This window comes from Acidovorax sp. GW460-11-11-14-LB4 (genome assembly GCF_059423685.1).
Map to the genome: position 1 here is coordinate 1 of NZ_JBWKYJ010000030.1, position 50,931 is coordinate 50,931.

Here is a 50,931-nt window from a genome sequence, read left to right on the forward strand (position 1 = left end):
CCCACCACCCCTAGCGCGCGGTCGAGACCCCGCCGCGCCCGCCCGCTTAATGTGTCGCTTTCGACGGTGAAGACGGACCAGGGGTAAACAAAGCCCGGCGCGCCTCTCTCGGGCGTTTTCTGGTGCGGATCTGCGACGGTCTTTGACGGGTTTTGCATCGCAGGTAGGGCAGTCGCCCCCGCCCGGTGGTTTCAACACGGCCACCAGGCATTCCAGTTCAGGTTCGGGGGAAACCTGATTCCCTGATGACTGCTGAAAACTGCCTGGGAAGCCGCTCCAGGCCTAGCTTTGGTTGGTTAGGACAGGTTCTGATTTGGGCTGATCTAAATTAGGGTGACTGTCTAACCTGTTGATTTCATTGACTATTTTCAACAGACGCAGTCAGTACCAATTACCCTAATGTGATTAGATTGAAATTAGATAAATATCAGGGTTGATGGCAAAGCGCAGAGCAAGCACTGGCGCGGCTTTCCGGGCTTTCTGCTGGTGTGGTTAGGAAAATCAGGGCCGCCCCGAACCCCCACCGGAATTCTGGGAAGGCGGAACCTCTCGCGCGCCGTGCGCCTGCATGCGCGTAGAGAACGTGAGCATTTCGCCGGGGTTCCTATCCACGGCCGCAGCAGGGCCACCTGGTGGGGCTGTGTGGTCGATAATGGGTGCGTGACTTTTGCGTGAGTGGTTCACGCAGGCCCCTGCAGCTCTGTGCAGAACTACAGGGTGTGGGCGCCGTAAGTCGTTGTTTTTGCAGGGGTATGTTTGGTTTCGGCGGGCTACGAACCAAGGGGTCGTGGGTTCGATTCCTGCCAGCCGCACCAATGTTTAAAGCCTGCAATCGTGAGATTGCAGGCTTTTTCATTTGTCCAGGCGCTTTGCGCTGATTGGAGAGTTCTGGCAATGAGCAAGGCTTTTACCAAGGAAACCGACAGTGCTGACGATGACGAAGGATTGGCACTACCTCCTTTGCCACCGGGCGGCAAAAACTACATCACCCCGTCTGGGTATGCGCGTCTAAGGGCGGAGCTGTTGGATCTCATAGACAACGAGCGGCCGAAGATCGTGGATGTGGTGCACTGGGCTGCCAGCAACGGAGACCGGTCTGAAAACGGCGACTACCTTTACGGCAAGAAGCGCCTGCGCGAAATTGATCGGCGCATCCGTTTTTTGACCAAGCGGCTGGAGATTGCCGAAGTGGTGGATCCCAGTTTGCATGCAGGCAGTGAGCAGGTCTTCTTTGGGGCTACCGTTACCTACTCTGACGACGAGGATGGTGAGCGCACGATCACCATCATGGGCATCGACGAGGCCGACAGCCGTATGGGTCAGGTCAGTTGGATTTCACCTGTGGCCCGGGCGCTGCTGAAGGCGCGCGTTGGGGACGAGGTGCAGTTACCCACGCCGGGTGGAGTGCGCCATTTGGAGGTGGTGGAGGTGCAGTACCCGCCTCGTAGTGTCGCTACGTAGCCCGTTCTCACACAGACGCCGACCTGCGCGTCTGTTGTATGGACCTCAGGGCTTGGTGCCGTGCTGAGGTTTCAGGGTTGTGGAGTGATCCTGGCTGCACGCAGCACAGCCTGTGTGCGGCGCAGGTTGCGCAATGCCAGCTCGAGATGGGCCTGATCGCGAACCGCCACGATGAATCGCAGATCCGTGGTGTCCAAGGCTGCCTCATCGTCCATGTCCACGTGGGTGATGTCGGCCTCTGAATTGGCAAGCTCCGCTGCCACGCGTGCCAGCACCCCCTTGCCGTTGTTCACGGTAACGACCACGCCCGTTTCGAACAGTCGGGTGGGCTCGTCCGACCAGTCCACGGCAATGAAGCGTTCGCTGTCTTTATGCTGCAGACGTTTGGCGACACTGCAATGTGCGTTGTGTACTACCAGTCCCTCACCGCGGCCCAGATAACCGACGATGCTGTCGCCCGGCACGGGACGGCAGCAGGTGGCATATTGCACAGAGGCATTCTCGCTGCCATCCAGCGTGACGGCCCCTTGCGACAGGGTTTCGTGAGATGTGTAGCGCTCACGAGTCATAAGCAGAGCATCCGGACGGTGGCCATGCTCCGACATCAGCACCATCAACCGTTTGGCGACGATGCTGGCAATGCGTTTGCCCAGGCCCAGATCGGTCATCAGCTCGCTGCGCGTGCGATTGCCGGTGAAGCGCAGCAGCTTGTCCCACAGCGGTTGGGTCTCAGCGCTGACGGGGGGCAGTTGTTCGAGGCCTTCCGCTCGGATGGCTTGAGTCAACAGTTTTTCACCCAGCCCTTCGGACTCGGTTTGGGCCAAGGTTTTGAGGTAATGGCGGATCTTGGACCGTGCCCGGCCCGTGCGCACAAAACCAAGCCACGCTGGGTTGGGTGTGGAAACGGGGTCGGTGATGATCTCCACCACATCCCCGTTCTTGAGTTCGGTGCGCAGCGGAACCTGCTCGTTATTGATCTTGGCGGCGGTCGTCCGGTCACCCACATTGCTGTGAATGGCATAGGCAAAGTCCACCACCGTGGCGCCGCGCGGCAACGCCATGATCTGGCTTTTGGGTGTGAAGACGTAGACCGCATCGGGAAACAGGTCCACCTTGACGTGATCCCAGAACTCCGCCGCATCCCGCGTTTCGTTCTGTATGTCCAGCAAGGACTGCAGCCACTTGGTGCCAAGGCGCTCGGCTGCCGTACCTTCTCCGTCCTGGGCCTTGTACAGCCAGTGTGCTGCCACGCCGGCTTCGGCAATCACGTGCATCTCATCGGTGCGCATCTGGAACTCGATGTTCACGCCCGAGGGCCCCACCAGGGTGGTGTGCAGAGACTGATAGCCGTTGAGTTTGGCAATGGCAATATGGTCCTTGAACTTTCCAGGTACCGGCTTGTACATCTGGTGCAGTACACCCAAGGCGGTGTAGCAATCGGTCACAGTCGGCACGATGACTCGAAAGCCATAGATGTCCGTCACCTGGGCAAAGCTCAGGTGCTTGAGGTCCATCTTTTGATAGATGGCATACAGCGTTTTCTCGCGGCCAGCTAGGCGCACCTTCATGCCGATCTTGGAGAAGGCGGCATCCACTTCGGCCTGCACCTTCTGAACCAGATCGCGCCGGCGGTTGCGGGATTTGTTGACGGCCTTGGCCAGTGTGGCATAGCGCCAGGGGTGCAGGTGTCGGAAGGCCAGGTCCTGCAGCTCACGATAGGTCTGATTCAGGCCCAGGCGGTGAGCAATGGGCGCGTAAATTTCCAGCGTCTCGGACGAGATGCGGCCCCATTTGCTGCGCGGCATGTCCGACAGCGTGCGCATGTTGTGCGTTCGGTCGGCCAGCTTGATGAGGATGACGCGTACATCACGCGCCATGGCCAGCAGCATTTTGCGGAACGACTCGGCCTGATTTTCTTCGCGAGTGTTGAACTGCAGTTTGTCCAGTTTGGTAAGACCATCCACCAGTTCGGCCACCGGGGCGCCAAACCGGTCGATCAGGTCGGCCTTGGTCACGCCGCAGTCTTCCATGGCGTCGTGCAGCAGCGCGGCCATCAGCGCCTGGGCATCGAGCTTCCACGCCGCGCACTGCGCAGCCACTGCAATAGGATGGGTGATGTAGGGCTCACCGCTGTTGCGCAGCTGCCCCAGGTGGGCTTCGTCGGCAAAACGGTACGCCTGGCGCACCTGCTCGATGCTGACGGCGTCCAGGTAGTCCAGGCTATCGGTCAGTGCGGCGAAGCTGGCCGCAGCCGCATTGGCGGCCGCAGCGGCTGCCGAGAGATTGCCTGCCGGAGATGGGTCACCCGGGCGGGGCTGCGTTGCAGAAGGTGAATTGAGCACCGCGTTCATGCCTTAAATGTAGCGCGGGACTGCGCCAGAGGGCTTTCGGGCAAAAAAAAGCACCGCTGGCGCGGTGCTTTTGGGTGGGCATTGCCCAGCAGAACGTTCAACCGGGAACCTTCTTGAGCATCTCCAGACCCACTTTGCCTTCGGCGATTTCACGCAGGGCAGTCACGGCGGGCTTGTTGCGGCTTTCGATGCGTGGAGCATGGCCCTGGCTGAGCATGCGGGCACGGTACGTGGCGGCCAGTACGAGCTGGAAGCGGTTGGGGATCTTTTCCAGACAGTCTTCTACGGTGATGCGTGCCATCGTTTACTCCGGGGATTCAGGTGATATTGAGCGACTGGAAGGTGTCAGCACGGGCGCGGCGCTGAGCGGCGTACTTGAGTCGCTGGGCGTGAACTACTGCTTTCAGGTCGAAAAGCGCGCGCTCAAACAACTCATTGATTATAACGAAGTCGAATTTGCTGACCTGGGCCATCTCGATGGCGGCATTTTTGAGGCGTACTTCGATGACATCCGCAGAGTCTTCGCCCCGCCGCTCCAGCCGCGATCGCAGTTCTTCCCAGCTGGGCGGGAGGATGAAAACCAGCACCGCATTGGCAAATGCCTGCTTGATCTGCAGTGCGCCCTGGAAATCGATTTCCAGAATCACATCTGAGCCCTGGGCAATGCGCTCTTCGATGGCTTTCTTGGAGGTGCCATAGCGGTTGCCGTGCACATGGGCCCATTCGACAAACGCGTTGCCTTGCACCATGGCGTCGAACTCGGACTCCGACGCGAAGAAGTATTCGCGGCCGTGCTTTTCCTGGCCGCGGGGCGCACGGGTGGTGTGCGAGATGGAGGGGTGGACATGCGAGTCCAGCTCCAGCAAGGCCTTGACCAAGCTGGACTTGCCGGCACCACTGGGTGCTGCCACGACGATGAGATTTCCTGGATAGTCCATGGTTGATGTGCGCCAGGCGCTATCAAAAAATGAGTGTTATTCGATATTTTGCACTTGCTCGCGCATCTGCTCGATCAGCACCTTCATGTCCACGCTGATGCGGGTGAGGTCGAGCGCGGCAGATTTGGAGCCGAGCGTGTTGGCTTCGCGGTGGAGTTCCTGGATCAGGAAGTCCAGGCGTTTGCCCACTTCGCCACCCTTTTTCAGCAGGCGCTCGATTTCATCCAGGTGCGAATCCAGCCGCGTGATCTCTTCTGCCACGTCGATGCGGATGGCAAACGCCGTGGCCTCGGTCAATGCGCGGTCACGGGCAGCCTCGGGGAGGGTAGAACCGTCGGTGAGGGCCATCGCCTCTTTCCAGCGCTCCATGAAGCGCAGGCGTTGCTGCTCCACCAGCAGCGGAACCATGGGGACCGCATGTTCGGCCAAGGCCCGCAGCTGCTTGACGCGATCCAGCAGCATGGTTGCGAGGCGCTTGCCCTCACGTTCGCGGGCGGCCAGCAAGGCGGTCAATGCTTCTTCGGCGAGGGCCGGAACGGCTTCGCTCCAGTCCTCGGTGCCCGAATGTGCATTGGCACACAGGCGCAAGGCGTCGGCCACGGTGAGGGGGGCTGCGCTGGGCAGCCAGGCCCTGACGGAGTCCTGCAAAGAGTTGAGCCGTTGCAGCAGTCGCGCTGGCGGGTCTTGCAGGCTGTTGCTGTCGTCGGTGTCGAGGGCGGCTCGCACTTCGACCTTGCCGCGTTTCAGGCGCGCTGTGAGCAGGCTGCGCAGCGAGGGCTCCATGGCGCGCAGCTCGTCAGGCAGGCGAAACGACAGGTCCAGAAAGCGGCTGTTGACGGATCGGATTTCCAGTCCCAGCCGGCGCGTCTGGGGGGCGCGGGCGTCGGTTTCAGCGCCAGTGGCAGATGCGCCATGCTGTGCGCTGGCGTATCCGGTCATGCTGTAAACTGGCATTGGACTTTTTGATGGTTGCTTGCGATCCGGCGATTATCCGGGTTCCGCCTTACCCCCGAATCATCTTCGCAAAATATGTCAAAAATCAAACCGGCCCCCTTGCCGCCCGATACCGCAATTGGCGGTTACCGTGTGGTGCGCCGGTTGTCCTCCGGTGGTTTTGGTGTGGTATACTTGGCCCTCGACGCCGAAGGCCAGCAGGTGGCCATCAAGGAGTACCTTCCTTCGTCCCTGGCGACCCGCGCTCCTGGTGAGTTGCTTCCGAAGGTGCCGCCCGAAAAGCTCTCCCTGTACCGTCTGGGGCTCAAGAGCTTCTTTGAAGAGGGGCGCTCGCTGGCCCAGATCTCGCACGCCTCCGTGGTGAGCGTGCTCAATTTCTTCCGCGAGAACGAAACCGTTTACATGGTGATGAACTACCTGGAGGGCGCGACCCTGCAGGACTTCATCATCACCGCCCGCGACCTCAAGACACAGAAGGTGTTCCGCGAGTCCACCATCCGCTCGTTGTTCGACGAAGTGCTGCGCGGCCTGCGCATCGTGCACCAGCACAAGATGCTGCACCTGGACATCAAGCCCGCCAACATCTTCATCACCGACGACAACAAGGCCGTGATGATCGACTTCGGCGCGGCCCGCGAGGTGCTGAGCAAGGAAGGCAACTTCATCCGCCCCATGTACACCCCCGGCTTTGCTGCGCCCGAGATGTACCGGCGCGATTCGCAGATGGGGCCGTGGACCGACATCTACGCCATCGGCGCCTGCATTTACGCTTGCATGCAGGGCTTTCCGCCCAACGAGGCGCCGCAGCGCGTGGACAAGGACCGCCTGTCGCTCGCCCTGACCAAGTTGCGTGGCGTGTATTCCGACAACCTGATCGAGGTGGTGGAGTGGTGCATGGCGCTTGACCCGCTGTCCCGCCCCCAGTCGGTGTTTGCCTTGCAGAAAGAGCTCAGCCGTGAGGGTGAGCGCCGCTACACCAAGCTCACGGTGGCCGAGAAGATGCGGCTGCAATTGGACACACTGGTGTCTGACACCAAGAAAAATGTGCAGAAGGTGGGTGAAGCCACCGGTATCGGAGCCAAGCCCAAATGAACCAGACGCACGCAATGCGGGTTCGGGCGAGGTACATATCCACGGATGGCGCCCGGGTGCATCCTTGTTTGCGTGAGTCCTTATGAAGTTCTCGGTATTCCAGATCAGCCGCCGTGGCGGCCGCGAGAAGAACGAAGACCGCATGGGCTATTGCTACACGCGCGAATCGGGTCTGTTTGTATTGGCCGACGGCATGGGTGGCCACCCTGAAGGTGAAGTGGCCGCACAGATCGCGCTGCAGACCATCTCGGCGCTGTTCCAGCGCCAGGCCAAGCCCCAGCTCAAGGATGTGCAGGAGTTCCTGTCCGGCGCGTTGCTCGCGGCGCACCACCAGATCCTGCGCTACGCCACAGAGAAAGGCATGCTCGACACACCGCGCACCACCTTGGTCGCGGCGGTGTTGCAGGCCGGTACCGCCACCTGGATCCATTGTGGAGACTCGCGCCTGTACATGGTGCGCGATGGCGATCTGCTGACCCGTACGCGGGACCACTCGTACATGGAGCTGCGCAACACGCCGCCCCCTGGTCTGGACAAGATCAACCGCAACGTGCTGTTCACCTGCCTGGGTTCGCCCACCAAGCCCATTTACGACATCACCGGCCCTGTGTACCTGGAGCAGGGCGACCGCATTCTGTTGTGCTCAGACGGCCTGTGGGGCACGCTCAGCGACGAAGACATCGCCAAGCAACTGGGCCGCAACACCGTGTCGCACGCTGTGCCCGAGCTGGTGGAAGATGCCCTTCGCAAAGCCGGGGACAGCAGTGACAACGTGACCGTGGTGGCTCTGGAGTGGGAGACGCCAGATGCGTTCGAGTCCACCCAAGGGGTGTCCACGGACAGCATCAGCGACGACGTGTTTGCGTCCACCATCCAGGCGGGCCCGCTCGATGGGCTGGTGGATGACCTAGACGATGCGGCCATCGAGCGGTCGATCGCCGAAATCAACGAAGCCATCCGTCGCTCTGCTGCCCGCAAGGCCTGAACTGCCATCGGCGCTGTGGGTTGCATCCAGGCTCCCTCCATGCGAATGCATGGAACCAGGTTTTTTCGCCTTCCATCGCCCACCTCATGGCGCAGGTGGGCGACCCGCTCCATACAGAGAATCACATGACCAACTTCATCCGCACCGGCAACCGCGCCGCCAACCAACTGCGCCCTGTGCGCATCACGCGCCACTACACCATGCACGCCGAAGGCTCGGTGCTGATCGAGTTTGGCAACACCAAGGTGCTCTGCACCGCCTCGGTGGAAGAGCGTGTGCCCCCGCACAAGCGCGGTAGCGGCGAGGGCTGGGTCACGGCGGAGTACGGCATGCTGCCGCGCGCCACCCACACCCGCAGCGACCGCGAGGCCGCACGGGGCAAGCAGACCGGCCGCACGCAGGAGATCCAGCGCCTCATCGGCCGCAGCCTGCGTGCCGTGTTTGACCTCCAACTGCTGGGCGAGCGCACCATCCAGCTCGACTGCGACGTGATCCAGGCCGATGGCGGCACGCGCACCGCCGCCATCACGGGCGCCTGGGTCGCGGCCCAGGATGCGGTCAACCAGCTGCTGGCCAGCGGCAAGATCGCCCAGTCGCCGCTGCTGCAGCCCGTGGCGGCGATCTCGGTGGGCATCGTGCAGGGCTCGCCGCTGCTGGACCTGGAATATGTGGAGGACGTGGATTGCGACACCGACATGAACGTCGTGATGACGGGCGCGGGCCACTATGTGGAGGTGCAGGGCACAGCCGAAGGCGTGGCCTTTACCCGCGCCGAGATGGACCAACTGCTGGGGCTGGCCGAACAGGGCATCGCCCAGCTGGTGCAGCTGCAGCAGCAAGCCCTGCAAAATACTCCTTAATTGATAGCTGCTTGCGCATATTTCACTAGCGCTTGCGGCCATTTTGACCATGAAAATTGTTCTGGCATCCAATAACCGCGGCAAACTGGCCGAGTTGCAGGCCATGTTTGCGCCCCTGGGCGTGGAGCTGGTGCGGCAGGCCGACCTGGGTGTGGGTGAGGCCGAGGAGCCTTTCCGCACCTTTGTCGAAAACGCCCTGGCCAAGGCACGGTTTGCATCCGAACACACGGGCCTGCCCGCATTGGCCGACGATGCTGGCATGTGTGTGGACGCTTTTGGCGGCCTGCCGGGCGTGGACACCGCGTATTACTGCACCCAGTTCGGCTACGAGAAAAGCGACGACAACAACGTGCGCGCCCTGCTGGAGCAACTGCAAGGCGTGACCAACCGCCGCGCCGCCATGGTCAGCACCCTGGTCGCCGTGCGCAGCCCGCAAGACCCGGAGCCGCTGATTGCCGTGGGCCGCGTGGTGGGCGAGATCACCACCGAACCCCGGGGCAGCAACGGCTTTGGCTTCGACCCCGTGATGTTCATCCCCGAGTTCGGCAAGACCTTTGCCGAGCTGCCTGTGGAGGTGAAAAATGCCCACAGCCACCGGGGCCGATCGGCCGCACAGATGCTGGCGCTGATGCGCGAACGCTGGTTGTAGAAGGGCGCTGACCGTGGTTCATATTCCGATCACGCCACAGGCCGAGGCCGAACCTGCAGTGGTGCGCGACATCCAGCACTACATGCGCCCGGGCCTGTTGCAGCTGCCCAGCCTGCCGCCGCTGTCGCTGTACGTGCACCTGCCCTGGTGCCTCAAGAAATGTCCGTACTGCGACTTCAACTCGCACGAATTTCGCGCGGATGCCACCGGCGGCGAGGTGCCCGAGCAGCGCTACATCGATGCTCTGATGGCCGACCTGGAGGCCGCGCTGCCCCTGGTCTGGGGGCGGTCCGTGCACAGCATCTTCATCGGCGGCGGCACGCCCAGCCTGTTTTCGCCGGCAGCCATCGACCGGCTGATCGGCGACATTCGCGCCCGCCTGCGGCTGGAGCCAGATTGCGAGATCACGATGGAGGCCAACCCCGGTACGTTCGAGAAAGACCGTTTTCGCGCCTTCCGCGCGGCGGGCGTCACGCGCCTGTCGGTGGGGGTGCAGAGCTTTAACGACCAGCACCTGAAGGCCCTGGGCCGCGTGCACGACCGTTCCCAGGCGATGGCGGCGGTGGAGGAGGCCGCTGCGTCCTTCGACACCTTCAACCTCGACATCATGTACGCCCTGCCGGGCCAGACGCTGCCAGAGCTGGAGCAGGACCTGCGAACGGCGCTGGCCTTCAAGCCGCCGCACATCTCCATCTACCACCTCACTATCGAGCCCAACACTTACTTCGCCAAGTTCCCCCCGGCCATCCCCGAGGACGACCAGGCCTACGCCATGCTTGACCGCATCACGGAGATGACGGGGCAGGCGGGCATGGCGCGGTACGAGATTTCTGCGTATGCGCAGCCGGGCCACCAGTGTTTTCACAACACCAACTACTGGCAGTTTGGCGACTACCTGGGCATCGGCGCGGGTGCGCACAGCAAGCTGAGCTTTGCGCACCGCGTGGTGCGGCAGGTGCGCTTTCGGGACCCCGCGCGCTACATGGACAACGCCCTGGCAGGCCATGCCGTAGCGCAGGACGACGAGGTGCGCCGCGCCGATCTGCCGTTTGAGTACATGCTCAACGCCCTGCGCCTGCGCGAAGGCTTTGCGCTGCAGGACTTCATGGCCCGCACAGGCCTGCCGTTGACCGCCATCGCCAAGGGCCTGGAGGCCGCCGAGCGCAAGGGCCTGATCGAGCGCGACATGGCGCGTGTACGGCCTACCGAGCGGGGCTTTGACTTTCTGAGCGATCTTCAGGAGCTGTTCCTGGCGGACTGACTGAGGCTCCGTCAAAGCCGGTTTGTGATCTCCCGGGAGATTGTTGGCAGGCCCTCAGGTCAGTCAGCAGCCGGGGGCAAGCTCAGCCACACTTTGCCGCAAGGATGCGGCCATTGCCGTCTACCTCCAGGTTCAGCCGCTGGGTGTCGTATTCCTTGGTGATGATTTGCCCTGGGCGCAGGATGCGCGCCGTCTGCGCGCCCGAGCGCTGCCGTGCAGACTCCACGATCGATGCCGTGCTGTTTTGTCCCACTGCAAACTGCGCGGGCTGGGCATTGCACATGCCTCCAGGCGCCGCGCCTGTCGGTGCCGTGCTGGCGGGTGGTGCGGGTGTTTGTCCGTAACCCGCACACCCAGTCACAGCTGCTCCCAGGGCCAGGCAACAGGCGACGGCAAAAGGGGTGGTTTTTTTCATCATGCAGCTCACTCCGGGTTACAAAACACCCACCATAGCGGAACGCAGGCGCGACAGGGTTCCGGTCACGCTATGGATCAGTTTCCAGCCGTAACGACGGGGCTTGGCATCCGCGCTGGTCTCGGTTGAGTCTTGACTTGCATCAAGGTATTGTGGTGTTGGCGCAACACAAACCGCTGCCTTCAGCTTGTCCGTGGCCCTCAGACGGTTTGCTGTAAGTCGGTTCCGCACAATGGAATGATCGGCGCTGTGCGTCGGCGTTGGCAGACCCCTTGCCACCTGGGCCAGTGTGTTGCACGGGCTTGTGCTGACAGTGCCGTATCCAACCTCCTGACCATGCCTGACGCTTCTCGCCTCCGCCTCATCCGTGCCCTGGGTGACACCCTGGATGGTTTGGACGTGGCGCTGTGCGCGTTTGACGACAGCGACCGCACGGTGGCCTGGAACAGGACCTTCTTCAAGTTCTTCCCGGAGCACGAGGGGCATGTGTACGAGGGCGAGCCCTACGAAGCCAACCTGCGCCGCTTCTATAACCAGCGGCTCGATGCCCAGGAACTGCCCAACATCGAGCGCTACATCACCGCCGGGGTCGAGCGCCACCGGGCGCAGACCCGCCCCTACAGCTTCGATCACCGGGGGCTGCGCGTGCATGTGTCGTCGTTGCCCATTGAAGGCGTGGGGCGGGTGCGCCTGTGGCGTGCCGAGGCGCTGCCGGTGCAGAGCGCGCAAGCCACGCTCGCCACGCCGGCCGAGGCCGAAATCCATGAGCCCGGCTACCTGCGCAGTCCGCTGTTTGAAAGCTCCGAACTGTTTGACCGCATTCCCGATGGGCTGATGATCTGCGCCGAAGATCAGCGCATCCAGTGGGTCAATCAGCCCTTCATGCAGATGTACCACCTGCCAGACCGCGCTGCCGCAATGGGTCTGGCGTTTGACGAGGTGTACCGCCACGCATGGTCCGTCGGGGGTGAGGGCGACATGGCACCGTTTTACGACGGTCTTTCGACCTTGCAGGAGCACATGCGTTTTGCGGGGGCGCCGTTTGAAGTGCCTTTGCCACGCAGCCGCTGGAGCCGCGTCATCGCCAAGCAGGGCAGCGACGGCACGGTGTTCTACGCCCATGTGGACATCACCGAGCTCAAGCGCCAGCAGCGCTTGCTGGCGCAGGCCGAACGCAGCGCCCGCGACAGCGAGGCGCAATTGCGGGAGAAATCCATCCTGCTCGAAGCCACGCTGGAGCACATGGACCAGGGCGTGGCCAAGATCAGCGCCACGGGGGTGGTCGAGCTGTGCAACCGCCGGGCCATGGAACTGCTGGACCTGCCGGCCGAGCTGATGGCATCCAAGCCCACGCTGGTGAATGTGCTGGCCTACCTGCGGGCTCGTGGCGAATTCCAGGGCGCATCGCAGGAAGTGCAGGACCTGCTGCGACACAGCAATGGCGGGGTCGATCAGCCCCAGGTGTATGACCGTCCCCGGCCCGACGGGCGCATCCTGGAGGTCCAGACCGTGCCCATCAAAGGCGGCGGCGCGCTGCGCACCTTCACCGACGTCACCCAGCGCAAGCAGGCCGAGCAGCAGATCCGCCATGTGGCAGAGCACGACGGCCTGACGGGCTTGCTCAACCGCACCGCCTTTTTGCAAGCATTGCAGGCCGCAGCCACCGACGTGCACCGGTCGGGCCGTGGCTTCGCTGTCTTGTACGTGGATCTGGATGGGTTCAAACCCGTCAATGACCGCCACGGGCACGCCGTAGGTGACCAGTTGCTGGTGTGGGTGGCCCGGCAACTGACGCAGGCCGCGCGCGAGGACGATGTGGTGGCGCGCCTGGGCGGCGATGAGTTCGCGTTGCTGCAGCGGGGCGTATCGGACGGTGACAGTGCGTACCGCCTGGCCGACCGTCTGGTTCAAGCCCTGGGCCGGCCCACCGAGATCGAAGCGCATGCGCTGCAAATCGGCGCGTCCATCGGTATTGTCCTGTCGCCCGGTGACGGCACCGAGGCCGAAGAACTCCTGCGCAAGGCCGATTCCGCGATGTACCTGGCCAAGGGCACGGGGCGGGGCTGCGCAAGGATTTACGGAACGTGAACGTTGGGCTGCCCGGGCGCTTAACCCACGATCCCTTTCTGCTGCTGATCGACGGAGCTTGGAGGAATCGGTCCTGTCCTACATGCCCACATTGGTCACCGTCCTAACATTGGTCTGTCGATCCCCTCGACATCCCTCCCGCTTGCATCGCGCAAGTGTTAAGCCCGCAGCCTGCGGGCTTTTTTTTGCCCGCCCTAAGGCATCAACACGGGGGTGAAAAAGCGACTGCGCCGTAGGCCTTTTGCCGAGCCGCGAAGCCCCAGTGTCCATCTGTCGGCACCATTGCGGTACGGGCGATGCCGTCATCACCCAGCCATCCCAGCGCGCTACATCACAAGAATGATTCTGTACAAACCCGGCACGCAATTTCTCTACAAAGGCAGAACGGTGAGCGTGGACTACGTCATCATCAAACGCACCGGCCTGTGGATTCGGTTGGCGCACAGCGAAGAGGTGTGCCGCCCTGAAGATTTGACCCCCATCGCACCGCAGGGAGCGGGACTGGCGAGGTGAAAGAAAGGCCACACGCAGGGCACAGGCCCGGCGTGGCACCCCACCGGGAGGTCTACTTGAGCTGCTGGGACAACCACAACAGCCCCCAAACGATCGCCACCAGCTGAACCAGGTTGACGAAGAGCGCCGCCGAATGCACGCGGCGAAAGTGGTGAATCGCTCCGTCGCTACTCGCCTCGATCTGTGCACCGAGCTGCTGCATGGCTTGCAACAAGTGCTTGCGCAGTAGCGAGACGATGCAGGCATTGACCGCCACGCCGATGGCAAAGGGGTACCTGCCCCAAAGCGCATAACTGACAAATGCCCCCAGCGACGCCCAGAACGCAGCACGGTAGTACACGTTGAAAAACCCCCGAACGAACCGCGCGTCCAGTGGGGTGTCATGTTTTAGCGTAAGAAGCGGCAGACCGCCCATCAAGAAGTAGGCGGTGGTGACCAGCAGGGCCACCGTGAAAAAGAACGATGCGTAGAGGGCGGACGACAACATCTTTCTCTCCTCGACATGGCTGGTCACTTCAGGCCGCAGGCCCACACCCAATTTCTCAGTCCTGCCCATGGATGCGGCAAGGTTCAGTAAAAACGCAGTCTAGGGGGCGGATGCGTTCTTGTGAATCGGGTTGGGGGAGGGGGCAGCAATAGAAATGTTGCTGTACTGGCCTTTGCGCACATTTCGCTGTTGTAGCTGCGCCGGGCCAAGAACTGGCGGAGACTGTGAGATTCGAACTCACGGACGGTTGCCCGTCGGCAGTTTTCAAGACTGCTGGTTTAAACCACTCACCCAAGTCTCCGGGAGAGAAGGCGCGAATTCTAGCCGACTGCGGGTGCTGATTTTTTCAGCATGCCCCGGGTCTCGATGAACTTGACCACATCGGCCACGCCGGCCAGGGTTTTGAGATTGGTCATCACAAACGGCTTGAGGCCCTGGGCGTTGGTGCGCATGCGGGTGGTGTCGGCGTGCATCACATCCAGGTTGGCGCCTACGTGGGGGGCCAGGTCGGTCTTGTTGATGATGAACAGGTCGCTTTTGGTGATGCCAGGGCCGCCCTTGCGGGGGATTTTTTCGCCAGCGGCCACGTCGATGACGTAGATGGTGAGGTCGCTCAGCTCGGGGCTGAAGGTGGCGGCCAGGTTGTCGCCGCCGCTTTCCACAAACACGATGTCGGCGTTGGGGAACTCACCCAGCATGCGGTCGATGGCTTCGAGGTTGATGGAGCAGTCCTCGCGGATGGCGGTGTGGGGGCAGCCGCCGGTTTCCACGCCCAGGATGCGCTCGGCGGGCAGCGCGCCGCTCACGGTGAGCAGGCGCTGGTCTTCCTTGGTGTAGATGTCGTTGGTGATGGCGATGAGGTCGTAGTCATCGCGCATGGTCTTGCACAGCATCTCCAGCAGCGTGGTTTTGCCGGAGCCTACGGGGCCGCCGATGCCTACGCGCAGGGGCGGCAGGTTCTTGGTGCGGTTCGGGATGTGGTGCAGGTTGCTGGTGGTCATGATCGGAAGAGGCGGGAGTATTGGGTTTCGTGCTGGGCTGACAGGATGGCGAGCATTGGCGAAAAGGCCTGGCGCTCGCTGTCCATCAGCCCGATGGCATGGTCGGCTGCGGCGGGGATGGCATCGGCCAGCCGGGCCAGGATGCGCTGGCCAGCGCTTTGGCCCAGCTGCATGGATTTGAGGGCGGCCTGCACCATGTTCTCCGCCCAGCCGAAAGCGTAGGCCAGCAGGACGTCGCGCACGGGCGCCTGGGTGGCAGAGGCGGCCAGTGCGAATGCCACAGGGTAGGTGGGGGGCAATGCGGCCAGGTGGCGCACGGCGGGCATCAGGGTCTCGTCGCCCTGGTTCTGATTGCGCAGCCAGTCGGCCATCGATCGGCCCATTTGCTCGGTCTGCAGGCGCAGTTCGCTCGTTTCTCGGGTGTGCAGCACCCAGTCGTTGAGTTCGCGCACATGCGCCCAGTCGGCGCGCCGCCACGCACCCACAGCCTTGGCGATGAGGGCCATGTCGCCCCGGGCCTGCGTGATGTGGAGCTGGTCCTGCAGCCAGTCACCCACGGCGGTTTCGCTGGCGAGGCCCACATTTTCAATGGCGCTTTCCAGCCCCTCGGAATAAGAAAACCCGCCCACCGGCAGTGCAGGGGAGGCCAGCCACATCAGCTGCAAAAAGCTGGCGGCCGGCAGCGGCGTGGGGCGGTCCAGGCGCATGGGCGTTGGCTCAGTGGTCGTGGTTGCAGTTCGGGCCGTGCACGTGCCCTAGGGCCACCACGGGGATGGACACCGTGCGGCCTCGGGCTGGGGGCGCGGCCGCAGCCGGTACCTCTGTGTGAGTGTGCCTGTGGTCATGGCCATGGTCGTGCGCGTGACCATGCTCGTGGTCGGGATCGTGGCTATGGCCGTGACCCCCATGGTGGTGCCCGCCGCCATGCCCCGCAGCATAGGCACCGCCTTCGGGTTCAAACGGCAGGTTTTGCTCGTTCACGATGAGGTGCATGGCGCGCAGCATGTCGGCCAGCACGTGGTCAGGTTCGATCTTGAGGTGGTCGGGCTGCAGCTCGATGGGCACGTGGCGGTTGCCCAGGTGGTAGGCGGCGCGGGTCAGGTCAAACGGTGTGCCGTGTTGTTGGCAGTGGGTGATGACCAGCACCGGCTGCGGCGCTGCGATCACGCGCACCATGGAACCGTCTTCGGCCACCAGCACATCGCCGCCGCGCACCAGGGTGCCACGGGGCAGGAAGATGCCCAGTTCGCGTCCGGCCGAGTCGGTGGCTGCAAAGCGGCTTTTCTGGCGCACGTCCCAGTCCAGCTCGATGGTGGTGGCGCGCTTGAGCAGCACGGGAGCGAGGCCTTGGCCTTGGGGGAGAAGTTTGGAGACCTGGATCATGGCAAGAGGGAAGGGCGGAGCCGGATAGGCGAGGTCAACATTGTGGCCCTGGCCGAAAGGCGATGCGCGGATGCGCTACAGGGCGCGGCTCATGTAGCGGCTGTGGGGATCGGGCCGGTAGCTGCCGAATGGTGCACAGTCGGTAAAGCCATAGCGCAGGTAGAGCTGGTGCGCGGGTTCAAAGAAGGGCTGGGTGCCCGTTTCCAGGCTGATGCGCTGGTAGCCCAGGTCGACCGCCTGGCCCAGGATGTGTTCCAGCACGGCCCGGCCCACCCCCTGGCCACGCACGCTGGCTGCTGTGCGCATGGACTTGAGTTCGGCATGGTCGGCATCCAGGTGCTTGAGTGCACCGGTACCCACCAGCTCGTCATCGCCGCGCCAGGCCGTCCAGAAGCGGATCTCAGGCTGGCGCAGTTGCACCATGTCGAGCGCGTGCACGCTCTCCGGTGGCGAGGTGGCACGCATGTCCTTCAAATGCTCCTGCATGAAGGCTTCGATGCGGGGATCGGTCAGGTCGTCCAGGCGGATCCGCAGGTCTTGCAGCAAGGCGTTCATGGGAAGCAACCTCAGAATAGGAAGTAGCGCTGTGCCATGGGCAGCACGGTGGCCGCTTCACAGGTGAGCAGCTGGCCGTCGGCGCGCACGGTGTAGGTCTGCGCGTCCACCTCCATCTTGGGCGTGTAGCTGTTGTGCACCATGTCGCGCTTGCGGATGCCGCGGATGTTGCGCACGGCGGAAAGCGTCTTGCGCAGGCCAAAGCGCTCGCCAATGCCAGCAGCCAATCCTGCCTGCGAGACAAAGGTGAGCGACGTTTTGGCGATGGCCCCGCCAAACGCGCCAAACATGGGCCGATAGTGCACGGGCTGCGGTGTGGGGATGGACGCGTTGGGGTCGCCCATCGCAGCCATGGCAATCAGTCCGCCCTTCAGGATCAGCGCGGGCTTGACGCCAAAGAACGCGGGCTTCCAGATCACGATGTCGGCCCACTTGCCGACTTCGAGAGAACCCACCTCGTGGCTGATGCCATGCGCAATCGCGGGGTTGATGGTGTATTTGGCCACGTAGCGTTTGATGCGCGTGTTGTCGTTGCGGGCCGTGTCGCCCTGCAAGCTGCCGCGCTGCACCTTCATCTTGTGCGCCGTCTGCCAGGTGCGCAGGATGACCTCGCCCACGCGGCCCATGGCCTGGCTGTCGCTGGACATCATGCTGATGGCGCCCAGGTCGTGCAGGATGTCTTCGGCCGCGATGGTCTCCTTGCGGATGCGGCTCTCGGCAAAGGCCAGATCCTCGGCAATGCTGGCATCGAGGTGGTGGCACACCATGAGCATGTCCACATGCTCGTCCAGCGTGTTGTGCGTGTACGGCATGGTGGGGTTGGTGGAGCTGGGCAGAAAGTTGTCCTCGCCCACCACGCGCAGGATGTCCGGTGCATGGCCGCCGCCCGCGCCCTCGGTGTGGAAGGCGCAGATGCCGCGCCCGCCCACGGCGGCAATGGTGTTCTCCACAAAGCCGGATTCGTTGAGCGTGTCGCTGTGAATGGCCACCTGCGTGTCGGTGGCTTCGGCCACATCCAGGCAGTTGCTGATGGCCGAGGGCGTGGTGCCCCAGTCTTCGTGCAGCTTCAGGCCAATGGCGCCCGCGTTGATCTGCTCGTGCAGCGCATCGGGCAGGCTGGCGTTGCCCTTGCCGAGGAAGCCGAGGTTCATGGGGAAGGCGTCGGCGGCCTGCAGCATGCGCTCCATGTTAAAGGGGCCCGACGTGCAGGTGGTGGCCAGCGTGCCCGTAGCGGGGCCGGTGCCGCCGCCCAGCATGGTGGTCACGCCGCTGGCCAGGGCCTCTTCGATCTGCTGCGGGCAGATGAAGTGGATATGGCTGTCGATGCCGCCTGCGGTGACGATGTTGCCTTCGCAGCTGATGACCTCCGTGCCGGGGCCGATGACGATGTCCACTCCGGGCTGGGTGTCGGGGTTGCCGGCTTTGCCGATGGCGGCGATGCGGCCTGCGCGCAGGCCGATGTCGGCCTTGAAGATGCCGGTGTGGTCTACCACCAGAGCGTTGGTCAGCACTGTGTCCACCGCGCCTTGTGCATTGCTGCGCTGGCTCTGTGCCATACCGTCGCGAATCGTCTTGCCGCCGCCAAACTTCACCTCTTCGCCGTAGCTGCCGGCGCGCAGGGTGTGGTCGGCCTCGACTTCGAGAATGAGTTCGGTGTCGGCCAGGCGCACGCGGTCGCCCACCGTGGGGCCGAACATCTCGGCGTAGGCGCGTCGTCCAATGGTTGCCATGTGAGGGGTGCTCCGCAAGAACGGTTTACTATGTTTTTGATAGCTGCTGGGGCAATTGATACCGGCGCTACCGGCCAATTGGGCTTGAATTTGCTACAGCGGGCCCTGGGTCAGCCCCTGAAAGCCGAATACGCGGCGCTCGCCTGCGTAGTCCACCAGCTCCACGGTGCGCTCCTGGCCGGGTTCAAAGCGCACGGCGGTGCCGGATGCGATGTTGAGCCGCATGCCGCGTGCAGCCGCACGGTCAAAGCCCAGGGCGTTGTTGGTCTCGGCAAAGTGGTAGTGCGAGCCCACCTGGATGGGCCGGTCGCCGGTGTTGCGCACCACCACGGTCAGTGTACGGCGGCCGGTGTTGAGCGCGTGCTCGCCGGGTTCGGTAAAGAGTTCGCCTGGGATCATGGTCGGGTCCTTGAGGGAGGAGCTGCTGCGGTGTCGGTATGCATGACGCCAGTCAGACCTGTCAGGCCATCTGGGCCAGCAGGGCGCCACCCATCAGCGCCACGGCAGCGCCTGCAGCGTGGCTGAGCCACACGGTGCGATGGCGCAGTGCCCAGCCTGCCGCCAGCCCAGCGCCATGCAGTAGCACGGTGGCCGTCAGCATGCCCGCCAGGGTTTGCCAGGCGCTGTGGCTGCCCGCCAGCTCGACGCCGTGGGCCACGCCGTGAAAGACGGCAAACACGCCCACGCCCAGCGCGGCCATGAGGCCGGGAACGCGCAGGCGCGACACGACAAGCAGGCCCGTGGCCAGCAGCGACGCGGCAATCATCGGCTCCACCGCAGGCAGTGTCACGCCCTGCAGGCCCAGCACGGCGCCTGCCAGCAACATGGCCGCAAAGCCCACGGGGCCCCACAGCAGTTCGCGTCCAGCACGGCGCGCGGACAGGGCGCTCCACAGGCCCACGGCCACCATGGCGGCCAGGTGGTCCAGGCCGAACAGGGGGTGGGCCAAGCCGCTCAGAAAACTGTTGTGGATGTGGGATTCAGCGCCGGTATGGGCGAAGGCGCTAGAACTGATTGAACTGGCTGCTATGAAGAGAAGAGCGGCTGTGTGACGGTGTGAGGGTGTGATGCGCATGGGGGGCTCCACGGAGAGAAGAGGGGGAGAAAAGGGGTCAGACGATCGGCTGATGGACGGTGACGAGCTTGGTGCCGTCGGGGAAGGTAGCCTCCACCTGGATGTCCGGAATCATCTCGGGGATGCCTTCCATCACGTCCGCGCGGGTCAGCACGGTGCGGCCTTCGCTCATGAGCTGCGCCACGGTCTTGCCGTCGCGCGCGCCTTCCATCACGGCGGCACTGATCAGGGCGACAGCCTCGGGGTAGTTGAGCTTCAGCCCCCGGGCCTTGCGGCGCTCGGCCAGCAGGGCGGCAGTGAAGATCAGCAGCTTGTCTTTCTCACGAGGGGTCAGTTCCATGTCGTTCTGCTCAATGTAAGGAGGGGTGGGCTCGTGTGGCGGGTTGTCCAGGCCGGACACACGGGGCAATCGTCATCGATGGCCATGCGGTCCGAAGGGCAGCGGATTCATCATAGGCAGCAAGCCCCGTGCCCGCCATACGCCAGAGGGCGGAGGTGCGCTGGACGTGAAGGCGAATCGTGGCATGGAAACTGCACTTGCAAGGGCTGCCGTCGTCCTTTGCCCATGCCCCTTTCCACCGCCCCCCTTGTACCGCCCGACGCGGCCTCGGCAGCAGCCTTGGGGCCGGATGCCGACGCGCAGGCGCCGCAGCAGGTCGTGAAGGTCCGGCGCGACTACAACAGCTGGGTGGCCACCGAGACCATGGAGGACTACGCGCTGCGCTACACCCCCCAGCGCTTTCGCAAATGGTCCGAATGGCGGGTGGCCAACACGGCGTTTGGTGCGGCCTCGTTCCTGATCCTGGAGGCCGTGGGCGCCACGCTGCTGGTGCAGTACGGCTTCATCAATGCCTTCTGGGCCATCGTGGCCACGGGGCTCATCATCTTCCTGGCGGGGCTGCCCATCAGCGTGTATGCGGCGCGCTATGGGGTGGACATGGACCTGCTCACGCGCGGCGCGGGCTTTGGCTACATCGGCTCCACGCTCACCTCGCTGATCTACGCCAGCTTCACCTTCATCTTCTTCGCGCTCGAAGCCGCGGTGATGGCCTATGCGCTGGAGCTGGCGCTCGACATCCCGCCCACCTGGGGCTACCTCATCTGCGCCATTGTGGTGATTCCGCTGGTCACCCACGGTGTGTCGGCCATCAGCCGCCTGCAGGTGTGGACGCAGCCGCTGTGGCTGGTGATGCTGGTGGTGCCGTTTGCCTATGTGCTGGTGCGCGATCCTGGTGCGTTTTCTGGTGTTGTGCACTACGGTGGTGAATTCATGCGCGGCGCCACGTTTCAGCTGCCCTTGTTTGGTGCGGCATTGACCGTGGGCATTGCGCTGATCACCCAGATGGGGGAGCAGGCCGACTACCTGCGCTTCATGCCCGCCAGCACGCCCGCCACGCGGGGGCGCTGGTGGCTGGGTGTGCTGGTGGGAGGGCCGGGCTGGGTGGTGCTGGGGGTGCTCAAGATGCTGGGCGGCGCGCTCCTCGCCTACCTGGCGCTCACCCACATGGTGCCGGCCGACCGGGCGGTGGACCCAAACCAGATGTACCTGGCCGCCTATGAATACGTCTTTCCGAACTACGGCTGGGCGGTGGCGGCCACGGCGTTGTTCGTGGTTATCTCGCAGCTCAAGATCAATGTGACCAATGCCTATGCGGGCTCGCTGGCGTGGTCCAACTTCTTCTCGCGCCTCACGCACAGCCACCCGGGGCGCGTGGTGTGGGTGGTGTTCAACACGCTGATCGCCTTCATGCTGATGGAGATGAACGTGTTTCGCGCCATGGGCGAGGTGCTGGGGCTGTACTCCAACATCGCCATCGCGTGGATCATGTCGGTGGTGGCCGACCTCGTCATCAACAAGCCGCTTGGGCTGTCGCCCAAGGGCATCGAGTTCAAGCGCGCGCACCTGTACGACATCAACCCGGTGGGCGTGGGCTCTATGGCGCTGGCGTCCATCCTGTCCATCAGCGCGCACCTGGGGCTGTTCGGCCCGCTGCCGCAGGCGTTCTCGGCGGTGATTGCGATGGCGGTGGCCTTTGTCACCGCACCGTTCATTGCCTGGGCCACGCGCGGGCGCTACTACATTGCGCGCCAGCCCGAAGCCATGGTGCATGGCGACCTGGCCCCTGTGGCGGCCGTGCCGCTGCACGGCCCGCTGCGCCGCAATGCCCAAGGCGAGCTGGGCAGCTATGTGCGCTACACCGTGCAGCGTTGCGTGGTGTGCGAGCGCGAATACGAGGCCCCCGACATGGCCCAGTGCCCTGCCTACCGGGGCGCCATCTGCTCCCTGTGCTGCACGCTGGATGCACGCTGCGGCGACCTGTGCAAGCCAAACGCCAGCATGGCAGTGCAGTGGTCCGCAGCCTTGCGCTGGGTGCTGCCGCGCGCCATCTGGCGTTACCTGGACACGGGCCTGGGCCACTTCCTGCTGCTGATGCTGGTGATCGCGCCGCTGCTGGCCTCGGTGATGGGGCTGCTGTACCACCAGGAACTCAACACCATCACCCAGGCGGCCACGGACACCGAGGTGATGGCGGCACCCGAAGTGGCGCTGCGCTCGGGCCTGCTCAAGGCATATCTCGCGCTGCTGGTCATCTCGGGCATCGTGGCCTGGTGGCTGGTGCTGGCGCACAAGAGCCGCCAGGTGGCGCAGGAGGAGTCGAACCGCCAGACCGGCCTCTTGGTGCGCGAGATCGAACTGCACCGCCAGACCGACGAGGCGCTGCAGACAGCGCGCAGCGTGGCCGAGCAGGCGCGCCAGGTGGCCGAAGCGGCCCAGCGCGCGGCCGACCAGGCCAACCAGGCCAAGAGCCGCTACATCAGCGCCATCAGCCACGAGATCCGCACGCCGCTCAACAGCATCCTGGGCTATGCCCAGCTCATGGGCGAAGACGCGGGCGTGCCCCCGCACCGCAAGCAGGCGGTGCATGTGATCCGGCGCGGCGGCGAGCATTTGTTGTCGCTCATCGAAGGCACGCTCGACATCGCGCGCATCGAGTCAGGCAAGCTCACGCTCGACGTGGCGCCCATGCGCTTTGCGGACGGGCTGCACGAGATGGCCAGCCTGTTCGAACTGCAAGCTGCCGCCAAGGGCCTGGCGTTCACGTTTGATGTACAAGGCGTGATTCCTGAAGTGGTGCGCGCCGACGATAAGCGGCTGCGCCAGATCCTCATCAACCTGCTGGGCAACGCCGTCAAGTTCACCGCGCACGGCACTGTCACGCTGCGCGTGCGCCATGCGCGCGAGATGGCACGCATCGAGGTGCAGGACACGGGGCCGGGCCTCACGGCTGAGGAGATCGAGCGCATCTTCGAGCCCTTTGCACGCGGCGGCTCGGGCGGCGGCAGCACCACGGCCGCGCCGGGCGCAGGCCTGGGCCTGACCATTGCCAAGATGCTCACCGCGCTCATGGGCGGCGAGCTGACGGTGAGCAGCACGCCGGGCGTAGGCTCGGTGTTCCACGTCAAGCTGTTCCTGCCCGAGGTGCATGGGGATGTGCTGGGCAAGGCGGCGGCGCCCGTAGCGGTGCAAGCCCAGCGCGCCCGCAGGGGGTATGCAGGCGAGCGCCGCCGCATCCTGGTGGTGGACAATGAAGAGCCCGACCGCGAACTGCTGCTGCAACTGCTGGAACCCCTGGGCTTTGAGCTGCGCCAGGCGGCCAGCGGCCACGATGCGCTGGACCTGCTGGCCACCGGCTACCGGCCGCACGCCATCTTCATGGACCTGGCCATGCCGGGCATCGACGGCTGGGAGACTTTGCGACGTGTGCGGCAGATGCGGTTGCCGGATGTGCAATGTGCCATCGTTTCCGCCAATGCCTTCGACAAGGCGCTCGATAATGACGTGGAGATCAGCCCCGAAGACTTCATCGTCAAGCCCGTGCGCCACAGCGAGCTGCTGGACTGGCTGGAGCGCCGCTTGGGCCTGCAATGGCAATACGACGAGGCTGCCGAGGCCCCCACGGGGCCAGCGCCCACAGCGGCCTCTGCGGCGCCCGCACCCCTCACATACCCTGATACCACTGCGCTGGCGGCTTTGGCGCAGGCAGTGTCTTTGGGCTACTACCGGGGCATTCTCAACACCCTGGACGACATTGAACGCAGCCAGCCCGCACACAGCGCTTTTGTGGGCACCATGCGGCAGCTGGCCAAGCAGTTCCAGTTCGATGCCATGGGCCAGATCCTGGAACAGGCACCCTCGTGATGACCACCGCCAACCCACCTTCCTTCCAGGCCCCGGGCGCGCCGGGTGCCGCGCTGGACCGCACCGACAGCGATGTGGTGCTGATCGTGGACGACGTGCCGGACAACCTGGCCGTCTTGCACGACGCGCTGGATGAGTCGGGCTACACCGTGCTGGTGGCCACGCATGGCGAGGCCGCCCTGCAGCGCGCCGCGCAGGCCCTGCCCGACATCGTGTTGCTGGACGCGATGATGCCTGGCATGGACGGCTTTGAAGTGGCCCGGCGCCTCAAAGCATCGCCCGCCACGGCGCACATCCCCATCATCTTCATGACCGGCCTTACCGAGACCGAGCACCTGGTGGCCGCGCTGGAGGCGGGCGGCGTGGACTACGTCACCAAGCCCATCAAGCCGCGCGAGGTGATGGCGCGCATGGGGGTGCACCTGGGCTCTGCCCGCAAGGCCCGGCAGGACGCGCGCCAGGCCCGCGAGGCGCGCAACGCGCTCGATGCGTTTGGCTACGCCAGCATCACCGTGCGTGCGGTGGACGGACGCATCGTGTGGCAGACCCCGCTGGCGCGCGAGCTGCTGCAAAGTTACTTTGGTGAAGTGGGCCCGGACGGCGCGCCCACCGCCTTCGGCCAGTGGGCGCCCGAGCCGGTGCAGGCCTGGCTGCGTCGCCATGTGCTGGCCGACAACGCGGCCGAGCTGCTGGCCGCTTCGCTGGCCGAGCCCCCGCGCCTTGCGGTGGAGCAGGGCGCCCGCAGGCTGACCTTCCGTCTGCACCAGCAGGCTGGCGACAGCGCCGGCGGCGGCGACTGGCTCATCGTGATGCGCGAGGTGTCGGATGCCAAGATCATCGAATCCATGAGCCTGTCCTTCAAGCTCACCGCGCGCGAGGCCGAGGTGCTGTACTGGGTGGTCAAGGGAAAGATCAACCGCGACATCGGCGACATCTTGGGCGCCAGCCCCGCCACCGTCAAGAAGCACCTGGAGCGTGTGTTTGCCAAGCTGGGGGTGGAAACACGCACCGCAGCAGCGGCCATGGCCATGAACCGCATCCGGCAGTTGCATCCCCAGTTTGAAGGGTGACCGTCGGGGCCAAAAAAACGCATTGACCTCGTCATGTTGCAGCGCAATAATCGCGCACCTTCATTTCCGGAGCCCCAGCGTGGAAAGTGCCAGTTGTTGCAGTGAACCCCAGCAAGCCGTGACGGCTGCTGCCTGCCAGGCCTCCTGACGCCCGCTCCCGGGCCGTGGATTGCCTTGTGCAAGCTCTGGCCCCGTCTCTCCCAGCCCCTGTTGTACCCCGTGCGCCCCTGTCGGCCATGGCGGTGTGGGTGGCTTTACCGTCTTGCCGCTTTGCTGCATCTGTGCCGTCTGCACGGGCCGCGCCCCTTTGGCTGGGGCATGGCCCGCCTGCTGTGACGGTGCCCCCTGGCACCCATCTGCGTCTGCGTGCTCCGCCCTGCCTGCCAAGGACAACGGCCATGCGTTTTTTTGTTGTGGATCTGCCCAGCCTTTTCCAGCGTGCGGTGGCGCCTGGCGCTGAACGCGCCGAGCATGCTGCATCGCTGCCTTCAGGCGTACAGGGCCCTGCCCATGGGGCCGCTGACAGCCTGCAAGCCGTGGCCGAACTTGACGGCACCACGTTGTGGCCCACGCACCGCATTCGCTGCTACCTGCATGGCCAGCCGCCTGCGCGGGCATTGCGCCGCCGGGCGCGGCCGCTTTAAGCCGGCCCACGCCGGTATTGCAACCACTACCCAGGAGGCCCCATGGACCCAGACCCGCGCAGGCGCTCCGAAGCGCCGCCCCACACCACATCCCCATTGAACTTTGCATACCAGGCCCAGGGCCCGGGGCGATCGCTTGCGTGACGGCGTGAGCCTCACGCCTCTGGCCGTTGCCGGCCAGAAGGAGTGACTCACCATGTTCCGTTTCATTCACATTTCTGCGCACACGGCACCACGGCCCGTGACGCGCAACGCCGTCAGCGCTTGCTGCTAGGGAGACCGCCATGAGCTTCCTGCACCACCTGTTCGACCGCTTTCTGCACACCCGCCATGTGACGCGCCACTTTGCGCGGCGGCTGATCCTGGACACGCTGACCCTGGGCCGTGCGCCCACCCCCGCCACCTCGCCCGACCTGCTCAGCCGCGAGCTGCAGCGCGCCGCCAGCGATGACCTGCTCCCACTGATCGAGCGCCTGCAGTCCGACCCTGCGGGTCTGAGTGACGCCCAGGCCGCCGCCGCCCTGGCCCAACACGGGCCCAACGAGGTGGAGCACGAAAAGCCGCTGCCCGCCTGGCTGCACCTGTGGCACTGCTACAAGAACCCGTTCAACGTGCTGCTCACGGTGCTGGCACTGATCTCGTACCTCACCGAAGACCACGAGGCCACCGTCGTGATTCTGGCCATGGTGGTGCTCTCCACGCTGCTGCGGTTTGTGCAGGAGGGTCGCTCCAACCGCGCGGCCGAGCGCCTCAAGTCGCTGGTCAGCAACACCGCCACGGTGCTGCGCCGCAGCGGCGCGGAGGCCGCAGCCACGCCGCGCGAGCTGCCCATCCACCAGCTGGTGCCGGGCGACCACATCGTGCTGTCGGCGGGCGACATGATCCCGTCGGACTGCCGCGTGCTCACGGCCAAGGACCTGTTCGTGAGCCAGTCGGCCATGACGGGCGAATCGCTGCCGGTCGAAAAATTTGCCGAGCGCAGCCAGCCCGGCACCAGTGCGCTGGAGGCCACCAACCTGCTGTTCATGGGCACCAACGTGGTCTCGGGCTCGGCCACGGCACTGGTGGTGGCCACGGGCAACCACACCTACTTTGGCACGCTGGCCACCCGCGTCACGGCCACCGACCGCACGCCCACCGCGTTCCAGGCAGGCGTCAACAGCGTGAGCTGGCTGCTGATCCGCTTTGCGCTGGTCATGGTGCCCATCGTGCTGGTGGTCAACGGCTTTACCAAGGGCGACTGGCTGGAGGCGTTTCTGTTCGCGCTGTCGGTGGCTGTGGGCCTCACGCCCGAGATGCTGCCCATGATCGTGACCAGCACGCTGGCCAAAGGGGCCGTGCTGCTGTCGCGCAAGAAGGTGGTGGTCAAGCGGCTGGACGCGATCCAGAACTTTGGCGCCATGGACGTGCTGTGCACCGACAAGACCGGCACGCTCACGCAGGACAAGATCTTTCTGGAGCGCCACACCGACGTGTTCGGCCACAACAGTGACGAGGTGCTGGCCTTTGCCTACCTCAACAGCCACTACCAGAGCGGCCTGAAGAACCTGCTGGACCACGCCGTGCTGGAGCATGTGGAGCTGCAGACCGACCTGCGCCTGGCGCAGGACTACCGCAAGGTCGATGAGGTGCCTTTCGACTTCATGCGCCGGCGCATGTCGGTCATCGTCAGCGAGCGCAACGACCACCACGAGCTGATCTGCAAGGGTGCGGTGGAGGAGATGCTGGACGTGTGCACCCAGGTCCGCGTGGTGGAAGACACCGGCGCGCAAGACCTGCCGCTGGACGCCACCCTGCGCGCGCGGGTGCTGGAGGTGACGCGCGGTCTGAACAACGAGGGCCTGCGCGTGGTCGCCGTGGCCATGAAGGAGACGCCGCCCCACCAGACGGTGTACAGCGTGGCCGATGAATCGGGCCTCACGCTGATCGGCTACGTGGCGTTTCTGGACCCACCGAAGGAATCCACTGCCCCCGCGCTGAAGGCGCTGGCTGCGCACGGTGTGGCCGTGAAGGTGCTGACCGGCGACAACGAGCTGGTGACACTCAAGGTCTGCCGCGAGGTGGGCCTGGCGGTGCAGGGCGTGCTGCTGGGCAAGGACGTGGACGCCATGGACGACGCCACCCTGGCGCGCGCAGCCGACACCCACAACATGTTTGCCAAGCTCTCGCCACTGCACAAGGAGCGGCTGGTGCGCGCGCTGCGCGCGGGCGGCCATGTGGTGGGCTTCATGGGCGACGGCATCAACGACGCCCCGGCGCTGCGTGCGGCCGACATCGGCATCAGCGTGGACAGCGCGGTGGACATTGCCAAGGAGGCGGCCGACATCATCCTGCTGGAGAAAAGCCTGATGGTGCTGGAAGAGGGCGTGATGGAGGGCCGCAAGACCTTCAGCAACATGCTCAAGTACATCCGCATGACGGCCAGCTCCAACTTCGGCAACGTGTTCTCGGTGCTGGTGGCCAGTGCGTTCCTGCCCTTCTTGCCCATGCTGCCGCTGCACCTCTTGGTGCAGAACCTGCTGTATGACCTGTCGCAGATCGCCATCCCGTTCGACAACGTGGACGAGGAGCTCATCCGCAACCCGCTGAAGTGGAACCCTGGCGACATCGGCCGCTTCATGGTGTTCTTCGGGCCCATCAGCTCGGTGTTCGACATCACCACCTTCGCCGTCATGTGGCACGTGTTTGGTGCCAACAACGAGGGCGCACAGACCCTGTTCCAGTCGGGCTGGTTTGTGGTGGGGCTGCTCACGCAGACGCTGATCGTGCACATGATCCGCACCCCCAAGCTGCCGTTTGTGCAGAGCGTGGCCTCGGTGCCGCTGCTCACGGCCACGGTGCTCATCATGGCGGTGGGCATCTTCATCCCCATGGGGCCGCTGGCCGGTCACTTCAAGCTGCAGGCGCTGCCGCTGGCTTACTTTCCGTGGCTGGTGGGCATTCTGGCGGGCTATGTGCTGCTGACGACCGTGATGAAGCGCTGGTACGTGCGGCGCTACGGCTGGCAGTGAGGGGGCGCCAGGTGCGCGCCCGGGTCAGCGCGCCAGGGCCTGCTCCAGCTGCTGCTTGTTCATCCGGGACCGGCCCCGGATGTTCGCGCGCTTGGCGTCCTCATACAGCTGCTCGCGCGTGCGGCCCTGCGGGCCGCGGTGCGAGTTTTTGCCGCCGCGCACGGGGGCCGGCGTGGCCTTCAGGGTCTTGGGGTTGGCTGTGCGGGCTTCGCCGTGTTGGGCGCGTTCCTTGTTCACTGTGCGCGCGGCAATCTCTTCGGCGGTGCTCTCGCTCTCTCCGCGTTCCAGCAGGCTGTCCTTGATGTGTTCGTACTGGCGCTCGCGTTTGGCGCTCCAGGCTGCACGTGGCATGGGGGCTCCTTTCCGATCAACAGCTGGGCTTTTCAGCTTAGACCCGTGACTTGGCGGAGCGGTCAGTGCATCGTGACGGCGGGTGTAGGACAGGCCCGCTGGGCCGCCCGGAGGAGCGCCATAGCTACTCTGGGCGCTTCTTTGAGCAAAATTGGCTGCAAGCGCTAGTATTTCATGCGCTGGCAGCTATCTTTTTTGTAGTGTTTCTACATCCCCAACGACTTGAGCAGGGCATCCGTGTCGTCCTGGCCGGCTGGCGGTGGGGCGGGCACGGGCGGTGCTTCTTGCGACTGGGCCATCAGCGCGTCCGGGTCGGGAGCTTCCTGGGCTTCAAAGTCGTAGAGCTTGATGAACTCGGTGCGGTCGATGGCGAGTTCCAGGTAGAAGATGTTGTTGTTGCTGGTGTAGAAGGTCACGCGCCGGGCCTCGGGCTTGTCGAGGTTGGCGTCCACCGACAGCTGCACCTGCTTGTTCAGCACCAGCATCTTGGGCTGGTTTTGTGTGATGTGGGTCTGCAGCTCGCGGCGCACCTTGCCGGTGAAGTCGCCCACCACCTGGTTCATCAGCTCGCCCATGACGTTGCTGACCTCGTCGGAGGTGTACGAGCTGACCAGGTCGTCCTTGGACATACCCATGTTCAGCAGGTAGTTGGCGTACAGCTCCATCGCCGCCTGGCCCGAGAAGTTGATGATCACCAGCCCCGAGAAGCCGCCGTCAAACAGCACAAAGCAGCCAATGTCGGGTTTCAGGCAGGTCTTGCTGATGCGCTGCACCATGCCGGAGTAGTGGATCTGGCTGTGTGTAGCCACGCCCAGCACGCGGGTGACGGAGTTGCACAGGCTGATCAAAAGGTCTTCGGTGCCGTAAACGGGGGATTTTTCGGGGGTGCTCATGGTGGGGGTAGCGGAAAACAACTTGGTGCACAGCATAGGCGATGATGCCGCCGTAAACCAGAGTGCAGGCCCTGCCGTGGTGCCGATCCCCCCGTGGTATCCCGGTCATTGACTTTCGACGGGGCTCGGATATCGTGCTTTTCATCCAAATAAGAGAGGGGGGCCCGATGGGCAATGTCTATTTCTATGGCCTGACCGATTTCCAGGCGATCGCCACCGGGGCGGCCGTGCTGGCCAGCGGGGGTGGTGGCAGTTACCAAGACGCATGCGCCATCGTGCAGCAGCTGGCAGACCAGGGCTACACGGGCACGGTGCAGGTGCAGGACTACGACGGCGCCACCAATGCCTGTGTGCTGGCCATCATGGGTTCGCCCGACGCGGCCGACAACCTCACCCTCACGGCGGTGCAGAACTCCATCAGCAACACCGTGGCCGTGATGCAGGCGTACACCGGCATGCAGCCAGGCGCCTTCATCCCGGTGGAGATCGGACCCATCAATTCGCTGGTGCCGTTGATTGGCGCGGCCATGTCGGGCGGCAGCATCTGGGTGGTGAACGGCGATGGCGCAGGCCGTGCCGTGCCTGAGCTGCCCCAGACCACCTTCACAGCCCCTTCCGGGCCAGCGCCCAGTCCCGCCGTGCTGGCCAGCGATGCGTCCACGCTCGTGGCGGCGGAGTACGCGGTGCTGGGCTCCGCCACGGCGTCGGGCATCGAGTCGCTGGCGGGCGGGGTGGTGGGCGGTTTTGGCGGGTACTCGGGTATCGCGATGTGGCCCTCCAACGCAGGCAACCAGTTCGCGTTGTCGGGCAGCTACATTCCGGGCACGCTGGAGCAGGCACGCCAGCTGGGCCTGCAGCTCTTGCAGGCGGTCACGCCGCTGAGCACCCAGGCCGTGGCGGCGGGCATCCAGAACCTCACCGGCCGTGCCGCGCGCGCCGTGGTCACCAACTTTTTCATCACCTCGGTCAGCCAGTCCACGTCCAGCGCGTCGCTGGACTCGGGCATCATCCGGCTGGACAATGCACCCAACCCGGCCCAGAGCACGGAGACACATTACCTCTACAACCTCAACGAGAACCTGATCATGTATTCGGCGGCCAGCACCACCCCCGACATCATTGCGCCCGACTCGATCTGCTACTACTCCGAGAGCACGGGGCGCGGTTTCTCGAACGCGAGCGACGACCTGGCCCAGTATTTCGATGCCACAACGGGCCGCAGCACCGGCAACCAGGTGAGCGTGATTGCGGTGCAGACTGCGCCCCAGCTCTACAACACCCCTGGCGTCGTGGCATCGTTTGCCGCGCTGCTGCGCAATATCGGTTACGCGGGTGGCATGCCGCCCGGCTGAACCCTGAAGCCCGCACCGACGCACGAGAGAAACGGAACGCTGTGAAAAAAGGTGGTCATGGCCATGGGTGAGGCGGACCTGAACAAGGAGCGGCTGGAGCTGGCCCTGGAGGCCGCCGGGCTCGACCTGTGGGAGAACGACCTCATCACCGGCAACGTCACGCGCAAGGCGACCAAGACGTTTGAAGAGCTGGGGTTCTCCGAGGATGAAATCGTCTCGGGCGTGCAGGACATCTACGGCCTGTTCCACCCCGACGACATCGACACCGTGCGCAAGGCCGTGGCCGACCACCTGACGGGCGTCACGCCGCAGTACCGGTGTGAGTTCCGGCTGCGCTCCAAGAGTGGCGAGTGGATCTGGTTTGCCAACTATGGCCGCATCATGGACGGCCACAGCGAGACGCCCGGCAAGCGCTTGATCGGCGTCACGTTCAACATCCACGACCGCAAGTGCCGCGAGACCGAGATCGCCCAGATCAACCAGCAGCTCACCGAGCAGAACCGCCTGCTGCAGCAGCTCAACGCCACGCTGGAGCGGCTGGCCGCCAACGACTCGCTCACGGGCCTGTCCAACCGCCGCACGCTGATGGAGCTGGGTGCCAAGGAATACAAGCGCACGGAGCGTTTTGGGCACCCGATGTCGGTGCTGGTGGCAGACATCGATTTGTTCAAGACCGTCAACGACCTGTACGGCCACCTGGCGGGCGACCGCGTGATCTGTGCCGTGGCCCAGGTGTGTGCTGGGCACAAGCGCAGCGGCGTGGACATCGTCGCGCGGTTTGGGGGCGAGGAGTTTGTCATCGTGCTGCCCGAGACCGACAGCGCGAGCGCGTTGCAAGTGGCAGAGTCGCTGCGCCGCGAGGTCGAGTCCTTGCTGGTGTGCGTGGGCGACGAAGGGCAGGAGGTGGCAGTCACCGTGAGCATTGGCGTAGCCACCCTGTACAAGGGCTCGGGGATGAATTTTGAAGAGCTGGTGAACCGTGCCGACCAGGCCCTTTACCAAGCCAAGGGCACAGGGCGCAATGCCGTGTACTGCGCCGACATGCCGCCCGAAAAAGGGGGCGTGGTCGAGCAGGTTTCGCTCGACCTGGGAGGGGGGATCTCTCAGCCCTGAGGCCCGCGCGCAGCCTGGTGGATCGCCGCCCGGATGCGCGGGTAGGTGCCACAGCGGCAGGCATTGCCCGACATGGCGGCGTCGATGTCGGCATCGGTAGGCTGCGGCGTTTTCTTCAGCAGGGCACAGGCCGACATCAGCTGCCCGCTCTGGCAGTAGCCGCACTGCGCCACATCCACTGCGGTCCATGCGGTGCGCAGTGCAGAGGCTTCGGGGCCCTGCAGGCCCTCGACGGTGGTGACCTGGGCGCTGCCCACGGCCGACAGGGGCGTGATGCAGGCGCGCACCGGCTCGCCGTTCAGGTGCACCGTGCAGGCGCCACACAGCGCCATGCCGCAGCCAAACTTGGTGCCGTTCATCTGCAGTTCGCCGCGCAGCACCCACAGCAGGGGCGTGTCGGGTTCGGCGTTGACAGCGACGGGTTGGCCGTTGAGGTTCAGGGTCGTGGTCATGGGGGCTCCGATGCGTCGGGTCAGCTGAGCTTGAGCGGCAGCGCGCGCAGGCGCTGGCCGGTGAGGGCAAACAAGGCATTGGCCACGGCGGGTGCGATGGGCGGCACACCGGGCTCGCCCACGCCCTCGGGGGGCTCGGCGCTGGCGATGATGTGGGTCTCCACGCGGGGGCAGTCGGCCATGCGCAGCAGGGGGTAGTCGTGCAGGTTGCTCTGCTGCACCTGGCCATCCTTGATCGTCACTTCGCCCCACAGCGCAGCGGTGAGGCCATAGACCACGGCGCTTTCCATCTGCTGGGCAATGAGGTTGGGGTTGATGGCCGCGCCGCAGTCGATCACGCACACCACGCGGTGCACCCGGATGGCCTTTTCGGCGCCCACCGACACCTCGGCCACCTGCGCGACGATGGAGCCGAACGACTGGTGCAGCGCCACGCCGCGCGCCCGTTGCACGCCCGACGCATCCGGCGGCAAGGGCTGGCCCCAGCCCGCCAGCTCGGCCGCCTTTTGCAGGACCTTCAGGTGGCGCGGGTGTTTTTGCAGCAGCGCGGCGCGGAAGGCCACCGGGTCCTTCTTGGCGGCGTGGGCTGCTTCGTCCACAAAACTCTCTTTGAAGAACGCCTGGTGCGAATGCCCCACCGAGCGCCAGAAGCCCACGGGCAGCGGCAGGTCGATGATCTCGTGGGCAATGCGTGCGTGGGGCCACTCGTAGGGTTGGTCGAACGCGCCTTCGGACGTGGTCTTGTCCGGCCCCGCGCCCGGCAGGCCAAAGGTGCGGGCCAGCACCTGCGGCACGATGGCCTGACCGGCCGACACGTTGTGCCAGGCCACCAGCTGGCCCTGTGCGTCCAGCCCGGCCTTGAACCGGGCCACGCAGGCGGGGCGGTAGAAGTCGTGCTGCAGGTCCTGCTCGCGGGACCACAGCGTCTGCACCGGCGCGCCGCCCGCGGCCTTGGCAATGGCGGCGGCCTGGGCCACATAGTCCACCTCCAGCCGCCGGCCAAACCCGCCGCCAAGCAGCAGCTGGTTCACGGTCACCTTGGTGTCGTCGATGCCCAGGGCCTTGGCGGCCGCCATGCGCGCCAGGCCCGGCACCTGGGTGGATGTCCACACGCTGGCCGCGCCATCCTTGAACTGCACGGTGCAGTTGATGGGCTCCAGGGTGGCGTGGGCCAGGTAAGGCGCGCGGTAGTCGGCAGTGAGGGTGGTTGCAGCGCCTTGCAGGGCCTGGTCCACATCGCCCACGCTGTGGTAGCCAAAGCCCTGGGCCTGGTCCAGCGCCTGGGTCAGCTGGGTCATGACAGCGGCGCTCGACAGCGTGGCGGCGGGGCCATGGTCCCACTGCACGCTGACTGCGGCGGCGGCCTTTTTGGCGTGCCAGGGCGTGTCGGCAATCACGGCCACGCCGCCAGTGCCGCCGTGGTACGGCGCTACGGCCAGCACCTCCTTCACCCCGGGCATTTTTTGCGCGGCTGCGCCATCGAACTGGACCACCTTGCCGCCCCGCGTGGGGCACATCACCACACTGGCGTACAGCAGGCCGGGCGGGTGGGCATCGATGCCAAATACCGCACTGCCGTCGAGCTTGGAGGGCGCCTCGATGCGGGTGAGCGGCTTGCCGATCAGCTTGAATTCAGCAGGCGCCTTGAGGGGCACCTTGCCCGGTGGCGGCTGCTGCGCCGCCAGTGCAGCCAGCTCGCCATACGTGGCGCGCTGGCCTGCCGCATGTTCCACCACGCCAGCGTTGGCCTTGCATTCGGCGGCCTGCACCTTCCATTGCACGGCCGCTGCGTTGATGAGCATGGCGCGGGCGTGGGCACCGGCCTCGCGCATGGGGCGCCACAGGTCCTTGATGCTGCTGGAGCCACCAGTCATCATCACGCCCACTTCGCGCATGGTCTTGGCGGTCAGCCAGCCCGCCACGGCCTTGATGGAGCCGTCGTTGTCGGGGTGGAACGGCAGGCCGTCCACCACCGTGGCCAGGTTGTTGTAGATGTCGTCGATGGGCGCCATCTCCAGCCGCACCTGGGCCCAGTCGGCGTCCAGCTCTTCCGCCAGGATGGCGGCCAGCCCGGTGTGCGCGCCCTGGCCCATTTCGGACTTGGCCATCATCACCGTCACCGTGTTGTCGGCGGCTACCTTGAGCCAGCCATTCAGCGCCACCTGGCCCGTGCCCCGGGGCAGGGGCTGCGCGGTGTGCAGCCGCTGGCGCGGGGGCACCACGCCCCAGCCGATGACCAGCGCGCCGGCTGTTGCGGCGCCACCGAGAAGCACTGTGCGTCGTTTCACCATGGGTTGTCCTGAGCGGTTGAGAAAGTGCACGCCGGCGCCTTCGATGGCAATTACCGCGTGGCAAGGGCAGGGGGCCATCCTAGCGCCACTGTGCAGCGCTGCGCTGCCGGCGAATGTCGGCTATGTGACGCTGCGCCGCACGCGCATGGCAATGCGGTTGAGCCCGACGGGCGTCAATCCCAGGTGGCGGGCCAGGTCTTTTTGCGGGATGCGCAGCGCCAGGTTGGGGTGTGATGCCAGGAAGGCACGGTAGCGGCCCTCGGGGGTGAGGGTGAGCAGTTCGCGCTCACGCGCCTCCTTGCGTGCGGCGTACACCAGGGTCAGCTGGTACAGCGCCTTTGCCCAGGGCAGGTGGCGTTCGGCCAGCGCGAGCAGCACGCCGTGGTCGATGCGCTCCAGGGTGGCGGGCTCGATGGCCGTCACCATGAAGGCCGTGCGGCCGCTAGGCTGCAGGGCGGATACGCTGGCAAAAAAACGTCCTTCTTCGGCAAACGACTTGATCCATTCCGTGCCGTCATCCTGCAGGTAGCTCAGCTTGAACAAGCCTGCTTGAACCGCGTAAACATACGGGTGCTGTACCCCCTGCAGAAAGACCGTGCCGCCTGCCTGTACTGCGTGCTTGGTGATGGCGCGCTCTGCCGTGGCCCAGTCGGGCAGGGCCTGCGTGCCCGCCGCCTGTGTGAGGAGCGACCAGAAGACGGGGTGCTGGATGGGGGCCATGGCGCGCAGTATGCCGCGTGGCAGTGTGGCGAAGTGTCCGCCGCGCCTGGGGGTGAGAGCCTCCTTCGTTCGCCAATTAACCTGGGTTGATGACGACGGACGGAGCCATGCCTAGAGTGCGGCCCATGTCACACGCTCGCACCCCCACCACCGCACGCCGGGCCGCGCCCGCAGGCCCCTTGCCACGCACCATCGTCACTGGCGCGAGCTCGGGCATTGGCCGGGCGCTGGCCCTGGAGCTGGCACGGTGCGGCGTGCCCGTACTGGCCGTGGCACGGCAGCCCGAGCCGCTGCAGGCGCTGGCAGATGCCCATGGACTGATCGAGCCCTGGGTGGCCGACCTGTCCCGCATCGAAGAGATGGACGGCCTGGCGGCGCAGTGGCTGCTGCGCTATCCCGATATTGGCGCGCTGGTGAACAACGCAGGCATCCAGCACGACCTGCGGGTGGACGATGCCGGCTACAAGGTGCAGGACATGCGCGCGGAGGTCGGGATCAACCTGCTGGCGCCGATGGTGCTGACGCGCGTGCTGCTGCCCCATTTGCAGGCCCAGCAGCGCGCATGGGTGGTCAATGTCGGGTCGGTGCTGGGCTCTTGCCCCAAGCGCACGGCGGCGGTTTACAGCGCCACCAAGGCCGGGCTGGACCTGTTCACCCAGGCGCTGCGGGTGCAGATGCAAGGCAGCCCAGTGCGGGTGGTTCACGCTGTGATGCCCCTGGTGGACACGCCCATGACCCGGGGCCGAGGGCGCGGCAAGATCCCTCCCGATGTCGCTGCACAGGCACTGATCCGCGGCCTGATGGCGGGGCACGCCGACATCCGCATCGGCAAGGCACGCGCGGCCTGGCACTTGCAGCGCTGGGCGCCCGGGCTGCTGGCCCGCCTGCTGCGCACGGCTTGATCCAAGCCCGCTGGCTCAACACCTGTTTTCTCATCGACCCCAGGAGATCACCCCCATGGCCACCCGTTATGCCTTCTTCATCCACCTGCGTGCACTGCCCGAGTGGCTGCGTTTGCCCCGTGAGCAAAGGCGTGAGTTGGGTGAGGCGCACCTGCATGCCCTGCTGCCCCGCTACCAGGGAGCCCTGCGCCTGCGCCACTTCGATGCCGAGGCCTTCGCAGCGCCCTGCAGCGACCTGATGCTGGTGGAAACCGATGACCCGCTCAAGCACTACGACTTCATGGAGCGGCTGCGCGATTCCCCCCTGCTCACCGTGCCGTATTTCGAGGTGCTGCAGATCCTGCCTGCCATCGAAGACGGCTATGTGGCGTTCGAGCGCGCCGAAACGGCTTAGGCTGTCTTGCAGTCGGCCAGCGCCGGAGCCTTGTGCGTGGGCTGCCGGTCCAGCCAGGCAATGTAGGCCGTGAGCGCCAGCGCACTCAGCGTGACGGCGGCCGCCACCAGCGGAATGGTCTGCAGTGACCACCCGGCCGTGATGACTGCGCCCCCCAGCCAGGCACCAATGGCATTGCCGAGGTTGAATGCGCCGATGTTGAGCGTGGACGCCAAGCTGGGCGCGTCGCCCGCCTGCGACACCACCCGCGCCTGCAGCGGCGTGCCCGCCGCGAACGACACCATGCCCCACACCACCACGGTGATGACGGCAGGCCACAGCCACACGCTGGTGAACGAAAACGCTGCCAGCACCCCCGCCAGCACGGCAAAGATGCCCATCAGCGAGGGCAGCAGCTTCCAGTCCGCCAGGCGGCCGCCCAGCAGGTTGCCAATGGTCAGGCCCACGCCGCACAGCAGCAGCACGCCGCTCACGTTCTGGGGCGAGACACCGGTCACGTCGCGCAGGATGGGCGTGATGTAGGTGAACAGCGTGAACATGCTGGTGGATGCGAGCACGCTCACCGCCAGCGCCAGCCACACCTGGCGAATGCGCAGCACGCGGAACTCGCCCAGCGCGCTGCCGCTGATCTGGTGGCGCAGGTGTGGCACCCAGCGCACCACGGCGGCCACGGCCAGCACCCCAATCACCACCACCGCCCAGAAGGTGGAGCGCCAGCCCAGGTGCTGGCCCAGCAGCGTGCCCAGCGGCACGCCCAGCACGTTGGCGAGCGTGAGCCCGGTGAACATCAGCGCCATGGCCTGGGCGCGCTTGTGGGGCTCCACCACGCTGGCGGCCACTACGGCGCCAATGCCAAAAAACGCGGCGTGGCAGAACGAGGTGACCACGCGCGCCACCATCAGCCACGCATAGCTGGGGGCCAGCGCGCAACCCACATTGCCCACGATGAACAGCACCATCAGCCAGGTCAGCGTGGTCTTGCGCGGCCAGCGCGCGGTGGCCACCGCCAGCAGCGGTCCACCCACGGCCACGCCCAGTGCGTAGGCCGACACCAGCATGCCAGCGGCGGGGATGGAGACGGACAGGTCACCTGCCACTTCGGGCAGCAGCCCCAGGATCACGAATTCGGTGGTGCCAATGCCAAAAGCGGCAATGGCCAGGGCCAGCAGGGGGAGGTTCATGGAGCGCAGAGGGACAAAAGGGCAGCACCAGGGCCGATGGGGCTAGGCGCGCAAGACTAGGGAAAACCCTCGGATTCTACGGAGGCCCCACAACCTTTGCAGGCCAAGGTTTTTGCATGAAATGGGCTGGTAGCGCTAGTGAAATATGCCGTAACAGCTATTGTTTTCATAGTGAATGCCAGCCTTGCCCTTGTGCGCCTATGGCGTGCATCGGGGGTGGTGAGTCGCCTCGCAACGGCCCCCGTGTGATGCGGGCTCGCCGCGGGGCGTGTACGCCACCCGGCGTATTTCGCCAACCGGCCCCGCTCTCCAGAATCCACTCCATCGCCCGATCCACAGGGGCTCCACACCGGGGCCCACCGGGCGAAGCGGTTTGATTGATTTCCTGATTGAAACCACCACCGGAGAAGCACACATGCAACGTCGTTATTCCCTCAAGGCCCTCGCGGCCGTCGCTACGCTCGCTGGCCTGTCTGCGCTGCCAGCCCACGCCCAGGACACGATCAAGGTCGGCATCCTGCACAGCCTGTCGGGCACCATGGCCATCTCTGAGACCGTGCTGAAAGACACCGTGCTCATGGCGATCGACGAGATCAACGCCAAGGGCGGCGTGCTGGGCAAGAAGCTCGAACCCGTGGTGGTGGACCCGGCCTCCAACTGGCCCCTGTTCGCCGAAAAGACCAAGCAGCTGCTGGGCCAGGACAAGGTCTCGGTCATCTTCGGCTGCTGGACCTCGGTGTCGCGCAAGTCGGTGTTGCCGGTCGTGGAAGAAATGAACGGCCTGCTGTTCTACCCCGTGCAGTACGAAGGTGAAGAGCTGTCCAAGAACGTGTTCTACACCGGCGCCGCGCCCAACCAGCAGGCCATCCCCGCAGTGGACTACCTGATGAGCAAGGACGGCGGCAGCGCCAAGCGCTGGGTGCTGCTGGGCACCGACTACGTCTACCCCCGCACCACCAACAAGATCCTGCGCGCCTACCTCAAGAGCAAGGGCGTGAAGGACAGCGACATCGACGAGAAGTACACCCCCTTCGGCCACTCTGACTATCAGACCATCGTGGCCGACATCAAGAAGTTCAGCCAGGGCGGCAAGACGGCCGTGGTCTCCACCATCAACGGTGACTCCAACGTGCCCTTCTACAAGGAACTGGGCAACGCCGGCCTGAAGGCCAAGGACGTGCCCGTGGTCGCCTTCTCGGTGGGCGAGGAAGAGCTGCGCGGTGTGGACACCAAGCCGCTGGTGGGGCACCTGGCCGCCTGGAACTACTTCCAGTCCATCAAGAGCCCGGCCAACACCGAGTTCATCAAGAAGTGGAGCGACTACGCCAAGGCCAAGGGCATTGCCGGCCACAAGGACAAGCCGCTCACCAACGACCCGATGGAAGCCACCTACATCGGCATCAACATGTGGAAGCAAGCGGTTGAAAAGGCCAAGAGCACCGATGTGGACAAGGTGATTGCCGCCATGGCCGGCCAGACCTTCAAGGCACCGTCGGGCATCGTCTCCAAGATGGACGAGAAGAACCACCACCTGCACAAGAGCGTGTTCATCGGCGAGATCAAGGCCGACGGCCAGTTCAACGTGGTGTGGAAGACCCCCGGCCCCGTGAAGGCCAAGCCATGGTCTCCTTACATCGAAGGCAACGACAAGAAAAAAGACGAACCTGAAAAGAAGTAAGCACCTGCAGTGTGCCCAAGAGGGGAGGGCGCCTGTGTGCGCCCTCCCTTTTTCTTTGACACCCGCCTGCCACCGACAGCAGGCCGAATGGAATTCTTCTTATGTTGCGATGTTTTCTGGCCATGCGCTGGTGCCTGGTCAGCCTGTTGTGCCTAGCGGGCAGCGCCCACGCCCTCACCGCCGAGCAGGCCCTGGCCATGGCCGCTGGTGACACCGACGACCGTGTGGCCGCCGTGCAGCAGGCCGTGGTGGAGCCCAGCGAACGCACCGCTGCCTTCTTGCAGGCGCTGGCCGACGACGCGGTGAAGGTGGCCGACGGCAAGGCGCTGATCGTGCGCGATGACAAGGGCATCGACCCTGTCACTGGCGCCGAGGTCCCTGTGCCCGCCGATGCCGAAGACATCATCAACAACAACCGCATGCGCGGCGAGATCGATACGGCCCTGGCGGGCCTGGCGCTGTTTGGCAAGGACGAAACCCAGCGCATGGCCGCCGCCAAGGCACTGACCAAGGAACCGGATGCAGGCCGTCTGCCCCTGCTCGACAAGGCACTGGCGCAGGAAACCAACGACAAGATCAAGACCCAGCTGGAGCTGGCGCGCGCCGCCACGCTGCTGGGCAGCGACGACCCCGCACAACGCATCGCGGCCGCCCAGGCACTGTCGCTCAGCGCCACACCTGATACGCGGCTGCTGCTCAACGAACGCGTCACCGTCGAAGAAGACGCCAAGGTCAAGGCCGCACTGCAGGCCGCACTGCGCGCCATGGAAGGCCAGCTCGCCTGGGGCGAACGCCTGGGCGCCGCGTTCTCGGGCATCAGCCTGGGCTCCATCCTGCTGCTCGTCGCCTTGGGCCTGGCCATCACCTACGGCCTGATGGGCGTGATCAACATGGCCCACGGCGAGCTGATGATGATCGGCGCCTACGCCACCTATGTGGTGCAGGGCATCTTCCAGAAGTATTTTCCGGGTGCGTTCGACTGGTACCTGGTCGCAGCGCTGCCCTTGGCCTTTGGCGCCTCGGCCACCGTGGGCGCGGTGCTGGAGCGCGGCGTGCTGCGCTTTCTGTACGGCCGCCCGCTGGAAACGCTGCTGGCCACCTGGGGCATCAGCCTGGTGCTGATGCAACTGGTGCGCACGATTTTTGGCGCGCAGAACGTGGGTGTGGAAAACCCCGCGTGGATGAGCGGTGGCGTGCAGGTGCTCTCCAACCTCACGCTGCCCTACAACCGCCTCGTCATCATCGGCTTTGCCATCGCGGTGCTGCTGGGCATGGGCTACCTGATCGGTCGCACGCGCCTGGGCCTGTTCGTGCGTGGTGTGACGCAAAACCGCCCCATTGCCTCGTGCATGGGCGTGAACACTGCGCGCATCGACACCATGGCCTTTGCGCTGGGCTCGGGCATTGCGGGCCTGGCGGGCTGCGCGCTGAGCCAGGTGGGCAACGTGGGGCCGGACCTGGGGCAGAGCTACATCGTCGATGCCTTCATGGTGGTGGTGCTGGGCGGCGTGGGCCAGCTGGCGGGCACGGTGTATGCCGCGCTGGGTCTGGGCATCCTGAACAAGTTCCTCGAAGGCTGGGCGGGCGCGGTGCTGGCCAAGATTGCGGTGCTGGTGTTCATCATCATCTTCATCCAGAAGCGGCCCCAGGGCATCTTCGCGGTCAAAGGGCGCACCGCTGATTGAGTGGCCATCAGAGACACATCATGACTACTCCCTCTCCAACACCCATTCAACTGCCCGCACCCGCGCCGCTGCTCACGCGCGGCGGCTGGTCGGCCTTTATCGTGGCGCTCATCGTGGTGTGCGCCGTGGCACCCGTGCTCAACCTCTGGGTGCCCGCAGGCAGCATGTTCCACCTGTCGGACTACGCCGTGGCGCTGCTCGGCAAGATCATGTGCTACGCCATCTGTGCGCTGGCCATGGACCTGATCTGGGGCTACACCGGCATCCTGAGCCTGGGCCACGGCCTGTTCTTTGCGCTGGGCGGCTACGTGATGGGCATGTACCTCATGCGCCAGATCGGCCGCGACGGCAACTACAAGAGCGATCTGCCGGACTTCATGGTGTTCCTGGACTGGAAGGAGCTGCCCTGGCACTGGGCGCTGTCCGACAGCTTCATCGCCACGCTGATCCTCATTGTGGCCGTGCCGGGCGTGATCGCGTTTGTGTTCGGCTACTTCGCCTTCCGCTCGCGCATCAAGGGTGTGTACTTCTCCATCATCACCCAGGCCATGACGTATGCGGCCATGCTGCTGTTCTTCCGCAACGAAACCGGCTTTGGCGGCAACAACGGCTTTACCGACTTCAAGCGCATCCTGGGCACGCCCATTGCCACGCAGAACATGCGCATGACGCTGTTCGTGCTGACGGGGTTGTCGCTGCTGGGCTTCTTCCTGCTGGCCCGCTGGTTGGTGCGCAGCAAGTTTGGCCGCGTGCTGCAGGCTGTGCGCGATGCCGAGAGCCGCGTCATGTTCTCGGGCTATTCGCCGCTGCCCTACAAGCTCACCATCTGGACCATCAGCGCCATGATGTGCGGCGTGGCGGGCGCGTTGTATGTGCCCCAGGTCGGCATCATCAACCCCGGCGAGATGAGCGCCGCCAACTCCATCGAGATCGCCGTATGGGCGGCCGTGGGCGGGCGCGCCACACTCATCGGACCCATCGTGGGGGCGTTCATCGTCAACGGTGCCAAGAGCTGGCTCACGGTGACGGCACCGGAGTTCTGGCTGTACTTTCTGGGCGCGCTGTTCATTGCGGTCACGCTGTTCCTGCCTGACGGTGTGGTGGGGCTGGTCAAGAAGCTCAAGGCAAAAATGACAACAACGAAGGGAGCCGCGCAATGACGCCCGATCTGATGGAAGAAGGTGCGCGGCGGCTGCAGAAGACGCTGGCGCCCGTCGCACTGGGCCAGACCGAGTCGGGTGGCCGCGCTGCAGGCTTCTCGCGCATTGCCACGCCGGGCGAAGTGGACGTGACCCACGGCCGCATCCTGTACCTGGAAGACGTGCATGTCAGCTTTGACGGCTTCAAGGCCATCAACGGCCTGAGCCTGGACATCGCCCCGGGCGAGCTGCGCTGCATCATCGGCCCCAATGGTGCGGGCAAGACGACGATGATGGACATCATCACCGGCAAGACCCGGCCCGACAAAGGCACGGTGTTCTTTGGCTCCACCATCGACCTGCTGCGCCACAACGAGCCCGAGATTGCGAGCCTGGGTATCGGCCGCAAGTTCCAGAAGCCCACGGTGTTCGAGCAGCTCAGCGTGTTTGAGAACCTGGAGCTGGCGCTCAAGACCCACAAGGGCGTGAAGTCCAGCATGTTCTTCAAGCTCGACTCCGCACAGTCGGACCGCCTAGCCGAGATCCTGCACACCATTCACCTGGCCGACAGCGTCACGCGCCAGTCGGGCAACCTGAGCCACGGGCAAAAGCAGTGGCTGGAGATTGGCATGCTGCTGATGCAGGACCCCAAGCTGCTGCTGCTGGACGAACCCGTGGCCGGCATGACCGATGAAGAGACTGCCCGCACTGCGGAGCTGTTCCTCACGCTCAAGGGCAAACACTCGCTCATGGTGGTGGAGCACGACATGGGCTTCATCCGCACCATCTCAGAGAAGGTGACGGTGCTGTGCGATGGCTCGGTGCTGGCCGAAGGCACGCTCGACCAGGTACAGGCCGACGAGCGCGTGATCGAGGTGTACCTCGGCCGGTGAAATTGTTCACTATCAAAAATATAGCTGCCGGCGCTTATTGAACTAGCGCTAGCGGCCCAAAACACCCCAAGTCACCATGCTCACCGTCCAGAACATCAACCAGTACTACGGCGGCTCCCACATCCTGCGTGACGTGAGCCTCACCGCCACCCCGGGCAAGGTCACTGTGCTGCTCGGCCGCAACGGCGTGGGCAAGACGACGCTGCTCAAAAGCCTCATGGGGCTGGTGCCCATCAAGAGCGGCAGCATCAGTTTCGACGGCAAACCCATCGACAAAGCCACGCCCTACGACCGGGCGCGCGCAGGCATCGGCTTTGTGCCGCAAGGCCGCGAAATCTTCGGCCGCCTGACCGTGGAAGAAAACCTGCGCATGGGCCTGGCCTACAAAAGCGGATCGACGCCGGTGCCTGCACACCTGTACGAGCTGTTCCCCGTGCTCAAGCAGATGCTCAAACGCCGGGGCGGTGACCTGTCGGGCGGGCAACAACAGCAGCTGGCCATTGCCCGCGCGCTGGCCCCCGGCCCGCGTTTGCTCATCCTGGACGAGCCCACCGAGGGCATCCAGCCCAGCATCATCAAGGACATCGGCCGCGTGATCCGCATGCTGGCCGACCAGGGAGAAATGGCCATCCTGCTGTGCGAGCAGTACTACGACTTTGCGCAGGAACTGGCCGATGAGTACCTGGTGATGGAACGCGGCGAGGTCATCGCCCGCGGGCCAGGTAGCGAGATGGAAGCCAAGGGCATTCGCAACCTCGTGGCGATTTAAGACCGCACCCCCTGAGTCGCCTGCGGCGCCTTCCCCCTCTCTCGCTGCGCGGGAGGGGGACGCACCCGGTGGCCTGGCGAGGCCAGTTCCACGGGTGCACAAGCGAGGGGCGTGCCAGTTTCAGAGAGCTGAAGGCAATGCCACGGCGGGGGACGGTGCTTCCATCGCCTCCACCAGCAGCCGGGTGAAGGTGTCGTGCAGCGGCGAGTTCGTCGCGTTGGCCACCGTGGCGATGCCCAGCTGGTAGGCGATGCGGGGCCTGAACGGGCGCGACGTGATCGCCTCGTACGGGCAGTGCTGCGCCAGCAAGGCGTTCACGATCGAGACCCCGAGCCCTTGGGCCACGTGGGCGCAGGCCTCGCTGATGGAGTGCACCTCCAGCGCCACGCGCGGCTGCACGCGCCGCTGGCGAAAGGCCATGTCGATGTCGTGGCGGATCTGCCGCTGGCGCCCCAGCAGGATCAGGCTGACGTCGATCAGGTCGGTGGGGCTGACCTCTGCCAGGCCCTCGAGTGCATGGCCTCGGGGCATGATGCACACGGCTTCGGAGTCCAGGCCGGCGCGGGTGCTCAGTCCCTGCATTTCCATGGGCAGGCGCACCAGGCCGATGTCCGCATCGCGACTCAGCAGCGCGCGCTCGGTGTCGTTGTACGAGCCTGACAGCACCTCCAGCACCACGTCCGGGTGCGCCTGCATGAAGCGCTTGGCCAGCACCGGCATGAGCGTGGTGGCCAGCGTGCTGGGCACCGCCACCTTCAGCAGGCGCCGCTTGAAGCCGCCCAGACGCAACTGTTCGGCATGGCGGCGAAAGCACTGCGCCGAGTCCATCAGCACCTGGGCGTCGTGCAGCAGCGCATGGGCTTCGGCCGTGGGGCTCAGGCGGCCTTTTTCGCGCACGAACAAACGCAGGGCCAGGTCCTCCTCCAGCTGCGCCAGCAAGCGGCTGATGGCGGGCTGCGACAGCCCCATGCGCTCGGCCGCGCCGGTGGTGGAGCCGCTGAGCATGATGGCCTGGAAGGCCTCGAGTTGCTTGAAGTTCATGGGGTGGAAAAGGGGCAGACGTTCGGGTATGCAGGCAGCCAGCCTGCATCTTTGCACTGCTGCCACCCCAGCGCAAACCTGCGGTCTATTGCATAGGGTCATCAGCGTTCGTCATAGCGTTGTGGCCGAGCACCTGGCTCCACAGAATCGGCGGCGTCATCAGCCAACCTGGCACCACCCCTTCAAGGAGCAAGATTTCATGAGGCGCTCATTTCCCTTCGCGCTGGCCGCCTGCGGCCTTTCCGTTTCGGCTGCGGGGCCCGCTGCCGCACAGGACCTGCAGGTCTATGGCCAGGTGCGGCTCACCGTCAACAATGTCAAGACCGGCAACACCGGTTCCGTCACGGAAGAGCGCGACAACGCATCCCGCCTGGGCTTTCGCGGCAAGGAAGACCTGGGCGATGGCCTGGCCGCGTTGTTCGGCCTGGAGATGGGGCTCGAAGCCGACTCCGGCGCCGCCACCACGCCAGCGTTTCGCAACAGCTATGCCGCCTTGCGCGGCAGCCTGGGCACGGTGGCGCTGGGGCGGCTCGACTCCGCCAACCCGACCGGTTCGCCGCTGTACTCGCAAGTCACGCGCATCACATCGTTCGCCGCCAACGATGCCGGGGCCACGGCCATCGGCACCTCCATCCTGAACGCACGCAACCGCACGTCCAACGCCATCGGCTACCAAAGCCCCACCTGGGGCGGCGTCAACCTGCGGGCGCGCTACTACCTGCGCGGCGATGCCAAGACGCCCGAGCAGGAAAACGGCGCCAAGTCGCTGGACCTGGGCCTCAACTATGCCGACGGGCCCTGGTCGGCAGGCATCGGCTACGGCAAGGACACGCGCCCCGGTGGACTGCTGGCCAACGAGTTCTCGAGCAAATGGCAGGCCGGCGTGCGCTACGACTTCGGCGCGATCGAGCCCTATGTGCTGCTGGGCCGCGATACGTACGCCAGGACGTCGGCCACCACCCGCGCCGATGTGGACTACTGGCTGGTGGGCACCCGCTTTTCAGCTGGCCAGCACGCCATCGTGGTCAACGTGATGCAGCGCGATGTGCAGGCGTCGCTGCGCGGCCTGCGCAAGCGCCAGCAGGTAGCCTATACCTATGCCCTGTCCAAACGCACCGAGCTGCAGGCCTTCATCGACCGCGACGGCGTCGATTCGAGCCGCAGCAATGTGTCCGTGCGCGCCATTGGCGCGGGAGTTCGCCATGATTTCTGATAACAAGCACCGCATGATTCCCTGGATGTCCCGCATTCCGAAAACGCTCGCGCTGTTGTGTTCCTTCATGCTGTGCCACCCGCTGATCGCGGGCGCGGCCGAGTTCCCCGAGAAGCCCGTGCGCATCGTGATTCCGTTTCCGGCAGGGGCAGCTGCGGACACGGCCATGCGCGTGGTGGCACGCAAGATGTCGGACCAGTGGCGGCAGCCTGTCGTCATCGACAACCGGCCCGGTGCGCACGGCTTCCAGGCGGTCTCCTCGGCGCCGGCCGACGGGTACACGCTGCTGATGGGCGCAGGTTCCGGCATGGTGACGGCGCCGCTGCTGTCCAGCAAGCTCACGTACAACCCGTCGCGCGACTTCGTGCCGGTGGGGCGGGTGGTGGTCAACGTGCCCATCCTCACCACACACCCAAGCCTGCAGGTTCGCACGGTGCAGGAGCTCATCGAGCTGGCGCGCAAGAACCCCGGCGGCCTGAACTACAGCACCAGCGGCAACGGCAGCCCGGGGCATTTGTCGATGGAGATGTTCCAGGCGGCCACCGGCACGCGCATGGTGCAGATCCCGTACAAGGGCGGCGGCCCGGCGGTGAACGAGCTGGCGGGCGGGCATGTGCAGCTGGGCATCAATGCAGTGCCCAGCGTGGCGGCTCATATCAAGGCGGGCAAGCTGGTGCCGCTGGCGGTGGCCAGCGCCAAGCGCTCGCGCGCCTTCCCGCAGGTGCCGACCATGGCCGAGGCGGGGCTCAAGGACTTCGAGTACGACATCTGGTACGCCCTGTTCGCGCCCACCGGCACGCCGGCGGATGCGGTGCAAAAAATCAGCAAGGTGCTGCGCGCCTCGCTGGCCGACGCGGAGGTGACCGCCTCGCTGGTGGCGCAGGGTGCGGAGCCCGCGCCCACCACGCCGCAGGAGCTCGGCCGCTTCATCCAGGAAGACACAGCGCGCTGGGCCAAGCTGGTCAAGGACCGCAACCTCAAGCTCGACTGAGGCAGGACCTTCCATGACCACGATGATGAATCCAATGGCGCCGTCTGCCGCCCCGGCCGGTGTGGGCGGGGTGGTGCGGCACACCTGCCGGGTGCCCATGCGCGACGGTGTGCACCTGGCCACCGATGTGTATCTGCCGGCCGGTCACACCGGCCCCCTGCCGGTGCTGCTGGAGCGCACACCCTACGGCAAGGACGAACCCACCCGGCGCGAGCGCACCGCCGCCGACCCCGCACCCCTGCGGCGCGGCGAGGTGGCCGAGCGGTTTGCCCGCGAGGGCTACGCGGTGGTGGTGCAGGACTGCCGGGGCCGCTTCGACTCCGAAGGGCAGTTCACCAAGTACCTGGGCGAGGCCCACGACGGCGCCGACACCATGGCGTGGATCGTGGCGCAGCCCTGGTGCAACGGCGCCGTGGGCACCTACGGGCTGTCGTATGCGGCCCATACCCAGACGGCGCTGGCCAGCCAGCGGCCCGCCGGGCTCAAGGCCATGTTTCTCGAATGCGGCGGCTTTGCCAATGCCTACCGGGGCGGCATCCGCCATGGGGGCGCTTTCGAGCTCAAGCAGGCCGTGTGGGCCCTGCGCAATGCGCGCAGCGGCAGCAACAGCCTGAGCGACGCCGCGCGCCAGGCGCTCGATCAGGCCGACATCGGCGAGTGGTTCTTGCGCCTGCCCTGGACGCGCGGCGACTCGCCGCTGCAGTGGGCGCCCGAGTACGAGGACTATCTCTTCGGCCAGTGGGAGCGCGGCAGCTTCGACGACCATTGGCGCCAGCCCGAGCTGTATGCGGCAGGCCACTACGGCGCCTTCGAAGGCGTGGCCGTGATGCTGATGTGCGGCTGGTGGGACCCCTATGCGCAGACCACGACCGACAACTACCTCGGACTCTCGCAGCGCGGACAGGGCGATGTGCGCATGGTGCTGGGCCCCTGGACGCATGGCGAGCGCAGCGTGCCGTACGCGGGCGATGTGGACTTCGGCCGCGATGCGGTGCTGGATGGCACGCTTGCACCCGACTACTTGCACATGCGGCTCGCGTGGTTCAACCACTGGCTGCGCGGGCAGCCGCTGCCCGCGGGGCAGGACGATGCCGTGCGCTACTTCCGCATGGGCGGGGGCACGGGGCGGCGCACGCCGCAAGGCCGGCTCGACCATGGCGGCGTCTGGCGCAGCGCGGCCCGCTGGCCTGTACCGGCGACCACGCTGGTGCCCTGGTACCTCGCGCCGGGCGGGCTGCTGTCGCAGTCCGTACCGCAGGCCGAGGCCCAGACCGGTTTTTGCTTCGACCCCGCAAGGCCGGTACCCACCATCGGGGGCTCCGTCACCTCGGGCGAACCGCTGATGGTGGCCGGTGCCTACGACCAGCGCACGCACGACGGGCTGTTCGGTGCGCGGGCGCCGTTCGGGCCGCTGGCCGGCCGGGACGACGTGCTGGTGTTCCAGACGCCGCCGCTCGACGGCGATGTGGAGATCACCGGGCCGGTGACCATCGCGCTGTGGGTGTCGTCCACCGCACCCGACACCGACTTCACGGCCAAGCTGATCGACCAGTACCCGCCCAGCGAGGACTACCCCGAGGGGTATGCGATGAACCTGACTGACGGCATCCTGCGCTGCCGCTACCGCGACTCGTGGGAGGAGCCGGGGCTGATGGCGCCTGGCGAAGTGGTGGAGATCACCATTGAGCCCATGCCCACGTCCAACCTCTTCCGCCGGGGCCATCGGATACGGCTCGACATCTCGAGCAGCAACTTCCCGCGGTTCGACGTCAACCCCAACACCGGCGCTCCGGAGGGCAGTGCGGGGCCACGGGTGGTGGCGTTCAACACCGTGCACATGGGGCCGGGGCGTGCGTCCTGTGTGGTCTTGCCGATGCAGCCCATGGCGTCTGCCGAGGACTCCCCCGCGCGGTGACCCAGGGCGCCCGGGCGGCGGCTCAGCGGCGCGTCGCCGGGGGGGGGGGCGCCGCGCCACGCCAGCGCGACACGCTCTCCATGATCAGCACCGTGCACACCATCCACGTGCCGCCCAGCAGCCAGCCTGCCAGCACATCACTGGCGTAATGCACGTGCAGCACCACACGGCTCCAGCCGGTGGTGAAGATCAGCGCGCCAGCCAGCACCACCGCAGGCAGGTGCCAGGCGCGGGGCAATAGCCGCGTGGCCAGGTAGGCCAGCATGGCATAGGCCACCATCGATGCGCTGCTGTGCCCACTGGGAAAGCTGTAGCCGCTGGCCTCGGCGATGCCGTGCGTGTGCTCGGGCCGCACGCGCTCGAACAGACGCTTCAGCACTTTGGTCAACGCGCCGTTGCCCGCCATGGCCACCAGCCAGCCGGTGGCCAGCAGGCGGTGCCGGCGCAGCCACAGCAGGGCGGCCACGCCCAGCGCCAGCGCGGTCAGCACCCAGGTGTCGCCCAGGTGGGTGAGGGTGGCAAACCATTGCAGTACGGCGGCCGGTGCCTGTGCTTGCAGGCTGGCGGCCAGTGCGTCGTCCAGGGCGCCCCAGTACCCTTGGGCGCTCCCGCTTTCGGCCAGCTCTGCCAGGGTGGCTCCCGCCAGCACCAGCGTGCAGGCCGAGGCCGCCATGGCCGCCACCAGCACCCAGCGGGCCTGGGGCGGAAACACGCGGCCCAGCGGCGCGCCCACATGCTGCCGCAGGCTGCGCAAGCCGGTCAACGCGGCGGTGCCCAGCAGGGCAAACGCCACTGCGCCAGCCATCCACCAGCCCAGGGGGTGCTGCGCCAGCAGGGCGCCCAGGTCGGTGGCAGCCAGGGCGCTGGAGGTCGTTGTCATGGGGATCGCGGGTCCTTTCTCTTTTGCTGCACCCGCAACGTGCAGGGGCTCAGTGACAGAAGCCGGGGTTGTACTGAAGTTCCCAGCATCCCGCCGTGCGGTGGGTGTATTGGGGCCTGCGAACCTGCCCACAGCGCGGTTGTCGGCGCTGGCTGACAGGAGCAAGGGGTGGTTACCGGCTGCGCCGCGCGTGATGGCTTGTCACCATGGAGTGCCCTGCAGTCCGTACGGGCTTGCCGGTGGTGGGGTGGCCTGTGGGTCTGCCCGGCCGCTGCGATTTGTTTTGCGCGCTGTGGGGTTGCTCTTGTTTGTTGCAGAGTTTTTGCATGACACCTTCGGAACACACCCTTCCCC

General features: G+C 65.5%; 46 protein-coding genes and 1 tRNA gene. 24 read left to right on the forward strand and 23 right to left on the reverse strand.

The genetic code is table 11. The features are described from left to right. Window positions 1–894: 894 nt before the first annotated feature. Window positions 895–1,461 (forward strand): transcription elongation factor GreB, encoded by a 567-nt coding sequence (gene greB, locus AC07X4_RS12580; protein WP_121943654.1) that lies wholly within the window; start codon window positions 895–897, stop codon window positions 1,459–1,461. Between the two features lie 71 nt (window positions 1,462–1,532). Here the strand turns inward: greB and AC07X4_RS12585 are convergent, their stop codons facing one another. From AC07X4_RS12585 to AC07X4_RS12600, 4 genes are all read right to left on the reverse strand, one after another. Next, window positions 1,533–3,812 (reverse strand): RelA/SpoT family protein, encoded by a 2,280-nt coding sequence (locus tag AC07X4_RS12585; RefSeq protein WP_494740236.1) that lies wholly within the window; start codon window positions 3,810–3,812, stop codon window positions 1,533–1,535. A 97-nt stretch (window positions 3,813–3,909) separates the two neighbouring features. Continuing rightward, on the reverse strand, window positions 3,910–4,113 hold the full coding sequence (gene rpoZ / locus AC07X4_RS12590; protein WP_005794722.1) for a DNA-directed RNA polymerase subunit omega: 204 nt from the start codon (window positions 4,111–4,113) through the stop codon (window positions 3,910–3,912). A 16-nt stretch (window positions 4,114–4,129) separates the two neighbouring features. After that, entirely contained in the window at window positions 4,130–4,750 is a 621-nt protein-coding gene (gene gmk / locus AC07X4_RS12595) for a guanylate kinase (RefSeq protein WP_056060545.1), read from the reverse strand. 36 nt (window positions 4,751–4,786) lie between these two features. Further along, window positions 4,787–5,689: a YicC/YloC family endoribonuclease gene (locus AC07X4_RS12600; RefSeq protein ID WP_494740237.1), complete on the reverse strand. Its 903-nt coding sequence runs from the start codon at window positions 5,687–5,689 to the stop codon at window positions 4,787–4,789. 90 nt (window positions 5,690–5,779) lie between these two features. Here AC07X4_RS12600 and AC07X4_RS12605 point away from each other — a divergent pair, with 90 nt between their 5' ends. The 5 genes from AC07X4_RS12605 (at window position 5,780) to hemW (ending at window position 10,551) form a co-directional block, all read left to right on the forward strand. Further along, window positions 5,780–6,796 carry a serine/threonine protein kinase gene (locus AC07X4_RS12605; RefSeq protein WP_015012787.1) on the forward strand — a complete coding sequence of 339 codons (1,017 nt, stop codon included), beginning with the start codon at window positions 5,780–5,782 and terminating at the stop codon, window positions 6,794–6,796. Between the two features lie 82 nt (window positions 6,797–6,878). Beyond that, window positions 6,879–7,781, forward strand: a complete 903-nt coding sequence (locus AC07X4_RS12610) for a PP2C family protein-serine/threonine phosphatase (RefSeq protein ID WP_056747320.1) — start codon at window positions 6,879–6,881, stop codon at window positions 7,779–7,781. 125 nt (window positions 7,782–7,906) lie between these two features. Next, window positions 7,907–8,641 (forward strand): ribonuclease PH, encoded by a 735-nt coding sequence (rph, locus tag AC07X4_RS12615; protein ID WP_494740238.1) that lies wholly within the window; start codon window positions 7,907–7,909, stop codon window positions 8,639–8,641. Window positions 8,642–8,690: 49 nt separating this feature from the next. Then, a complete protein-coding gene (gene rdgB, locus AC07X4_RS12620; RefSeq protein WP_056641312.1) occupies window positions 8,691–9,290 on the forward strand; it encodes an RdgB/HAM1 family non-canonical purine NTP pyrophosphatase in 600 nt (199 codons plus the stop codon). An 82-nt stretch (window positions 9,291–9,372) separates the two neighbouring features. Then, window positions 9,373–10,551 (forward strand): radical SAM family heme chaperone HemW, encoded by a 1,179-nt coding sequence (gene hemW / locus AC07X4_RS12625; RefSeq protein WP_494740257.1) that lies wholly within the window; start codon window positions 9,373–9,375, stop codon window positions 10,549–10,551. Between the two features lie 82 nt (window positions 10,552–10,633). Here the strand turns inward: hemW and AC07X4_RS12630 are convergent, their stop codons facing one another. Continuing rightward, window positions 10,634–10,966 (reverse strand): I78 family peptidase inhibitor, encoded by a 333-nt coding sequence (locus AC07X4_RS12630; protein WP_369882092.1) that lies wholly within the window; start codon window positions 10,964–10,966, stop codon window positions 10,634–10,636. Window positions 10,967–11,302: 336 nt separating this feature from the next. Between AC07X4_RS12630 and AC07X4_RS12635 the strand changes: the two genes are divergently transcribed. Continuing rightward, window positions 11,303–13,054, forward strand: a complete 1,752-nt coding sequence (locus AC07X4_RS12635) for a PAS-domain containing protein (protein ID WP_494740239.1) — start codon at window positions 11,303–11,305, stop codon at window positions 13,052–13,054. Between the two features lie 339 nt (window positions 13,055–13,393). Next, complete coding sequence (locus tag AC07X4_RS12640; protein ID WP_165836546.1) at window positions 13,394–13,567, forward strand: hypothetical protein; 174 nt, start codon at window positions 13,394–13,396, stop codon at window positions 13,565–13,567. A gap of 52 nt (window positions 13,568–13,619) precedes the next feature. Here the strand turns inward: AC07X4_RS12640 and AC07X4_RS12645 are convergent, their stop codons facing one another. The 10 genes from AC07X4_RS12645 to AC07X4_RS12690 form a co-directional block, all read right to left on the reverse strand. Beyond that, a complete protein-coding gene (locus AC07X4_RS12645) occupies window positions 13,620–14,123 on the reverse strand; it encodes a hypothetical protein (protein WP_233193800.1) in 504 nt (167 codons plus the stop codon). 144 nt (window positions 14,124–14,267) lie between these two features. Next, window positions 14,268–14,355 (reverse strand) — tRNA-Ser (locus AC07X4_RS12650). A gap of 19 nt (window positions 14,356–14,374) precedes the next feature. Beyond that, window positions 14,375–15,055 (reverse strand): urease accessory protein UreG, encoded by a 681-nt coding sequence (gene ureG, locus AC07X4_RS12655; RefSeq protein ID WP_099729393.1) that lies wholly within the window; start codon window positions 15,053–15,055, stop codon window positions 14,375–14,377. Next, a complete protein-coding gene (locus AC07X4_RS12660; RefSeq protein WP_494740240.1) occupies window positions 15,052–15,762 on the reverse strand; it encodes an urease accessory protein UreF in 711 nt (236 codons plus the stop codon). Before AC07X4_RS12660 ends, ureG begins: the two co-directional genes overlap by 4 nt. 10 nt (window positions 15,763–15,772) lie before the next feature. Further along, the gene (gene ureE, locus AC07X4_RS12665) at window positions 15,773–16,438 is read right to left on the reverse strand and encodes an urease accessory protein UreE (RefSeq protein ID WP_494740241.1); all 666 of its coding nucleotides are present in this window, start codon (window positions 16,436–16,438) and stop codon (window positions 15,773–15,775) included. 75 nt (window positions 16,439–16,513) lie between these two features. Next, entirely contained in the window at window positions 16,514–16,993 is a 480-nt protein-coding gene (locus AC07X4_RS12670) for a GNAT family N-acetyltransferase (protein WP_494740242.1), read from the reverse strand. Window positions 16,994–17,004: 11 nt separating this feature from the next. Then, complete coding sequence (gene ureC, locus AC07X4_RS12675) at window positions 17,005–18,723, reverse strand: urease subunit alpha (protein ID WP_056060582.1); 1,719 nt, start codon at window positions 18,721–18,723, stop codon at window positions 17,005–17,007. Between the two features lie 93 nt (window positions 18,724–18,816). Continuing rightward, window positions 18,817–19,122, reverse strand: a complete 306-nt coding sequence (locus tag AC07X4_RS12680) for an urease subunit beta (protein WP_056060586.1) — start codon at window positions 19,120–19,122, stop codon at window positions 18,817–18,819. A 61-nt stretch (window positions 19,123–19,183) separates the two neighbouring features. Then, complete coding sequence (locus AC07X4_RS12685) at window positions 19,184–19,798, reverse strand: HupE/UreJ family protein (protein WP_494740243.1); 615 nt, start codon at window positions 19,796–19,798, stop codon at window positions 19,184–19,186. A gap of 37 nt (window positions 19,799–19,835) precedes the next feature. Continuing rightward, the gene (locus AC07X4_RS12690) at window positions 19,836–20,138 is read right to left on the reverse strand and encodes an urease subunit gamma (protein ID WP_015012806.1); all 303 of its coding nucleotides are present in this window, start codon (window positions 20,136–20,138) and stop codon (window positions 19,836–19,838) included. Window positions 20,139–20,363: 225 nt separating this feature from the next. Here AC07X4_RS12690 and AC07X4_RS12695 point away from each other — a divergent pair, with 225 nt between their 5' ends. The 4 genes from AC07X4_RS12695 (at window position 20,364) to mgtA (ending at window position 28,724) form a co-directional block, all read left to right on the forward strand. Continuing rightward, a complete protein-coding gene (locus tag AC07X4_RS12695) occupies window positions 20,364–23,999 on the forward strand; it encodes a hybrid sensor histidine kinase/response regulator (RefSeq protein ID WP_494740244.1) in 3,636 nt (1,211 codons plus the stop codon). After that, a complete protein-coding gene (locus AC07X4_RS12700; protein WP_116749102.1) occupies window positions 23,999–25,069 on the forward strand; it encodes a response regulator in 1,071 nt (356 codons plus the stop codon). Before AC07X4_RS12695 ends, AC07X4_RS12700 begins: the two co-directional genes overlap by 1 nt. 398 nt (window positions 25,070–25,467) lie before the next feature. Continuing rightward, the gene (locus AC07X4_RS12705; protein ID WP_494740245.1) at window positions 25,468–25,713 is read left to right on the forward strand and encodes a hypothetical protein; all 246 of its coding nucleotides are present in this window, start codon (window positions 25,468–25,470) and stop codon (window positions 25,711–25,713) included. A gap of 284 nt (window positions 25,714–25,997) precedes the next feature. Continuing rightward, entirely contained in the window at window positions 25,998–28,724 is a 2,727-nt protein-coding gene (mgtA, locus tag AC07X4_RS12710; RefSeq protein ID WP_494740246.1) for a magnesium-translocating P-type ATPase, read from the forward strand. Between the two features lie 24 nt (window positions 28,725–28,748). Here the strand turns inward: mgtA and AC07X4_RS12715 are convergent, their stop codons facing one another. Both AC07X4_RS12715 and AC07X4_RS12720 read right to left on the reverse strand, forming a co-directional pair. Next, window positions 28,749–29,075, reverse strand: a complete 327-nt coding sequence (locus AC07X4_RS12715) for a plasmid stabilization protein (RefSeq protein WP_116749105.1) — start codon at window positions 29,073–29,075, stop codon at window positions 28,749–28,751. Window positions 29,076–29,281: 206 nt separating this feature from the next. Next, a complete protein-coding gene (locus tag AC07X4_RS12720) occupies window positions 29,282–29,968 on the reverse strand; it encodes a DUF3334 family protein (RefSeq protein ID WP_056062049.1) in 687 nt (228 codons plus the stop codon). 167 nt (window positions 29,969–30,135) lie between these two features. Here AC07X4_RS12720 and AC07X4_RS12725 point away from each other — a divergent pair, with 167 nt between their 5' ends. Together AC07X4_RS12725 and AC07X4_RS12730 are read left to right on the forward strand one after the other, a co-directional pair. After that, window positions 30,136–31,320 (forward strand): S-methyl thiohydantoin desulfurase domain-containing protein, encoded by a 1,185-nt coding sequence (locus tag AC07X4_RS12725; RefSeq protein ID WP_494740247.1) that lies wholly within the window; start codon window positions 30,136–30,138, stop codon window positions 31,318–31,320. Window positions 31,321–31,377: 57 nt separating this feature from the next. Then, window positions 31,378–32,433 (forward strand): sensor domain-containing diguanylate cyclase, encoded by a 1,056-nt coding sequence (locus AC07X4_RS12730; RefSeq protein WP_225580894.1) that lies wholly within the window; start codon window positions 31,378–31,380, stop codon window positions 32,431–32,433. Here the strand turns inward: AC07X4_RS12730 and AC07X4_RS12735 are convergent. The 3 genes from AC07X4_RS12735 to AC07X4_RS12745 form a co-directional block, all read right to left on the reverse strand. After that, the gene (locus AC07X4_RS12735) at window positions 32,424–32,885 is read right to left on the reverse strand and encodes a (2Fe-2S)-binding protein (protein WP_494740248.1); all 462 of its coding nucleotides are present in this window, start codon (window positions 32,883–32,885) and stop codon (window positions 32,424–32,426) included. The two genes, AC07X4_RS12730 and AC07X4_RS12735, sit on opposite strands and share 10 nt — an antisense overlap. 20 nt (window positions 32,886–32,905) lie before the next feature. Further along, window positions 32,906–35,176 (reverse strand): xanthine dehydrogenase family protein molybdopterin-binding subunit, encoded by a 2,271-nt coding sequence (locus AC07X4_RS12740; protein ID WP_494740249.1) that lies wholly within the window; start codon window positions 35,174–35,176, stop codon window positions 32,906–32,908. 120 nt (window positions 35,177–35,296) lie between these two features. Beyond that, a complete protein-coding gene (locus tag AC07X4_RS12745; RefSeq protein WP_494740250.1) occupies window positions 35,297–35,896 on the reverse strand; it encodes a Crp/Fnr family transcriptional regulator in 600 nt (199 codons plus the stop codon). Between the two features lie 125 nt (window positions 35,897–36,021). Between AC07X4_RS12745 and AC07X4_RS12750 the strand changes: the two genes are divergently transcribed. Together AC07X4_RS12750 and AC07X4_RS12755 are read left to right on the forward strand one after the other, a co-directional pair. Beyond that, window positions 36,022–36,798 (forward strand): SDR family NAD(P)-dependent oxidoreductase, encoded by a 777-nt coding sequence (locus AC07X4_RS12750; protein WP_494740251.1) that lies wholly within the window; start codon window positions 36,022–36,024, stop codon window positions 36,796–36,798. Window positions 36,799–36,853: 55 nt separating this feature from the next. Then, on the forward strand, window positions 36,854–37,192 hold the full coding sequence (locus AC07X4_RS12755) for a darcynin family protein (RefSeq protein WP_260666487.1): 339 nt from the start codon (window positions 36,854–36,856) through the stop codon (window positions 37,190–37,192). Here AC07X4_RS12755 and AC07X4_RS12760 read toward each other — a convergent pair. After that, entirely contained in the window at window positions 37,189–38,373 is a 1,185-nt protein-coding gene (locus tag AC07X4_RS12760; protein WP_494740252.1) for an MFS transporter, read from the reverse strand. The two genes, AC07X4_RS12755 and AC07X4_RS12760, sit on opposite strands and share 4 nt — an antisense overlap. Before the next feature lie 415 nt (window positions 38,374–38,788). Between AC07X4_RS12760 and urtA the strand changes: the two genes are divergently transcribed. The 5 genes from urtA (at window position 38,789) to urtE (ending at window position 44,537) form a co-directional block, all read left to right on the forward strand. After that, window positions 38,789–40,051, forward strand: coding sequence for an urea ABC transporter substrate-binding protein (gene urtA, locus AC07X4_RS12765; protein WP_056641426.1), 1,263 nt, complete (start codon window positions 38,789–38,791; stop codon window positions 40,049–40,051). Window positions 40,052–40,152: 101 nt separating this feature from the next. After that, window positions 40,153–41,736: an urea ABC transporter permease subunit UrtB gene (urtB, locus tag AC07X4_RS12770; RefSeq protein ID WP_494740253.1), complete on the forward strand. Its 1,584-nt coding sequence runs from the start codon at window positions 40,153–40,155 to the stop codon at window positions 41,734–41,736. Between the two features lie 20 nt (window positions 41,737–41,756). After that, a complete protein-coding gene (gene urtC / locus AC07X4_RS12775; RefSeq protein WP_116749110.1) occupies window positions 41,757–42,896 on the forward strand; it encodes an urea ABC transporter permease subunit UrtC in 1,140 nt (379 codons plus the stop codon). Then, window positions 42,893–43,768, forward strand: a complete 876-nt coding sequence (gene urtD, locus AC07X4_RS12780) for an urea ABC transporter ATP-binding protein UrtD (RefSeq protein WP_056060633.1) — start codon at window positions 42,893–42,895, stop codon at window positions 43,766–43,768. Before urtC ends, urtD begins: the two co-directional genes overlap by 4 nt. 76 nt (window positions 43,769–43,844) lie before the next feature. Then, window positions 43,845–44,537, forward strand: a complete 693-nt coding sequence (gene urtE, locus AC07X4_RS12785; RefSeq protein WP_056060636.1) for an urea ABC transporter ATP-binding subunit UrtE — start codon at window positions 43,845–43,847, stop codon at window positions 44,535–44,537. Window positions 44,538–44,657: 120 nt separating this feature from the next. Here the strand turns inward: urtE and AC07X4_RS12790 are convergent, their stop codons facing one another. Further along, the gene (locus AC07X4_RS12790; RefSeq protein WP_494740254.1) at window positions 44,658–45,578 is read right to left on the reverse strand and encodes a LysR family transcriptional regulator; all 921 of its coding nucleotides are present in this window, start codon (window positions 45,576–45,578) and stop codon (window positions 44,658–44,660) included. 199 nt (window positions 45,579–45,777) lie between these two features. On the opposite strand from AC07X4_RS12790, the gene AC07X4_RS12795 reads away from it, so the two are divergent. From AC07X4_RS12795 to AC07X4_RS12805, 3 genes are read left to right on the forward strand one after another with little or no spacing between them, the layout of a single operon-like run. Then, window positions 45,778–46,791 carry a porin gene (locus tag AC07X4_RS12795; protein WP_288851491.1) on the forward strand — a complete coding sequence of 338 codons (1,014 nt, stop codon included), beginning with the start codon at window positions 45,778–45,780 and terminating at the stop codon, window positions 46,789–46,791. A gap of 25 nt (window positions 46,792–46,816) precedes the next feature. Then, on the forward strand, window positions 46,817–47,782 hold the full coding sequence (locus AC07X4_RS12800) for a Bug family tripartite tricarboxylate transporter substrate binding protein (RefSeq protein ID WP_494740258.1): 966 nt from the start codon (window positions 46,817–46,819) through the stop codon (window positions 47,780–47,782). Between the two features lie 13 nt (window positions 47,783–47,795). Further along, on the forward strand, window positions 47,796–49,697 hold the full coding sequence (locus tag AC07X4_RS12805) for a CocE/NonD family hydrolase (RefSeq protein WP_494740255.1): 1,902 nt from the start codon (window positions 47,796–47,798) through the stop codon (window positions 49,695–49,697). 22 nt (window positions 49,698–49,719) lie between these two features. Here AC07X4_RS12805 and AC07X4_RS12810 read toward each other — a convergent pair whose 3' ends face one another. Further along, window positions 49,720–50,577: a phosphatase PAP2 family protein gene (locus AC07X4_RS12810; protein ID WP_494740256.1), complete on the reverse strand. Its 858-nt coding sequence runs from the start codon at window positions 50,575–50,577 to the stop codon at window positions 49,720–49,722. Between the last annotated feature and the right edge of the window lie 354 nt (window positions 50,578–50,931).

Coding starts and splice junctions, on each gene's coding strand:
- greB (WP_121943654.1), top strand. CDS start 895: ATGAGCAAGGCTTTTACCAAGGAAACCGACAGTGCTGACGATGACGAA.
- AC07X4_RS12585 (WP_494740236.1), bottom strand. CDS start 3,812: ATGAACGCGGTGCTCAATTCACCTTCTGCAACGCAGCCCCGCCCGGGT.
- rpoZ (WP_005794722.1), bottom strand. CDS start 4,113: ATGGCACGCATCACCGTAGAAGACTGTCTGGAAAAGATCCCCAACCGC.
- gmk (WP_056060545.1), bottom strand. CDS start 4,750: ATGGACTATCCAGGAAATCTCATCGTCGTGGCAGCACCCAGTGGTGCC.
- AC07X4_RS12600 (WP_494740237.1), bottom strand. CDS start 5,689: ATGACCGGATACGCCAGCGCACAGCATGGCGCATCTGCCACTGGCGCT.
- AC07X4_RS12605 (WP_015012787.1), top strand. CDS start 5,780: ATGTCAAAAATCAAACCGGCCCCCTTGCCGCCCGATACCGCAATTGGC.
- AC07X4_RS12610 (WP_056747320.1), top strand. CDS start 6,879: ATGAAGTTCTCGGTATTCCAGATCAGCCGCCGTGGCGGCCGCGAGAAG.
- rph (WP_494740238.1), top strand. CDS start 7,907: ATGACCAACTTCATCCGCACCGGCAACCGCGCCGCCAACCAACTGCGC.
- rdgB (WP_056641312.1), top strand. CDS start 8,691: ATGAAAATTGTTCTGGCATCCAATAACCGCGGCAAACTGGCCGAGTTG.
- hemW (WP_494740257.1), top strand. CDS start 9,373: ATGCGCCCGGGCCTGTTGCAGCTGCCCAGCCTGCCGCCGCTGTCGCTG.
- AC07X4_RS12630 (WP_369882092.1), bottom strand. CDS start 10,966: ATGAAAAAAACCACCCCTTTTGCCGTCGCCTGTTGCCTGGCCCTGGGA.
- AC07X4_RS12635 (WP_494740239.1), top strand. CDS start 11,303: ATGCCTGACGCTTCTCGCCTCCGCCTCATCCGTGCCCTGGGTGACACC.
- AC07X4_RS12640 (WP_165836546.1), top strand. CDS start 13,394: ATGATTCTGTACAAACCCGGCACGCAATTTCTCTACAAAGGCAGAACG.
- AC07X4_RS12645 (WP_233193800.1), bottom strand. CDS start 14,123: ATGGGCAGGACTGAGAAATTGGGTGTGGGCCTGCGGCCTGAAGTGACC.
- ureG (WP_099729393.1), bottom strand. CDS start 15,055: ATGACCACCAGCAACCTGCACCACATCCCGAACCGCACCAAGAACCTG.
- AC07X4_RS12660 (WP_494740240.1), bottom strand. CDS start 15,762: ATGCGCCTGGACCGCCCCACGCCGCTGCCGGCCGCCAGCTTTTTGCAG.
- ureE (WP_494740241.1), bottom strand. CDS start 16,438: ATGATCCAGGTCTCCAAACTTCTCCCCCAAGGCCAAGGCCTCGCTCCC.
- AC07X4_RS12670 (WP_494740242.1), bottom strand. CDS start 16,993: ATGAACGCCTTGCTGCAAGACCTGCGGATCCGCCTGGACGACCTGACC.
- ureC (WP_056060582.1), bottom strand. CDS start 18,723: ATGGCAACCATTGGACGACGCGCCTACGCCGAGATGTTCGGCCCCACG.
- AC07X4_RS12680 (WP_056060586.1), bottom strand. CDS start 19,122: ATGATCCCAGGCGAACTCTTTACCGAACCCGGCGAGCACGCGCTCAAC.
- AC07X4_RS12685 (WP_494740243.1), bottom strand. CDS start 19,798: ATGCGCATCACACCCTCACACCGTCACACAGCCGCTCTTCTCTTCATA.
- AC07X4_RS12690 (WP_015012806.1), bottom strand. CDS start 20,138: ATGGAACTGACCCCTCGTGAGAAAGACAAGCTGCTGATCTTCACTGCC.
- AC07X4_RS12695 (WP_494740244.1), top strand. CDS start 20,364: ATGCCCCTTTCCACCGCCCCCCTTGTACCGCCCGACGCGGCCTCGGCA.
- AC07X4_RS12700 (WP_116749102.1), top strand. CDS start 23,999: ATGACCACCGCCAACCCACCTTCCTTCCAGGCCCCGGGCGCGCCGGGT.
- AC07X4_RS12705 (WP_494740245.1), top strand. CDS start 25,468: ATGCGTTTTTTTGTTGTGGATCTGCCCAGCCTTTTCCAGCGTGCGGTG.
- mgtA (WP_494740246.1), top strand. CDS start 25,998: ATGAGCTTCCTGCACCACCTGTTCGACCGCTTTCTGCACACCCGCCAT.
- AC07X4_RS12715 (WP_116749105.1), bottom strand. CDS start 29,075: ATGCCACGTGCAGCCTGGAGCGCCAAACGCGAGCGCCAGTACGAACAC.
- AC07X4_RS12720 (WP_056062049.1), bottom strand. CDS start 29,968: ATGAGCACCCCCGAAAAATCCCCCGTTTACGGCACCGAAGACCTTTTG.
- AC07X4_RS12725 (WP_494740247.1), top strand. CDS start 30,136: ATGGGCAATGTCTATTTCTATGGCCTGACCGATTTCCAGGCGATCGCC.
- AC07X4_RS12730 (WP_225580894.1), top strand. CDS start 31,378: ATGGCCATGGGTGAGGCGGACCTGAACAAGGAGCGGCTGGAGCTGGCC.
- AC07X4_RS12735 (WP_494740248.1), bottom strand. CDS start 32,885: ATGACCACGACCCTGAACCTCAACGGCCAACCCGTCGCTGTCAACGCC.
- AC07X4_RS12740 (WP_494740249.1), bottom strand. CDS start 35,176: ATGGTGAAACGACGCACAGTGCTTCTCGGTGGCGCCGCAACAGCCGGC.
- AC07X4_RS12745 (WP_494740250.1), bottom strand. CDS start 35,896: ATGGCCCCCATCCAGCACCCCGTCTTCTGGTCGCTCCTCACACAGGCG.
- AC07X4_RS12750 (WP_494740251.1), top strand. CDS start 36,022: ATGTCACACGCTCGCACCCCCACCACCGCACGCCGGGCCGCGCCCGCA.
- AC07X4_RS12755 (WP_260666487.1), top strand. CDS start 36,854: ATGGCCACCCGTTATGCCTTCTTCATCCACCTGCGTGCACTGCCCGAG.
- AC07X4_RS12760 (WP_494740252.1), bottom strand. CDS start 38,373: ATGAACCTCCCCCTGCTGGCCCTGGCCATTGCCGCTTTTGGCATTGGC.
- urtA (WP_056641426.1), top strand. CDS start 38,789: ATGCAACGTCGTTATTCCCTCAAGGCCCTCGCGGCCGTCGCTACGCTC.
- urtB (WP_494740253.1), top strand. CDS start 40,153: ATGTTGCGATGTTTTCTGGCCATGCGCTGGTGCCTGGTCAGCCTGTTG.
- urtC (WP_116749110.1), top strand. CDS start 41,757: ATGACTACTCCCTCTCCAACACCCATTCAACTGCCCGCACCCGCGCCG.
- urtD (WP_056060633.1), top strand. CDS start 42,893: ATGACGCCCGATCTGATGGAAGAAGGTGCGCGGCGGCTGCAGAAGACG.
- urtE (WP_056060636.1), top strand. CDS start 43,845: ATGCTCACCGTCCAGAACATCAACCAGTACTACGGCGGCTCCCACATC.
- AC07X4_RS12790 (WP_494740254.1), bottom strand. CDS start 45,578: ATGAACTTCAAGCAACTCGAGGCCTTCCAGGCCATCATGCTCAGCGGC.
- AC07X4_RS12795 (WP_288851491.1), top strand. CDS start 45,778: ATGAGGCGCTCATTTCCCTTCGCGCTGGCCGCCTGCGGCCTTTCCGTT.
- AC07X4_RS12800 (WP_494740258.1), top strand. CDS start 46,817: ATGTCCCGCATTCCGAAAACGCTCGCGCTGTTGTGTTCCTTCATGCTG.
- AC07X4_RS12805 (WP_494740255.1), top strand. CDS start 47,796: ATGACCACGATGATGAATCCAATGGCGCCGTCTGCCGCCCCGGCCGGT.
- AC07X4_RS12810 (WP_494740256.1), bottom strand. CDS start 50,577: ATGACAACGACCTCCAGCGCCCTGGCTGCCACCGACCTGGGCGCCCTG.